This is a genomic window from Jiangella aurantiaca (genome assembly GCF_004349105.1).
GTDB lineage: Bacteria > Actinomycetota > Actinomycetes > Jiangellales > Jiangellaceae > Jiangella > Jiangella aurantiaca.
Genome location: NZ_SMLB01000013.1, coordinates 1 through 57,671, shown reverse-complemented (window position 1 = coordinate 57,671; position 57,671 = coordinate 1). Strand labels below are relative to the sequence as shown.

Annotated in this window: 46 protein-coding genes; 11 read left to right on the top strand and 35 right to left on the bottom strand. The window is 72.1% G+C overall.

The window, feature by feature from the left end:
• The first annotated feature begins 468 nt into the window (after window positions 1-468).
• Both E1262_RS11940 and E1262_RS11935 read left to right on the top strand, forming a co-directional pair.
• Window positions 469-759: a hypothetical protein gene (locus E1262_RS11940; RefSeq protein WP_132103362.1), complete on the top strand. Its 291-nt coding sequence runs from the start codon at window positions 469-471 to the stop codon at window positions 757-759.
• Window positions 756-1,193, top strand: a complete 438-nt coding sequence (locus E1262_RS11935; RefSeq protein ID WP_132103361.1) for a TA system VapC family ribonuclease toxin — start codon at window positions 756-758, stop codon at window positions 1,191-1,193. The genes E1262_RS11940 and E1262_RS11935 overlap by 4 nt, the downstream gene beginning before the upstream one ends.
• 80 nt (window positions 1,194-1,273) lie before the next feature.
• On the opposite strand, the gene E1262_RS11930 is transcribed toward E1262_RS11935, so the two are convergent.
• The 8 genes from E1262_RS11930 to E1262_RS11895 all read right to left on the bottom strand — a co-directional run bounded on the left by E1262_RS11930 (window position 1,274) and on the right by E1262_RS11895 (window position 10,937).
• Window positions 1,274-2,221, bottom strand: a complete 948-nt coding sequence (locus E1262_RS11930; RefSeq protein WP_132103360.1) for a sugar kinase — start codon at window positions 2,219-2,221, stop codon at window positions 1,274-1,276.
• On the bottom strand, window positions 2,218-2,868 hold the full coding sequence (locus E1262_RS11925) for a bifunctional 4-hydroxy-2-oxoglutarate aldolase/2-dehydro-3-deoxy-phosphogluconate aldolase (RefSeq protein WP_132103359.1): 651 nt from the start codon (window positions 2,866-2,868) through the stop codon (window positions 2,218-2,220). Before E1262_RS11925 ends, E1262_RS11930 begins: the two co-directional genes overlap by 4 nt.
• A complete protein-coding gene (locus E1262_RS11920; protein WP_132103358.1) occupies window positions 2,865-3,644 on the bottom strand; it encodes an IclR family transcriptional regulator in 780 nt (259 codons plus the stop codon). Before E1262_RS11920 ends, E1262_RS11925 begins: the two co-directional genes overlap by 4 nt.
• A 70-nt stretch (window positions 3,645-3,714) precedes the next feature.
• Window positions 3,715-5,976: an alpha-L-fucosidase gene (locus E1262_RS11915; RefSeq protein ID WP_162605877.1), complete on the bottom strand. Its 2,262-nt coding sequence runs from the start codon at window positions 5,974-5,976 to the stop codon at window positions 3,715-3,717.
• Between the two features lie 301 nt (window positions 5,977-6,277).
• Window positions 6,278-7,255 (bottom strand): acetylxylan esterase, encoded by a 978-nt coding sequence (locus E1262_RS11910; RefSeq protein ID WP_132103356.1) that lies wholly within the window; start codon window positions 7,253-7,255, stop codon window positions 6,278-6,280.
• Between the two features lie 84 nt (window positions 7,256-7,339).
• Window positions 7,340-8,326: an ABC transporter substrate-binding protein gene (locus E1262_RS11905; protein WP_132103355.1), complete on the bottom strand. Its 987-nt coding sequence runs from the start codon at window positions 8,324-8,326 to the stop codon at window positions 7,340-7,342.
• 62 nt (window positions 8,327-8,388) lie between these two features.
• Window positions 8,389-9,420, bottom strand: a complete 1,032-nt coding sequence (locus E1262_RS11900; protein ID WP_132103354.1) for an ABC transporter permease — start codon at window positions 9,418-9,420, stop codon at window positions 8,389-8,391.
• Complete coding sequence (locus tag E1262_RS11895) at window positions 9,417-10,937, bottom strand: sugar ABC transporter ATP-binding protein (RefSeq protein ID WP_132103353.1); 1,521 nt, start codon at window positions 10,935-10,937, stop codon at window positions 9,417-9,419. The genes E1262_RS11900 and E1262_RS11895 overlap by 4 nt, the downstream gene beginning before the upstream one ends.
• A gap of 225 nt (window positions 10,938-11,162) precedes the next feature.
• On the opposite strand from E1262_RS11895, the gene E1262_RS11890 reads away from it, so the two are divergent.
• Window positions 11,163-14,333: a glycosyl hydrolase family 95 catalytic domain-containing protein gene (locus tag E1262_RS11890; RefSeq protein WP_132103352.1), complete on the top strand. Its 3,171-nt coding sequence runs from the start codon at window positions 11,163-11,165 to the stop codon at window positions 14,331-14,333.
• Window positions 14,334-14,443: 110 nt separating this feature from the next.
• On the top strand, window positions 14,444-14,941 hold the full coding sequence (gene ybaK, locus E1262_RS11885; RefSeq protein WP_132103351.1) for a Cys-tRNA(Pro) deacylase: 498 nt from the start codon (window positions 14,444-14,446) through the stop codon (window positions 14,939-14,941).
• On the opposite strand, the gene E1262_RS11880 is transcribed toward ybaK, so the two are convergent.
• From E1262_RS11880 to E1262_RS11860, 5 genes are all read right to left on the bottom strand, one after another.
• On the bottom strand, window positions 14,938-15,474 hold the full coding sequence (locus E1262_RS11880; RefSeq protein ID WP_132103350.1) for a DUF2567 domain-containing protein: 537 nt from the start codon (window positions 15,472-15,474) through the stop codon (window positions 14,938-14,940). The two genes, ybaK and E1262_RS11880, sit on opposite strands and share 4 nt — an antisense overlap.
• Window positions 15,459-18,929 (bottom strand): DNA polymerase III subunit alpha, encoded by a 3,471-nt coding sequence (gene dnaE / locus E1262_RS11875; RefSeq protein ID WP_132103427.1) that lies wholly within the window; start codon window positions 18,927-18,929, stop codon window positions 15,459-15,461. The genes E1262_RS11880 and dnaE overlap by 16 nt, the downstream gene beginning before the upstream one ends.
• A gap of 191 nt (window positions 18,930-19,120) precedes the next feature.
• Window positions 19,121-19,789, bottom strand: a complete 669-nt coding sequence (locus E1262_RS30870) for a chorismate mutase (protein ID WP_203453791.1) — start codon at window positions 19,787-19,789, stop codon at window positions 19,121-19,123.
• A gap of 119 nt (window positions 19,790-19,908) precedes the next feature.
• Window positions 19,909-20,094 carry a hypothetical protein gene (locus tag E1262_RS11865; protein ID WP_132103349.1) on the bottom strand — a complete coding sequence of 62 codons (186 nt, stop codon included), beginning with the start codon at window positions 20,092-20,094 and terminating at the stop codon, window positions 19,909-19,911.
• 42 nt (window positions 20,095-20,136) lie between these two features.
• Window positions 20,137-23,322, bottom strand: a complete 3,186-nt coding sequence (locus E1262_RS11860) for an ATP-binding protein (protein WP_162605876.1) — start codon at window positions 23,320-23,322, stop codon at window positions 20,137-20,139.
• Window positions 23,323-23,452: 130 nt separating this feature from the next.
• On the opposite strand from E1262_RS11860, the gene E1262_RS11855 reads away from it, so the two are divergent.
• A complete protein-coding gene (locus E1262_RS11855) occupies window positions 23,453-24,847 on the top strand; it encodes an FAD-binding oxidoreductase (protein WP_132103347.1) in 1,395 nt (464 codons plus the stop codon).
• A gap of 6 nt (window positions 24,848-24,853) precedes the next feature.
• Here E1262_RS11855 and E1262_RS11850 read toward each other — a convergent pair whose 3' ends face one another.
• From E1262_RS11850 to E1262_RS11835, 4 genes are all read right to left on the bottom strand, one after another.
• On the bottom strand, window positions 24,854-25,777 hold the full coding sequence (locus tag E1262_RS11850; RefSeq protein ID WP_132103346.1) for an RluA family pseudouridine synthase: 924 nt from the start codon (window positions 25,775-25,777) through the stop codon (window positions 24,854-24,856).
• Complete coding sequence (gene lspA, locus E1262_RS11845) at window positions 25,774-26,322, bottom strand: signal peptidase II (protein WP_162605875.1); 549 nt, start codon at window positions 26,320-26,322, stop codon at window positions 25,774-25,776. Before lspA ends, E1262_RS11850 begins: the two co-directional genes overlap by 4 nt.
• Entirely contained in the window at window positions 26,295-26,720 is a 426-nt protein-coding gene (locus E1262_RS11840; protein ID WP_203453790.1) for a TraR/DksA family transcriptional regulator, read from the bottom strand. The genes lspA and E1262_RS11840 overlap by 28 nt, the downstream gene beginning before the upstream one ends.
• A gap of 122 nt (window positions 26,721-26,842) precedes the next feature.
• Window positions 26,843-27,106 (bottom strand): DUF167 domain-containing protein, encoded by a 264-nt coding sequence (locus E1262_RS11835; protein ID WP_132103343.1) that lies wholly within the window; start codon window positions 27,104-27,106, stop codon window positions 26,843-26,845.
• A gap of 297 nt (window positions 27,107-27,403) precedes the next feature.
• Between E1262_RS11835 and ileS the strand changes: the two genes are divergently transcribed.
• Complete coding sequence (ileS, locus tag E1262_RS11830; RefSeq protein ID WP_132103342.1) at window positions 27,404-30,598, top strand: isoleucine--tRNA ligase; 3,195 nt, start codon at window positions 27,404-27,406, stop codon at window positions 30,596-30,598.
• Window positions 30,599-30,671: 73 nt separating this feature from the next.
• On the opposite strand, the gene E1262_RS11825 is transcribed toward ileS, so the two are convergent.
• The 5 genes from E1262_RS11825 to ftsZ form a co-directional block, all read right to left on the bottom strand.
• Complete coding sequence (locus tag E1262_RS11825; RefSeq protein ID WP_132103341.1) at window positions 30,672-31,472, bottom strand: DivIVA domain-containing protein; 801 nt, start codon at window positions 31,470-31,472, stop codon at window positions 30,672-30,674.
• Between the two features lie 46 nt (window positions 31,473-31,518).
• Complete coding sequence (locus E1262_RS11820) at window positions 31,519-31,797, bottom strand: YggT family protein (RefSeq protein ID WP_238992904.1); 279 nt, start codon at window positions 31,795-31,797, stop codon at window positions 31,519-31,521.
• Between the two features lie 118 nt (window positions 31,798-31,915).
• Window positions 31,916-32,434 carry a cell division protein SepF gene (locus E1262_RS11815; RefSeq protein ID WP_132103339.1) on the bottom strand — a complete coding sequence of 173 codons (519 nt, stop codon included), beginning with the start codon at window positions 32,432-32,434 and terminating at the stop codon, window positions 31,916-31,918.
• A gap of 124 nt (window positions 32,435-32,558) precedes the next feature.
• On the bottom strand, window positions 32,559-33,281 hold the full coding sequence (pgeF, locus tag E1262_RS11810; RefSeq protein ID WP_132103338.1) for a peptidoglycan editing factor PgeF: 723 nt from the start codon (window positions 33,279-33,281) through the stop codon (window positions 32,559-32,561).
• Window positions 33,281-34,483, bottom strand: coding sequence for a cell division protein FtsZ (gene ftsZ / locus E1262_RS11805; RefSeq protein ID WP_132103337.1), 1,203 nt, complete (start codon window positions 34,481-34,483; stop codon window positions 33,281-33,283). Before ftsZ ends, pgeF begins: the two co-directional genes overlap by 1 nt.
• 507 nt (window positions 34,484-34,990) lie before the next feature.
• Between ftsZ and yidC the strand changes: the two genes are divergently transcribed.
• Entirely contained in the window at window positions 34,991-35,731 is a 741-nt protein-coding gene (gene yidC / locus E1262_RS11800; protein WP_132103336.1) for a membrane protein insertase YidC, read from the top strand.
• Window positions 35,732-35,750: 19 nt separating this feature from the next.
• On the opposite strand, the gene E1262_RS11795 is transcribed toward yidC, so the two are convergent.
• Window positions 35,751-37,412 carry an HNH endonuclease signature motif containing protein gene (locus E1262_RS11795; protein ID WP_132103335.1) on the bottom strand — a complete coding sequence of 554 codons (1,662 nt, stop codon included), beginning with the start codon at window positions 37,410-37,412 and terminating at the stop codon, window positions 35,751-35,753.
• Between the two features lie 181 nt (window positions 37,413-37,593).
• Between E1262_RS11795 and E1262_RS11790 the strand changes: the two genes are divergently transcribed.
• Window positions 37,594-37,959 (top strand): hypothetical protein, encoded by a 366-nt coding sequence (locus tag E1262_RS11790; protein ID WP_132103334.1) that lies wholly within the window; start codon window positions 37,594-37,596, stop codon window positions 37,957-37,959.
• Window positions 37,960-37,991: 32 nt separating this feature from the next.
• Here the strand turns inward: E1262_RS11790 and E1262_RS11785 are convergent, their stop codons facing one another.
• From E1262_RS11785 to mraZ, 12 genes are all read right to left on the bottom strand, one after another.
• Window positions 37,992-38,744, bottom strand: coding sequence for a cell division protein FtsQ/DivIB (locus E1262_RS11785; RefSeq protein WP_132103333.1), 753 nt, complete (start codon window positions 38,742-38,744; stop codon window positions 37,992-37,994).
• Window positions 38,741-40,153, bottom strand: a complete 1,413-nt coding sequence (gene murC, locus E1262_RS11780; RefSeq protein ID WP_132103332.1) for a UDP-N-acetylmuramate--L-alanine ligase — start codon at window positions 40,151-40,153, stop codon at window positions 38,741-38,743. The genes E1262_RS11785 and murC overlap by 4 nt, the downstream gene beginning before the upstream one ends.
• 4 nt (window positions 40,154-40,157) lie before the next feature.
• Window positions 40,158-41,282, bottom strand: a complete 1,125-nt coding sequence (gene murG / locus E1262_RS11775) for an undecaprenyldiphospho-muramoylpentapeptide beta-N-acetylglucosaminyltransferase (RefSeq protein WP_132103331.1) — start codon at window positions 41,280-41,282, stop codon at window positions 40,158-40,160.
• A 31-nt stretch (window positions 41,283-41,313) separates the two neighbouring features.
• A complete protein-coding gene (ftsW, locus tag E1262_RS11770; protein ID WP_132103330.1) occupies window positions 41,314-42,567 on the bottom strand; it encodes a putative lipid II flippase FtsW in 1,254 nt (417 codons plus the stop codon).
• Window positions 42,564-44,042 (bottom strand): UDP-N-acetylmuramoyl-L-alanine--D-glutamate ligase, encoded by a 1,479-nt coding sequence (gene murD, locus E1262_RS11765; protein ID WP_132103329.1) that lies wholly within the window; start codon window positions 44,040-44,042, stop codon window positions 42,564-42,566. The genes ftsW and murD overlap by 4 nt, the downstream gene beginning before the upstream one ends.
• On the bottom strand, window positions 44,024-45,085 hold the full coding sequence (mraY, locus tag E1262_RS11760) for a phospho-N-acetylmuramoyl-pentapeptide-transferase (protein ID WP_132103328.1): 1,062 nt from the start codon (window positions 45,083-45,085) through the stop codon (window positions 44,024-44,026). The genes murD and mraY overlap by 19 nt, the downstream gene beginning before the upstream one ends.
• Complete coding sequence (locus E1262_RS11755) at window positions 45,082-46,518, bottom strand: UDP-N-acetylmuramoyl-tripeptide--D-alanyl-D-alanine ligase (protein ID WP_132103327.1); 1,437 nt, start codon at window positions 46,516-46,518, stop codon at window positions 45,082-45,084. The genes mraY and E1262_RS11755 overlap by 4 nt, the downstream gene beginning before the upstream one ends.
• Window positions 46,515-48,026, bottom strand: coding sequence for a UDP-N-acetylmuramoyl-L-alanyl-D-glutamate--2,6-diaminopimelate ligase (locus tag E1262_RS11750; protein ID WP_132103326.1), 1,512 nt, complete (start codon window positions 48,024-48,026; stop codon window positions 46,515-46,517). Before E1262_RS11750 ends, E1262_RS11755 begins: the two co-directional genes overlap by 4 nt.
• Before the next feature lie 19 nt (window positions 48,027-48,045).
• Window positions 48,046-50,109, bottom strand: a complete 2,064-nt coding sequence (locus E1262_RS11745) for a peptidoglycan D,D-transpeptidase FtsI family protein (protein WP_132103325.1) — start codon at window positions 50,107-50,109, stop codon at window positions 48,046-48,048.
• Window positions 50,109-50,489: a cell division protein FtsL gene (ftsL, locus tag E1262_RS11740; protein ID WP_132103324.1), complete on the bottom strand. Its 381-nt coding sequence runs from the start codon at window positions 50,487-50,489 to the stop codon at window positions 50,109-50,111. Before ftsL ends, E1262_RS11745 begins: the two co-directional genes overlap by 1 nt.
• Window positions 50,486-51,478 (bottom strand): 16S rRNA (cytosine(1402)-N(4))-methyltransferase RsmH, encoded by a 993-nt coding sequence (gene rsmH, locus E1262_RS11735; protein ID WP_132103323.1) that lies wholly within the window; start codon window positions 51,476-51,478, stop codon window positions 50,486-50,488. Before rsmH ends, ftsL begins: the two co-directional genes overlap by 4 nt.
• Window positions 51,479-51,646: 168 nt before the next feature.
• A complete protein-coding gene (gene mraZ / locus E1262_RS11730) occupies window positions 51,647-52,078 on the bottom strand; it encodes a division/cell wall cluster transcriptional repressor MraZ (protein ID WP_132103322.1) in 432 nt (143 codons plus the stop codon).
• A 925-nt stretch (window positions 52,079-53,003) separates the two neighbouring features.
• On the opposite strand from mraZ, the gene E1262_RS11725 reads away from it, so the two are divergent.
• The 3 genes from E1262_RS11725 to E1262_RS11715 all read left to right on the top strand — a co-directional run.
• A complete protein-coding gene (locus E1262_RS11725) occupies window positions 53,004-53,963 on the top strand; it encodes an AAA family ATPase (protein WP_132103425.1) in 960 nt (319 codons plus the stop codon).
• 8 nt (window positions 53,964-53,971) lie between these two features.
• Window positions 53,972-55,294, top strand: a complete 1,323-nt coding sequence (locus E1262_RS11720) for a DUF58 domain-containing protein (protein WP_132103321.1) — start codon at window positions 53,972-53,974, stop codon at window positions 55,292-55,294.
• A gap of 26 nt (window positions 55,295-55,320) precedes the next feature.
• Window positions 55,321-57,671: transglutaminase TgpA family protein (locus E1262_RS11715; RefSeq protein ID WP_132103320.1), on the top strand; the 2,351-nt coding region annotated here is incomplete at its 3' end.

The window sequence follows — 57,671 nt, the reverse complement described above, 5'->3', positions numbered from 1 at the left end:
TGCCGTTTCGCCAACCCCGACTCCCGCGTCGATTCGAGAAACACGAGCTCTAACTCGTATTTTCGCTGACACTACCACAGAGGGAGCTGCGAACCTGCTCGGCCGATACGTCATCCGCGCCCCGTGACGGATGCTGGCCGCTCGTTCGCTGCGTATGGCACCGGTGAGGTGGTGTTCCTGCAGCAAGTTCGGCATCGGCGTGCCTGTTAGCCGCCATTGAAAATGCCGATGATGGCGTCACTGATCACGAGGATCTGGCGGTCACGGGCGAGGTCGTGTGATCGGCGCGGCGACATCGCCGTCGTACGGCGTCGGCCGCCCCCGCGACGCTGGGCCGGCCCGGGCCGGGCACCGATCACAACCGGGCGTGTTGACACCAGCGCCAACTGTTGGCGCTCATGTCAACACCTCCGCGGCCATCACCGGCGCCGGCAGGGACGCGAGCCACCCGCGGCGGGCAGCGCCTGGATGGCCCGCCCGCTGGCGGCCAACCCTGCGCGCGCCGAGTTGATCATGGAGAAGGTCGGGTTTCCCGCGACTCCAAAGGCGACCTTCTCCATGATCAAGCGTGCCGGTCGTCGTCGCAGTGTGCGGCGGCCCCTCGATCGTGAAACCGGCCTGCGCGGCGTGGTCCGCCAGCGCTCCGCCGAGGAGCGGTTCACCCTCGAGGATGCGAGCGTCGAGGGCCACGGGCTGCGACCGGAGTTCCGCGGCGCCGGGTGGGAACAGATCCGCGACACGATCTACACCCAGCCGTGATCGCCGTCGACACCAACATCCTCGTCTATGCCCATCGGCGTGACAGTGAGTTTCACACCGCCGCCGCCGCGAGGATCAAGGAACTCGCCGAAGGACGGACGGCATGGGCCATCCCATGGCCGTGCGTCCACGAATTCTTCGCCATCGCGACGCACCCGAAGATCTACGACCCGCCGAGTACCCGCGAGCAGGCGATCGCGCAGCTGGATGCCTGGCTCGCCGCACCGACGCTGTCACTTCTGGGCGAGACCCGTGGCTACTGGCCCATCCTCAAAGACCTTCTGGCTACGGGCAAGGTCAGCGGCCCCATGGTCAACGACGCCAGGATCGCGGCTCTGTGCGCCGCCCACGGCGTGCGCGAGCTTTGGTCCGCCGATCGCGACTTCGGGCGATTCACGTCGCCCGTGCGGATCCACAACCCGCTGCTGGGCTGATGTCCAGCGGGCCGCACCGCGGCCCGGCCTCCCGGCCCGGCAGGCGCACTCCTACCCCGCCGGGACGGCGACCAACTGGCTCAGCGGTGCACCGACTCGGTGGCCTGCAGGGCGGGCAGGTCGGCCCGGGTCGGAAGGCCCTCCCAGTCGCCGAGGGAGGTGCAGGCGAACGCGCCCGCCGCGACCGCCGTCGCCAGCCGCCGCCGGACCGGCGCGCCCTCCATCAGCTCGGCGAGATAGCCGGCCACGAACGCGTCGCCGGCGCCGACGGTGTCGACCACCCGTACCGGAACGGCCGGCGTGCGCCACAGCTCACCGTCGATCAGCGACACCGCGCCGTCGGCGCCCAGCTTGATGACCACGTGCGCCGGGCCGAGCGCGGCCAGCGCGTAGGCCATGTCCTCCGGGGCGCCCGCGGGCACGATCAGCGATGCTTCCTCCGGGCCGGCGAACAGCACGTCGGCCTGCCGGGCCAGCGGTTCGAGGGCGGCGGCGGCGTCGTCGCGGCTCCACAGGGCCGAGCGGTAGTTGACGTCCAGCGAGACGGTGACGCCGGCCGCTCGGGCGGTGTCGACGGCCAGCTGCACCGCCGATGCCGGGCCGGGGCCGAGCGCCGGGGTGATGCCGGTGACGTGCAGGACGGCGGCCTGCTGGATCGGCTCGAGCGGCAGGTCGAACGCCGTCAGCGCCGACGCGGCGCTGCCGGCCCGGTAGTAGCGGACGCGCGTGTGCAGGCTGTTCGGCCGCTCCTTCACCATCAGCCCGGTGGGCCGGGTGTCGTCGACGGCGGCGATGGCGGTGATCCCCTCGGCGCGCAGCTCGCGCAGCATCAGCTCGCCGAACCCGTCGGCGCCGACCCGGCTGATCCACGTCGCGCGCCGGCCCAGCCGCTGCACGCCGACGGCGACGTTGAACTCGGCGCCGGCAACGGACAGCTGCATCGCGCGGTGGTGCGCCCACCCGCCGGTCTCGGCGGCCGCGACCAGCGCCATCGCCTCGCCGATGGTGACGAGGCCCGCCCGGCTCATGCGCCCGCTCGCGCGTCGCGCACGGCCGCCAGGGCCCGCGCCGCGCGCTCCGCCAGCGCGCCGAGGTCGCCCCCGTCGGCGGCGTCGCCCAGCAGTGGCCCGCCAAGCCCGACGCCGGCCGCGCCGGCCCGGATCCAGTCGCCGATGTTGTCCAGGCTGACGCCGCCGGTCGGCATGACCGCGATGTCCGGGAACGGCCCGCGCAGCGCCGAGATGTAGGACGGCCCGACCGCCGAGCCCGGGAACAGCTTGACCACGGTGGCGCCGGCCCGCCACGCCGTCAGCACCTCCGTCGGCGTGAGCGCGCCCGGGTACGCCGGGATGCCGGCCTCGCGGGCGACGGCCACGACGTCGGGCTCCACCGACGGCGACACGACGAACCCCGCGCCCGCATCGACGACGGCCCGCGCCTGGTCGGCGTCGATGACCGTCCCGGCGCCGACGTCGACGGAGTCGGGCAGTTCCGCGCGGACCGCCTTGATCGCCTCGAGCGCGCCCGGCGAGGTCAGCGTGATCTCCAGGCAGGTGATCCCGGCGTCGACGAGCGTCCGGCTGATCTGGCCGAACCGGTCGGCTGAGCGGGCCCGCAGGATCGCCATGACGCCCGTCTCGCGCAGTTGGGCGCTCGGGGGGATGCGGTCGGTCATCGTGGTTCCTCTCTCAATGGTGGTGCGCCGAGCTGCTCCGAGATCGTCCGGCCGGCGGCGACGACGAGCTCGCCCAGCCGCTCGAACCGGTCGGGGGCGATGCGCGTGGCGAGCCCGGCGACGGAGATGGCGGCGGCGACCGCGCCGTCGTGGCCGAACACCGGCGCGGCGACGCAGCGGATGTCCGGCTCGTTCTCGACGTCGTCGACGGCGTATCCGCGCTCGTGGACGGCGGCCAGCCCGGCCCGGAACGCGGCCGGGTCGGTGACCGTCCGCTCCGTCCGCGGGGTCAGACCGTGCGCGATGACGGCGTCGACGGCCTCCGCCGGCGCGAAGGCGAGGTAGGCGCGGCCGACGCCGGTCGAGTGGGCCGGCTGGCGGGAGCCGACGTAGGAGTTCATCCGCACCCGCCCCGGCCCGTCGATCTTGTCGATGTAGACCATATCGGGCAGGTCGGGCAGCACGAGGTGCACCGACTCCCCCGACTCCGCGACCAGGCGGCGCAGCGCCGGCTGGGCCAGCGCGCGCAGGTCGACGGAGTCGAGGTAGCCGCGGCCCAGCTGCGCGGTCCGCGGGCCGAGCAGGTGCCGGCCGCCCTCGACCCGGACCAGGCCGGCCTCCGCCAGCGGGGCGAGCAAGCGCAGCGCCGAGCTCTTGTGCACCCCGACCGCGGCCGCGAGCTCGGTCAGCGTCGCGCCGCCCGACGCCGTGGCCTCCGCCACCGCGTCGAGCAGCGCGATCCCCCGTCGCAACGACGACGAGTTGTTCCGCTCCACGCCACCTCTCCGGGTTGCAGAGTGCACAACGAGATTGTGCTCGACTACCCGAGTGTAGACGGCCCGCCGTTCAGTGCTCGACGGCGATGGTGACGTATGAGCCGGAACTTCCCGTGGTCGCACCGTTGCCGCCGAGAACGATCCGCTCCCCGGCGTCCACCACCCGGTCGAGCGCGTACAACTGCAACGTCGGCTGACCCGGGTCACCGGCGACAGCGATCTCCTCGCCGGTCGACTCGAACCCGAGCTCCTCGACCCAGCCCGGCCACCAGTCCCCGTTCTCCGGCGCGCCCCGCGGATCCAGGCCGACGTACAGCGTCAGTTCGGTCCGGGCGTCGAGGACCAGGTACTCCGGATCGGTCACCCGCTTGTCGTCGTTCGCGCCGCGGATCAGCGTCGCCCCGCGCAGCGACGCGGGCAGCGCGCTGATGGTGACATCGCGGTCGACGTAGTACTCCGCGCCCTCGACCGCCATGACGGCGGGCCGCAGCTTCTCCGGTGCCACGACGTCGACGACGCTCTCGAAGCCGACCACGACCTTGCCGCCGATCACCTGGCTGAGCCGGCCCGCCGAGGTCTGCGCCGTGACCGTGTACTGATCGGTCGCGGCGTCCAAGGCCGGGGTCACGACGAACTCGGCCGTGCCCGACCCGTCCGGCGGCAGGTCGCCCAGATTCGCCCTGCTCGGCCGCACGGACCAGCCCGCCGGGACGTCGAGCGCCACCCGCACGTCGGACGACGTCCGGCTCCCTGGATTGGTCGCCGTCACGGTCGCCGTGAACGGTTGACCGCGGTCGGCGTCGTCCGGCAGCTCCATCGTGCTGTGGACGGCGTCCTTCACGTCGCCGCTCCCGGGCGTGCTGATCTGGAAGGTGTACGCGTGCCGGCTCGACGTCGCGGCGGCGCCCGCCCCCGGCATGGTCACCGTGACCACCTCGCCGTCGCGCCGCCAGGGCAGCCGTTCTCCGTCCGAGCCGAGCAACGTGACGCTGCTGCCGCGCGCCATCGGGATGTCTCCGGACAGGGTGAGCTCCTCGCCCGGCCACTGCAGTGCCGTGACGTACAGGTCGCCGTCCTTGACGGTGTAGCGCACGGGGACGTTGCTGTTCACGTCGTCGGCATGGTGCCAGTACGTGGAGCCGCGGATCGCCTCACCGTTGACGTCGAGCCAGGCGCCGAGCTCGCGGATCCGGTCGGCCTGGATGTCCGGGATGGTCCCGTCCGCCATCGGGCCGATGTTGAGCAGCAGGTTCCCGTTCTTGCTGACCGTGTCGACGAAGCTGTCGATGAGCTGGTCGGCTGTCAGGTAGACCTCCGGGCCCTCCTCGGCGTTGTACCCGAACGATCTCCCGATGCCCCGGGTGGCCTCCCACGGCTTCGGGTCGATGGCGGGCTGGTTCCGGTACTCGCGGGTGACGAAGTCACGCACCTCGGTGCTGCACCTGTCGTTGACCGCCACCTCCTTGGGGTCGGGCCGGTTCTCGGCCTGGTTGTAGTAGTACGCCATGAGCTCGTGGCTGTTGTGCGCCACGTGTTTGCCGATGTCGCACCAGATGATGTCCGGGTCGAACCGGTCGACCAGCTCGAGCATCTGCGGGTACTGGTGATCCATGACCTCGTCGCCGACCGGTGCGTAGCCCGTGTAGGGCACCGCCTCGCCCGTGTACGGGTTGACCGGGCCTTCGGCGAGGCCGGTGCCGTGCAGCGGGTCCCACCCACCGGCAGGGTGATACCACTCGGCCAGGGAGTAGTACAGACCGGTCTTGAGCGGGTAGTCCTCGGCGGCGGTGAACAGCTCGGCGACGAGATCGCGTTCCGGCCCCAGCGCCACGGTGTCGCGATCGGTCGTGTCGGTGTCCCACAGCGCGACGCCGTCGTGGTGCTTCGACACGAGGACGAAGTACTCCGCCCCGCCCTCGACGAACAGGTCCAGCCACTCACGCGGGTCGAACTCGTCCGGCTGCCACTCCTCGATGAACCGGTCGTACGGGACGTCCTCGCCGTACGTCGCGGCGTGGTGCTCGTAGGTCGGGCTGCCCGGCTGGTTCATCTCGTACCAGTACCACTCCGCGTAGACGTCCGAGCCCGGCCGCGCACCGCCGCCGGGCGGTGCGTACGCGGGCACCGAGTACGGGCCCCAGTGGATGAAGAAGCCCAGCTTGGCATCGGTGAACCAGTCGGGGGTCTCGTGCTGTGACAACGACTGGACGGTGGGTTCGTAGTCGCCGCTCGGCCCGGCGGCCGGCTCCGACCCGGCCGGTCCCGCCGCCCCGAGGACGCTGCCGGCCACCAGGACGCCGGCCACCGCCGAGGCCGCTCTTCGAGTGATCACGTCGCACTCCTCACACTCTGCCGTCACCGGCCCCGCTGGGACGGTGCCGCCTGTGTGCGCATTCGGAAAGCGCTTTCTCGGCATGGCTCAGAAAACCCTCGGCATCCTGAGGTCATGGCGGCGTGCGCGAGACGTTGCGGGCGGAGCCCCGGCCGGGAACCGGTTTCTGATACGTTTCAAGGCAGTAAAGACGAGTCGAACCCGGGTGTCAAGGGCCCATCAGCGTGATCAGGTGCGCCGGCGCTCGCTCAGGCGCCGCGAGCGCACCCGATCACGGGCGGCCGGGATCGCGGGTGGTGCCTCAGGCGACGCCCTTCACGACGTCGCGCAGCCAGCGCAGCTGCTCGCGCGTCTGGAACGTCTGGCCGCCCTCGTGCTTGTTGTACGGCCAGACCTTGATCTCCTTCGGCCCGGCGTAGTGGTTGTACGAGCCGAACACCGTCGACGGCGGGCAGGTGGTGTCCATGAGCGCGACGCTGTAGAGGGCCGGCGTCGTGGCCCGGGCGGCGAAGTTCATGCCGTCGAAGTAGGACAGCGTGCGGAACACCTGCTCCTCGTGGTCGCGGTGGATGGACAGGTACCGCGCGATCTCGTAGTACGGCTGGGTGTCGACGATCTCCGTCGCCCGCCGGAACCCGGTCAGGAACGGCACGTCGATCATCGCGCCGATCAGCCCGGACCGCAGACCCGCCACCGCCGTCGCGATACCGCCGCCCTGGCTGCCGCCACCGATCACCACGCGCGAGGCGTCCACCAGTGGATGGGACGCCGCGGCGTCGACGGCGCGGACGGCGTCGGTGAAGACGCGGCGGTAGTAGTAGTCGTCCGGGTCGAGCACGCCGCGGGTCATGAAGCCTGGCGTCTGCGCGTTCTGCCCGCCGGTGGGGTCGGGGGTGTCACCGGGCGACCCGGCCGAGCCCTGGCCGCGGGTGTCCATGACGAACGTCGCGAACCCGGCGACCGCTGCGGCCAGCCAGTCGTGCGGGAAGCCGCGGCCGCCGCCGTAGCCGATGTAGTGCACGACGGCGGGCAGCGGCTCGGAGGCGCCGGTCGGGACGATCAGCCAGCCGGCGATCCGGTGCCCGCCCCAGCCGGAGAACCGCACGTCATACACGTCGACGAGGCTCAACGCGGCGTCGTACGGGGTGAACCGCGGGTCGAGCGGGAACTGCGCGGCCTCGGCCAGCGTCCGGGACCAGAACTCATCGAAGTCGGGCTGCTCGTCGCGCTCCGGGCGGTAGTCGCGCAGCTCCGAGAGGGGCTTGTCGAACAACGGCATGGGCGGATCCCTCCGCGTCGTGGTGGACAGGAGCGGTAGCGGCAGCGTAGTCCGCCCGTTCCGCCCGCGCCGTCGCCCATCGCGTCACTCGTAGAGGACTGCCTGGATCTCCTCGTCGTCGATGTTGGTCGCGTCGTACCAGAAGAAGCCGGTGTCGATGGTCTCCGGCAGCTCCTCGCCGTCCAGCGCCATGACCGCCGCCCGGACCGTCTCGTAGCCGATCCCGACGGGATTCTGGGTGATGGCGCCGGCCATGACGCCGCTTCGGATCGCCTCGATCTGTGCCTGCCCGGAGTCGAAACCCACGATCACGATCTCACCGGCCATGCCCAGCTCGTTGACGGCGTTGACCACGCCGATCGCCGAGCCCTCGTTGGCGCCGTAGATGCCGGCGAGGTCCGGGTTGCCCTGGATGATCGCGGTGGCGAGGTTGGTCGACTCGAGGTGGTCACCGCCGCCGTACTGGATGTCGACGATCTCCACGTCCGGGGCGTTCTCCTCGATGTACTCGACGAAGCCGTCGCGCCGTTCGACGCCGGTCACGCTGGTCTGGTCGTGGACCACCAGGGCGACCTGCCCCTCACCGCCGATCAGCTCGACCATCTTCTCGGCGGCCAGTGCCGCGGCCGCGCGGTTGTCCGTCGCCGCCGTCGTCAGTGGCACGTCGCTCTCAACCCCGGAGTCGAAGGCGATGACCGGAATGTCCCTGCTGGCAGCCTCGTCCATCAGCGGCGTGGCCGCCTGGCTGTCCAGCGCCGCGAAGCCCAAGGCGTCCGGATCGCGGTCGATGGCGGCCTGCAGCATGTCGATCTGCTGCGCCACCTCGGACTCGGAGTCTGGACCCTCGAACGACACCTCGACGTCGAACTCCTCGCCGGCCTGCTCCGCGCCATCCCGGACGGCCTGCCAGAACTGGTGCTGGAAGCCCTTGGACACCAAAGCGATCTGCGGCCGGTCGCCACCACCGTCCCCGGTGTCGCCGGACGCCGTCGAGTCGTCGTCTCCACCGCACGCGGCGAGAACCAGGGCAGCGGCGATGCCGACGCCCACGGCTGTCAATCGATTGCTCATCGTCTGCTCCATTGTGTCGTTTGTCGACTGTGTCGTTCGTCGAGCGATGCCGGGACCGGCCGCTAGCCGTCCTTGCCCCGACGAAGGTTGTCCGTGTAAACGGCCACCAAGATGACCAGGCCGATGATCACCGTCTGCCACTCCTGCGGAATGGACATGATGCGCAGCCCGTTGGTGACCGTTCCCACGATCAGCGCCCCGATCAGCGTCCCGACGATGCTGCCCTTGCCGCCCTGCAGCGACGTACCGCCGATCACCACAGCGGCGATGGCCTGCAGCTCGTATCCAATGCCGAGCGACGGCTGCGCCGAGTTCAGCCGCGCTGCCAGCACGACGCCCGCGATTCCCATGAACAGCCCGGAGAGCGTGTAGATGAGGATCTTCCACTTCCGCACGTCGATGCCGGAGATGTCGGCGGCTTCCTCGTTGCTGCCGATGGCGAACGTGTAGCGACCCAGCAGCGACTTGCGGAGGATGACTGCTCCGAGCGCCGTCAGGGCGAACAGGATGATGACCGCATTGGGCAGGTCGACGCCCGGAATCAGCTCGCCCAGGGAGATGTCGGTGAAGCCGGCCGCGTCGGTGAAGTAGATCGGCGCGGTCCCGGAGATCACCAGCGCCAGGCCCTGGGCGATCAGCATCATGGCCAGGGTGGCGATGAACGGCGGGATCTTCAGCACCGCGATGTTGAAGCCGTTGACGAGGCCCATCAGCGCCCCGCTGAGGATGCCGCCGATCACGCCGAGGAGCAGCGGCCACCCCAGGTTCGTGAGGAAGACGCCGGTCATGACCGCCGCCAACGTCATGCCGGTACCGAGGGACAGCTCGATGCCGCCGCTGATGATGACGAACGTCGTGCCCAGGGCCAGGATGCCGATGACGGCGGTCGACAGCAGGATGCCCGTGATGTTCGACCACGTGAGGAAGTTGCTGTCGGCGACGGAGAAGAAGAGGACCAGCGCGATGAGGCTGGCGAAGGCGAGGATCTGCTGCAGCTGCTGGCGGACCACGCCGCGCGACCTCGTCCTGGTGTGCTCCGGCGCGGTGAGAGCCTCGGCTCCCGGCGCGCGCTCGGTGGCTTCGGCGTCCTTCATGCGGCAGCGCCCCCTTGCGCCTCCAGCTGTGTGGCATAGGCCATGACGGTCTCCTGGTCGGCGTCGGCGTTGTCGAGCACAGCGGTCAGCCGGCCTTCGCACATGACGGCGATACGGTCGGCGAGCCGCAGCACCTCGGGCAGCTCCGACGAGATCATGATGATGGACTTGCCTTCGTCGGCCAGCGACCGGAGCAGCGCGTAGATCTCCTCCTTCGCCCCGACGTCGATCCCTCGCGTGGGCTCGTCGAAGATCAGGATCTCGCAGTTGCGCGCCAGCCACTTGGCGATGACGACCTTCTGCTGGTTCCCGCCGGAGAGGTTCTTGGTGCGTTGCCGGATGGACGGGGTCTTGATCTTCAACGACTCGACGTAGCGCTGCGATGTCTGTCGCACCTCGCCGTCGCGGATCAGGCCGAGCGCGTTGACGTGCCGGGGCAGCGAGGAGGCGATGATGTTGAAGCCGACGTCCTGGTCGAGCATGAGGCCGAACCGCTTGCGGTCCTCGGAGAGGTAACCGATGCCCAGCCGGGCGGCGTCGGACGGGCTCTTGATGGTCACTCGGTCGCCGCGCAGGACGATGTCGCCCCCGTCCGGCCGGTCCGCACCGCAGATGGCCCGCGCCACCTCGGTCCGCCCGGCGCCCATGAGACCGGCGAAGCCCAGGATCTCACCGCGGCGCAGCTCGAAGCTCACGTCCTTGAGCAGGCTCTTGGTGGACAGTCCGCGGACCTCCAGCACCGCCGGCCGGTCGCCGGGCCGCGGCGCCGGGCGCGTTTCGCCCTGGATCTGCCGCCCGACCATCATCGAGATGACCTTGCGCAGGTCGATGTCGCCGGCCGGCAGGGTGCCGACACAGGCACCGTCGCGCAGGACGGTGACGCGATCGGCGACCGCGGTCAGCTCCTCGAGGCGGTGCGAGATGTAGATGACGCCGGTACCGTTCCGCTTGAGATCGCGGATGAGGTCGAACAGCGCCTCCGTCTCCGACTCGGTCAGAGCCGCGGTCGGCTCGTCCATGATGAGGATGCGCGCGTCGAACGAGAGCGCCTTGGCGATCTCGACCACCTGCTGCTGGGCCACGAGCAGCGAGCCGACCTTCGCCCGCGGGTCGAGGACGATGCCGAGCCGGTCGAACAGCTCGCGCGCACGCCTGTTCAGGTCCGCGTCGTCGACGAAGAGTCCGAGCCCTCGCCGCCGCTCCCGCCCGATGTAGATGTTCTCGGCGATCGTGAGGTCGGGCATCAGCGACAGCTCCTGATGGATGATGCTGATGCCCAGTGCCTGAGCCGCGTGCGGCCCATCGACGTCGACGAGCCGTCCGTCGATCGAGATGGTCCCTTCGTCCCTCGCGTGGATGCCCGCCAGGATCTTCATCAAGGTGGACTTGCCCGCACCGTTCTCGCCGACGAGCGCATGGACCTCGCCGGCGTCCAGCGTGAAACTCACGTCCGACAGTGCCCGCACGCCGGGAAAGCTCTTGCTGATGCGGTCGATCTCGAGAAGGTGGACGTTCACGGCACTCCCGGTGCGATGTGTCGGCTGACCGGCCGGAATGTCATGAGCCGCCGGACCAGAGATCGGATGAATCCGATCGTAGCGATGCAACAAGGCATGTCAATGGATGTAACCGCACCGAGATCCGCCGGGATCGGTTCCCCTCACACTCGCATCTTGATCAGGACCCTCTCCGGCCCTATCCTCCCGATACATCCGATGTATCTTCCCGAGCTGGGAGCCAGCATGAGTCGACGGAGACAGGCCGGCCTCACCCTCACCGCCATCGCCACCGCCATGGCCACGACATCCTCGATGGCGATCGGCACTGCGTCCACGACCAGCCCGGAGCGCACACCCGTGAGCTCGGAGAGCTCCGACCTCGTCCTGTGGTACGACGAGCCCACCACGAGCTGGGAAAGCCAGGGGCTCCCGATCGGCAACGGCCACTTGGGCGGGGTGGTCTTCGGCCAGATCGGCACCGAGCGCATCCAGTTCAACGAGAAGACCCTGTGGTCCGGCGGCCCCGCGCCCGGCCGGCAGTACACCGGCGGCAACTGGACCTCGCCGCGGCCAACCGCCCTCGCCGACGCGCGCAGCCTCATCGACGAGCAGGTGCAGGTGACCCCCGAGGTGATCACCCGGCTGCTCGGCCAGGGCCGCGACGACTTCGGCTCGTACACGACCTTCGGCGAGCTGCGCCTGGACTTCGGCGCGGCCGACGGCGTCAGCGGCTACCGGCGCGACCTCGACCTCGGCGACGGCACCGCCTCGGTCAGCTACCAGCGCGCCGGCGTCACCTACACGCGCGAGTACTTCGCCAGCTACCCCGACGGCGTCCTGGTCACCAGGCTGACAGCGGACCAGCCGGGCGCGATCGACGTCGGCGTCTCGCAGACCGTCCCGAGCGGCCGCAGCAATACGCAGGTCACCCGCGACGGCGGCCGGCTCACCGTCGCCGGCAACCTCAACGACAACCAGATGCGGTTCGAGTCGCAGCTGCAGGTGATCGCCGACGGCGGCAGCGTCGGCGGCACGGCGAGCGCCGTCCAGGTGAGCGACGCGGACTCCGTCACGATCGTGCTGGGCGCCGGCACGAACTACGACGACGTCTACCCCACGTACCGCGGCGACGACCCGCACGAGCGCGTCACGGCCACCGTCGACGCCGCCGCCGCGAAGCCGTACGACGAGCTGCGCGCGGACCATGTGGCCGACTACACCGAGCTGTTCGACCGGTTCACGCTCGACCTCGGGCAGCAGGCGCCCGCGCTGGCCACCGACGACCTGCGCAGCCGGTACGCCGCCGGCACGCTGCCGCCGGAGCACGCGCGGTACCTCGAGGTGCTCTACGCGCAGTACGGCCGCTACCTGCTGATCTCATCGTCGCGGGCCGGGTCGCTGCCGGCCAACCTGCAGGGCGTCTGGGCCGAGGGCACGTCGAACCCGTGGGGCGCGGACTACCACGTCAACATCAACCTGCAGATGAATTATTGGCCGGCCGAGGTCACCAACCTCTCCGAGACGACGGTGCCGCTGTTCGAGTACATCGACTCGCTGCGGCCGCCGGGCCGGGTCAGCGCCGAGCAGATGTTCGGCGCCGACGGCTGGGTGGTGCAGAACGAGACGACGCCGTTCGGCTACACCGGCGTGCACGACTGGCCGACGGCGTTCTGGTTCCCGGAGTCCAACGGCTGGCTCGCCCGCCACCTGTGGGAGCACTGGCTGTTCACGCAGGACGAGCAGTTCTTGGCCGAGACCGCATATCCGATCATGCGCGAGGCCACCGAGTTCTGGCTGGACTTCCTGGTCGAGGACCCGCGCGACGGAACGCTCGTCGTCTCCCCCAGCTTCTCGCCCGAGCAGGGCCCGTACACGGCCGGTGCATCGATGTCGCAGCAGATCGTCTGGGACCTGCTCACGAACACCGTCGCAGCGTCCGAGGAGCTGGGCGTCGACGCCGACTACCGAGCACAGCTGCGGCAGACGCTGGACCGGCTCGACCCGGGCCTGCGAATGGGCGAATGGGGCCAGCTGCAGGAGTGGAAGATCGACATCGACGATCCTGAGAACGACCACCGGCACGTCTCGCACCTCTACGCCTTGCACCCCGGCGCGCAGATCTCGCCGCGCACCGAGCCGGAGCTGACCGAGGCGGCGCGGATCTCGCTGGAGGCGCGCGGCGACGGCGGCACCGGCTGGAGCAAGGCCTGGAAGGTCAACTTCTGGGCCCGGCTGCTCGACGGCGACCACGCCCACCTGATGCTGCGTGAACAGCTGTCCAGCTCCACGTTGCCGAACCTCTGGGACACTCATCCCCCGTTCCAGATCGACGGCAACTTCGGCGGCACCGCCGGCGTCGCGGAGATGCTGCTGCAGAGCCACACCGGCACCATCGACGTGCTGCCGGCGCTGCCGTCGGCGTGGCACACCGGCAGCCTCGACGGTCTGCGGGCCCGCGGCGCGTACACCGTCGGCGTCGACTGGGCAGCCGGCCTGCCTACCGAGATCCGGCTGACGTCGGACGAGGGCGGCACCGCCGTGCTGCGCAACGCCGCCTTCCACGGCCCTATGCGCGCCTACGACGCCGACGGTCACGTCGTACCGGTCACCGTCGACGGCGACCGGCTCACGCTCGACACGGAGGCAGGTGGTACCTACCGGATCGTCCCTCAGACGCGGGTCGGGGCGGAGGTGTCCGCCGAGACCCAGCGGCCGGGCAGTACCATCCCGGTGACGGTGTCGCTCGCCCCCGCCGACAGGCGGGCGATCCCGACCACCCGAGTCCGGCTGGAGGCGCCCGACGGCTGGCCGGTGACGCCCTCGACGGTCCGGCTGGCTCCCGTCACGGCGGGCACGTCCCGGACGGCGGAGTTCGCGCTGACCATTCCCGAAGGCACCCCGGACGGCGCGTACCAGTTCACCGCGCACGTGGTCTCCGACGACTGGGCGATCCCGGTACGGCTCGGCGTGCAGGTGCTCCGGCCGAACCTGGCACGTGGGAAGACGGCCACCCAGTCCTCGACGGGCTTCGGCGGTGTGCCCGCCCGAGCCGTCGACGGGAACACCAGCGGCAACTGGGGTGGCGGATCGGTCACCCACACCAACTTCCAGGACGCGCCGTGGTGGCAGGTCGACCTCGGCGCCGTCGAGGAGCTGTCCGAGGTCGCGGTGTGGAACCGGACCGACTGCTGCTCCGACCGGCTGACGAACTTCTACGTGCTCGTCTCGGACACGCCGTTCGTCTCCGGCTCGCTCAGTGAGGTGCTGGCGCAACCGGGCGTGTGGTCGTACCACCACGCCGGCCAGGGCGGAACGCCGTCGCTGGTGGACGTGGGCCGCAGCGGCCGGTACGTGCGCGTTCAGCTCGCGGGGAACGACGCACTCTCGCTGGCGGAGGTCCAGGTCTACGGCTGATCACACCGCAGGTGACCGGCAGCGGGCTGCCACCTCGAGGTGTCATGGCTCGCTGTCGATCATCGGCGCGTGCGATGACGAATGCCACCGGTTGGGTCTAGATTGCCCTAATGGGGACAACAACACGCCAGCGCACAGGTACACCGGCCACGCTGGTGCTGGAGCGAGCGGGAGTGCCGTTCACCGTGCACCCGTACCACCACGACTCCTCCGCGCCGTCGTTCGGCCTGGAGGCGGCTCGCGCCCTCGGTGTCGTGCCGACGCGCGTCTTCAAGACCCTCCTGGCCGAGGTCGACGACGAGCTCGTCGTCGCCGTGGTGCCGGTGTCGGGGTCGTTGGACCTCAAGTCGCTGGCTCGTGCCGCCTCCGGCAAGCGGGCGGTCATGGCCGCCACGTCGCAGGCGGAGCGGGCCACCGGCTATGTGGTCGGGGGGATCAGTCCGTTCGGGCAGCGGCGCCGGCTGCCCACCATCGTCGACGAGTCGGCCTACGGCTACCCGACGGTGTTCGTCTCGGCCGGCCGCCGGGGCCTCGACGTCGAGATCACCCCGGCCGACCTCATCAGACTGACGGGGGCCAAGACCGCCACCATCGGCCGCACGAGCTAGACGCCGGGCGGCGCCCACGGGGTGCGGTCCTCGCGGAACAGCGCGACGACCGCGGCCACCACCACGGCCACCATGGACCACACCAGCAGCGCCGCATCGGAGCCCAGCTGCAGCGGGAACAGCCGCTCGACGCCGTCGGCGAGGCCGGACACGTCGTCGTCGGGTCCCAGGAACTCCCCCACGAACCGGGCGATCAGGGACCCGACGACACCCATGGCGGCCAATGACACCAGGACGGCCACCGGGGTGCGCCGGCGCCAGACGGTGAAGACGACCGAGAGCACCAGCCCGAAGCCGCCGCCGAGCAGAGTGAACACGGCGTCGCGGCTGAACAGGTGCTGGGCCTGGCTCGAGTCGTAACCCAAGCCGCCGTCGACCACCACGGCGTGCACGTCGGGCGCCAGCAGCCACCAGAGCACGCCCATGAGGACGCCGGCGACGACGGACGCGACGGCGATGTGGGTGACGACGCGGGCGGCGCTCGGCGCGTTGTGCCCCAGCCGTTCGGCCCGGGTCACTACGACGCCAGACACGTCGGCCCCAGCAGCTGCTTGAGGTCGCCCATGAGTGCCGTCGACGGGGTGACCCGCAGGCGGTCGTCGAGCTTCATGACGGTGGTGCGGCCGGTCCCGGTGAGACGCAGGTGCACCGGCGTGACGCCGGGATGCGTGGCCAGGACGTCCTTGAGCCGCTCGACCACCGGCGGCGTGCAGCGGGTCATCGGCATGGTGACCACGACCGGACCGGACGGGCCGTCGGAGAGGTCGGGCAGGCTCAGCTCGGCGGCGATCAGCTGCGGCGACTCCTCGCGGCGGTCGAGCCGGCCCTTGACCACGACGATCTCGTCCTCGGCCAGTTGCAGCGCGTACAGCTGGTACGTGGCTGGGAAGAACATCGCCTCGATGGAGCCCTCGAGGTCCTCGATCGTGACGATGGCCCAGGTGTCGCCGCGCTTGCTGACCTTGCGCTGCAGCGACGTGATGAGCCCGCCGACGCTGATGGTGGTGCCGTTGGGCACCTCGCTCTCGTCGCTGAGCGCGGAGATCGGCTTGTCTGAGGCGTTGGCGACGACGTGCTCGAGCCCGAGCAGCGGGTGGTCGGACACGTAGAGGCCGAGCATCTCGCGCTCGAACGCCAGCTTCTGCTTCTTGTCCCACTCCGACAGCTCTGGCACCGCGACCTCGAAGCCGCCGCCGGCGTCGTCGCCCGCGCCGCCGAACAGGTCGAACTGGCCGATCGCCTCGTTGCGCTTGAGCGAGATGACGGTGTCGACGGCGTCGTCGACGACGGCGGCCAGCGCCCGGCGGGCGTAGCCGAGGGAGTCGAACGCGCCGGCCCGCACCAGCGACTCGACAACGCGCTTGTTGCAGACGTGCACCGGGACCTTGTCCATGAAGTCCGGGAACGTCTCGAACCGGCCCTTCTCCTGCCGGGCCGCGACGATGCCGTCGACGACGTTCGCGCCGACGTTGCGGACGGCGGTGAGGCCGAAGCGGATGTCGGTGCCGACCGGGGTGAAGTCGCCGGCGGACTCGTTGACGTCGGGCGCCAGGACCTTGATGCCCATGCGGCGGCACTCGGACAGGTACAGCGCCGTCTTGTCCTTGTCGTCGCGGACCGACGTCAGCACGGCGGCCATGTACTCGGCCGGATAGTGCGCCTTGAGATAGGCGGTCCAGTACGCGATGACGCCGTAGGCGGCGCTGTGCGCCTTGTTGAACGCGTAGTCGGAGAACGGGACCAGGATGTCCCAGAGCGTCTTGATGGCGGCGTCGCCGAAGCCGTTGGCCTTCATACCGTCGGAGAACGGCACGTACTCGGCGTCGAGGACCTCGCGCTTCTTCTTGCCCATGGCCCGCCGGAGCAGGTCGGCCTTTCCGAGCGTGTACCCGGCCAGGTGCTGGGCGATGGCCATCACCTGCTCCTGGTAGATGATCAGGCCGTAGGTGGTGCCGAGGATCGGTTCCAGCGCCTCGGCCAGCTCCGGGTGGATCGGCGTGATGGGCTGCTGGCCGTTCTTGCGCAGCGCGTAGTTGATGTGGCTGTTCGCGCCCATCGGGCCGGGGCGGTACAGCGCGATGGTCGCGGAGATGTCCTCGAAGTTGTCGGGCTTCATCTGCCGCAGCAGCGACCGCAGCGGCCCGCCGTCGAGCTGGAACACCGCCAGGGTGTCGCCGCGGCCGAGCAGCTCGTACGTGAGGCGGTCGTCCAGCGGCAGCTCTTCCAGGACGATGGGATCCTTGCCGTTGCGGACGATGTTCTTCAGCGCGTCGTCGAGGATGGTGAGGTTGCGCAGGCCCAGGAAGTCCATCTTGACCAGGCCGAGCGTCTCGCAGGTCGGGTAGTCGAACTGCGTGATGATGGCGCCGTCCTGCTCGCGCTTCATGATGGGGATGGTGTCGAGCAGCGGTGCCGACGACATGATGACGCCGGCAGCGTGCACGCCCCACTGGCGCTTGAGGTTCTCGAGGCCCTTCGCGGTGTCGACGACCCGGCGCACCTCGGTGTCGGACTCGTACAGCGACCGGAACTCCCCGGCCTCGGCGTACCGCTTGTGCTCGGCGTCGAAGATGCCGGAGAGCGGGATGTCCTTGCCCATGACGGCCGGCGGCATCGCCTTGGTGATGCGCTCGCCGACCGCGAACGGGTTGCCGAGGACGCGGCTGGCGTCCTTGATGGCCTGCTTGGCCTTGATGGTGCCGTAGGTGACGATCTGCGCGACGTGGTCGGTGCCGTACTTCTCGGTGACGTACCGGATGACCTCACCGCGCCGGCGCTCGTCGAAGTCGATGTCGAAGTCGGGCATCGACATGCGCTCGGGGTTGAGGAACCGCTCGAAGATCAGCCCGTGCGGGATGGGGTCGAGGTCGGTGATGCCCATGGCGTACGCCGCGATGGACCCCGCGCCCGAGCCGCGGCCGGGGCCGACCCGGATGCCGTTGTCCTTGGCCCAGTTGATGAAGTCGGCGACGACGAGGTAGTAGCCGGCGTAGCCCTTGCTGGTGACGACCTCGGTCTCGTAGTTGGCCCGAGCCCGGACCTCGTCGGTGATGCCGCCCGGGAACCGCTTGTGCAGGCCGCGCTCGACCTCTTTGACGAACCAGGAGACCTCGTCCTCGCCCGGCGGCACCGGGTAGCGCGGCATGTACTTGCCGGCCTCCTCGACGAACTTCACCTCGCACCGCTCGGCGACGAGGAGCGTGTTGTCGCACGCCTCGGGGAGGTCGGCCCACCTCTCCCGCATCTCCGCGGCGGTCTTGAGGTAGAAGTCCTCGGCGTCGAACTTGAACCGCTTGGGGTCGGCCAGCGTGGAGCCGGACTGCACGCACAGCAGGACGGCGTGGGCCTCGTGGTCGGACTTGTGGGTGTAGTGGAGGTCGTTGGTGGCCAGCAGCGGCAGGTTCAGGTCCTTGCCCAGCCGCAGCAGGTCCTCGCGGATGCGGGTCTCGATGTCGAGCCCGTGGTCCATCAGCTCGAGGAAGAAGTTGTCCTTGCCGAAGATGTCGCGGAACTCGGCCGCGGCCTTGATGGCCTCGTCGTACTTGCCCAGCCGCAGGAACGTCTGCACCTCGCCGCTGGGGCAGCCGGTGGTGGCGATGATGCCGCTGGAGTACTGCTGCAGCAGCTCGCGGTCCATGCGTGGCTTGAAGTAGAAGCCCTCGATGGAGGCCAGCGACGAGAGCCGGAAGAGGTTGTGCATGCCGCCGGTGTTCTCGGCGAACATGGTCATGTGCGTGTAGGCGCCGCTGCCGGAGACGTCGTCACCGCCGCCGTCGCCCCACCGGACCCGGGTCTTGTCGAACCGGCTGGTCCGCGGCGTCAGGTAGGCCTCGGTGCCGATGATGGGCTTGACGCCGTACTTCTGCGCCTTCTTGTAGAACTCGTAGGCGCCGAACACGTTGCCGTGGTCGGTGGTGGCCAGCGCCGGCATGCCCTGCTTGGCGGCCTCGCTGAAGAGGTCGTCGAGACGGGCGGCGCCGTCGAGCATGGAGTATTCGGTGTGCACGTGCAGGTGCACGAAGCTCGACGATCCGGAGGAACTGGCAGCACTCGACACGACGTTCAGACGCCTCCTCACGCAGACACTCCACCGGCGTCATAGGGGGTGCGCGCCGGGGACTGGAGACAGCCTATGCCGCGGCTCCGACAACCGGCGCGAGGCGCTCCGGGAGACTCCGCTCACAACCGCCAGACGGGCGGTTCGTCCGACCTGTCCCGCTCGGCCGCGTCCAGGCCGGCCTCGATGATCGCGGTGACGATGCGGGCCAGCGACTCCGGCGGGACGGACGGCGCGCGCTCGGCCATCGCGGCGATGATGGCCGCCTCGCGCTGCGGGTCGCGGCCGGCGTGGCCGCCCACCGGCTTGAGCCGCTGTACCCGTCCGGCCAGCGCGACCCGGTGCTCCAGCAGCGTGGCCAGGGCGGCGTCGACGGCGTCGATGGCCGCGCGGCAGCCGGCCAGCGTGTCCGGCACGGCGGACCGGACCAGCGGCGCGATGCGGGCGGCCGCCTCGCGGGCCTGAGCGGCGGCCGCGACGCCGGGCGCCTCCAGCCACAGCCCGTCCGCTCCGGCGGCGACGGCGGCCGCGGCCAGCCCGGGCCGCTGCCCCAGGTTCGCGACGACGGGGCGCCCGTGCCGGCGCGCGTCGGCGATCGCCGCCGGATCGGCGCCGTCGACGACGGTGACCGAGCCGGCCGGGACGGCGTCGTGGTCGAGGTCGCCGCCGGCGCCTGGCGGCGCGATGACCGGCGGCCGGGGTCCGCCGAACAGCACGGCCGGACGATGCGCGGACGGTGCGCCGCCGGTGCGGGTCGCCGGGTCGATGCCGGGATACGGAGATGCGGTCACGGGATGCTCCTGTTCCGGGAGCGGCCGTTCATCTCAGTGCGCCGGCCGCTCAGGCCACATGACGAGAGGCCCCAGGCCGATGCCTGAAGCCTCGTGAGCCGACTCGGAGGAAGGCCGCGCTACGCCTCGACGCGGCCGGCCACCCGGGCCGGCTCCATAAAGGCGAGATACGTGCGCATGACGGCGACGGTACCGGCGCGCCCCGCAGCCTGTCCACGAACCGGACCGGCCTGTTCACATCGCGAGACGGCTTTCGGGGTGATCAGATCACCCAGCCAGTGTTGATCTTGGAGTTGTTCGGCCATCTATCGGACATTTCACCCCCCAATTGACGAACAACTCCAAGATCAACGCGGGTGGGGCGGGAGCGCCTCCTGGCAGGCGGCCGCGACCTGGCGGACCGCCTCCAGCGGGGCGGTCCAGCCCGTCCGCTCCGACGCGGCCAGCAGCGGCGCGAGCACCTGGGCCGCCGCACGCGGGTCGCCGCGCCGGAGCCAGGCGCGGGCGACCGCCACGTAGGTGTCGGCGCCGTACAGCCAGGCCGACCCGGGCGGCGCGCCTATGGCCCGCACCATCGCGTCCGCCTCGTCGAGCAGCTCCCGCGAGTCCGTGGCCCCGGCCAGGGCCGCCAGGCAGGGCAGCCGGTAGGCCTCGGTACGGTGCCGGCCGGCCACGGCCAGCCCTCGCTCCAGCAGGGCGACGGCCTGCCCGGACTCCCCCAGCTCGAGCAGCGTGGTGGCGTAGGCGGCCAGGCTCGATGCGCTGAACCACGCGTGCGCCTGCAGCGTCAGAGACCGGCGGCCGTGCCGGACGGCGTCGTCGTACCGGCCCCGCAGCCGCGCGATCCAGCCGAGGTTGGACACGTACCAGGACTCGTAGCCGCTGTACCCGCTGCGACGGTTGACGGCCAGAGCCTCCTCGACGCGCGCCGTGGCGCGGTCCCAGTCCCCTCGGGCGATCGAGGGGAAGGCGGACTCGAACAGGCACCACTGCAACAGCCAGAGGTCGCCGGACCTGCGGCACAGCGGCTCGAGCTCGTCCAACACGGCGCGCAGCTCGTGCACCTCGCCCAAGTAGGCGTAGGCGGTCTTCACACCGTCGAGCGCCACGGCCAGGGTGTCGTCGTCGCCGATGTCCCGGGCCAGCGCCAGCGCCCGCCGCCCGTACGCGAGGGCGTCGTCGAACCGCAGCCGGCTGGCAGAGAGCACCGAGAGCCAGGCCAGCAGCTCCGACTCCGCCGGTCGGTCGCCCAGCAGCTGGGCCAGCCGCAGGCTCTCCTCGAGGTGGATCGTCCCCGCGGCGACCGGCCGCCCGCCACCGGCCCAGGCCGGGCCGCCCAGCTGGCGCAGGGCACGCATCTCCAGCCCCTGCTCACCGGCGGCCCGCGCCGCCCGGAGCGCCTCCACGTGGTCGGACACCGCCCCGTCGTACCGGTACATCGCCTCCCGCGCCCGGCCCCTGGCCAGGTGCGACCGCCCTTCGAGCTCGACGTCCCCGCAGCGGCGGGCCGCCCCGATGGCCTGACCCAGCAACGCCTCGGCGTCCCCGACGGCGTACCTGCGCAGGGCCTGCTCCCCGGCGGCCAGCCACCCCCGTCCGGCGCGGGCCCAGTCACCCGCGGCCGCGGCGTGCCGGCCGACCGCCTCCGGGTTGGCGGCCAGGACGTCCGCGGCGCGCAGGTGGTACGCCTCCCGGACCGGCTGTGGGGTCGCGGCGTAGAGCGTCTCCTGGACCAGGTCGTTCTCGAACTCGTACGAGCGGCCGGCCACCACGAGCAGCCGGGTGGGCAGGATCCGGTGACAGCGCCGCGCGGCCTCCTGGGCGCTGAGGTCGAGCAGGCCGGCCAGCGTCATCGGCGTAAACGACGAGCCGAGCACCGCGGCGGCGTGCAGCAGTTCCTCGGCCTGCGCGCCGGCCCGCCGCACCCGGGCCATGACGCTGGCACGGAGCGAGTCCGGGATGCCCTCGTCGCCGGCGGCGAGGGCGCGCAGCGTCTCGACCACGAACAGCGTGTGCCCGCGCGTGCGCCGGGCGATCTCGGCTCCGTGTGTCTCCTGGCCGGCCTCGGCCGCCAGCCGCGAGATCGCCTGCTCGTCGAGCGGGCCGACCTCGAGGCGTTCGGAGACGCCGGCCAGCGTGGCCAGGACCCGCTCGCCCTCCTCGGCGCGGACCGTCGCGACCACCAGCAGGCGGCCACCGGGCGTGTGCCGGCCGAGATAGTGCAGTAGTTCGACGGTGGCCACCCCGGCGTTGTGCAGGTCGTCCACGACGAGAAGGACGGGCTGCTGGACGGCCAGCCGGCGCAGGAACACGACCACCGCGTCGTAGACCCGGCGCCGCTCGGCCGCCGCGCTGCGCCGCTCCGGCGCCGGCTCGCCAAGCAGCGACGCCACCTCGGGCACCAGCGCGGCGAGCGCGTCGGCCCGGTCGCCGGCGGCCTGCCGCAGTACCGGCGCCGGCAGCCGGGTGACCAGCCGGCCCAGTGCCTCGGCCACCGGCTGCAGGAACAACGAGCGCTCCGCGTCGTAGCAGCGCGCCTCGAGCGTTCGGCCCCCGGTCCGCCGGGCGATCCGCGCGGTCTCGTCGGCCAGCGCCGTCTTCCCGATCCCCGCGGCGCCGGCGAGCAGCACCAGCGCACCGTCGCCCGCGACCGCCTGCTCCCATCGAAGCGCGAGCCGCGTGAGCTCGGGTTCCCGCCCGGCCAGCCGCTCGCCGCCCGGGACGCGTTCCGTCTCCGGTGGCGGCGCCGTCGCCGGTACGGCCTGCTGGCGCAGGATCGCCACGTGCAGTTCCCGCGTCGACGGCGCCGGGTCGATGCCCAGCTCGGCGGCGAGCCCGGCGCGCAGCCGCTCGAACACCGCAAGGGCCCGGGCCGGCTCGCCGACAGCGTCGTAGGCCCGCATCAGGGCGCGGGCCGGCCGCTCGTCGAGCGGCTCGGCAGCGGCCGCCGCCTCGGCCGCAGCGAGCGACACCCCGACGTCCCCCGTCCGCAGCCCCGCCTCGGCCGCGACCGCGCGTGCCCGCCCGACCACGTCCGCCTGGCGCCGCCGGCCCTCCCCGGCCCAGGGTGCGTCGCCCTCGTCCGCCAGCAGTGGTGCGGACCCGACGAGGTCCAGCGCGGCCTGGGCAGCGGCCAGGGCGATCGCCGGTTCCGCGTTCGCCAGCCGGATCTCGGCCTCGGCGACCAGCTCCGCCGCCCGGTGCAGGTCGACCTGCGTGCCGTCGCCGAGGCGGTAGCCGGACCGGCCGCCGGTCACCACGTCCGGGCCTAGGGCGGCGCGCAACCGGCTCACCAGAGTGGCCACGCTCGCCGCGGGCCGCCGCGGTCCCTGTTCTCCCCACAGTGCCTCGACGATCCGGTCCACCGGGACCAGCCGGCCGCCCGCGACGGCCAGCAGAGCCAGCAGGGTCCGGCCCTTGCGGTCGGCCACCTCGCCGGCGGCCAGCACGCGGCCCGCGCGCACCACGGTCAGCTCGCCGGTCAGGCGCACCTGCAGCTCAGCACCGTCCGCGGCGTCCACCCCCCATGTCACCCGGTCGTACTCCTCATGGGCGCGCAGGTCAAGGGCGTGATCCGGGCCGAAGAGGCGCGGACCGCAACGACACCGCAACGGGCCGTGGAAACCTCTCGGGCGTCAGAACCACCGATCACGGGGGGGAACCATGAGCACCGCCATCGAGACGGGGCGCGCCGCGCGCCGCGAGCTGACCGGCGTCCGCGGACGGCTGACCGGGCCGGAGGACGCCGGCTACGACGAGGCACGCAAGGTCTACAACGCCATGATCGACCGGCGCCCGGCGCTGATCGCCCGGTGCGCCGACGCCGACGACGTCGCGCGGGTCGTCGGCTTCGCGCGCGACCACGAGCTACTCCTCGCGGTGCGCGGAGGCGGCCACAACGGGGCCGGCCTGGGGGTCTGCGACGATGGCGTCGTCGTCGACCTCGGCGACCTGCGCGACATCACCGTCGACGCCGACGCCCGGACGGTGCGCGTCGGCGGCGGCTGCACGTGGGGCGAGGTCGACCGCGCGACGAACGCGTACGGCCTGGCCACGCCAAGTGGGATCATCTCGACGACCGGCGTCGGCGGCCTCACGCTCGGCGGCGGCCTCGGGCACCTGACCCGCGCGTTCGGCTTGACCATCGACAACCTGCTCGAGGTCGAGATGGTGCTGGCCGATGGCGAGCGCGTCTCGGCCAGCGCCGCCGAGCACCCCGACCTCTTCTGGGCCGTCCGCGGGGGCGGCGGCAACTTCGGCGTCGTGACGTCGTTCCTGTTCCGGCTGCACGAGCTCGACACCGTCGTCGCCGGCCCGACGTTCTGGCCGGTCGAGCAGACCGCCGAGGTGCTGTCGGCCTACCGCGACTTCCTGCCCGCGGCGCCGCGGGAGCTGAACGGGTTCTTCCTCGTGGGCTCCGTGCCACCGGCGCCGCCGTTCCCCGATGAGCTGCATCTGCGCACGATCTGCGGCGTCGTCTGGTGCCACGTCGGATCCCCCGAACAGGCCGCCGCCGACATGGCGCCGCTGCTGGCCGCGCTGCCCGAACCGCTCCTGCACGCGCCGGCGCCGATGCCGCACCCGGCGCTGCAGAGCGCGTTCGACGGCCTGTACCCGCCGGGCGACCAGTGGTACTGGCGGGCGGACTTCGTGAAGGAGATCCCGGACGAGGCCGTGGCGATCCATGCCGACTTCGGCGCCCGGCTGCCCACCTGGAAGTCGACGATGCACCTGTATCCGATCGACGGCGCGGCCCACGATCACGGTCCCACCGACACCGCATGGAGCTACCGGGACGCGCTCTGGGGCTCCGTCTTCGCCGGCGTGGACGCCGACCCGGCCAACGTCGACCCCATCAGCTCGTGGTCGGTCGACTACTTCGACGCGCTGCATCCGTACTCGGCCGGCGGGGCGTACGTGAACATGATGATGGACGAGGGCCAGGAGCGGGTCCGGGCCAGCTACCGGGGCAACTACGAGCGGCTGGCCCGCGTCAAGGCGCTGTACGACCCGGGCAACCTGTTCCGCGTCAACCAGAACATCCGGCCCGCCGGATAGCCGGGGTCACGGACGCAGCTGGTCCAGGGCGTGCTGGAGGTCGTCGGGGTAGGTCGAGGAGAACTCGACCCACTCCCCCGTCCCCGGATGCTCGAAGCCCAGGCGCATCGCGTGCAGCCACTGGCGGGTCAGCCCGAGCCGGGCGGCCAGCGCCGGGTCGGCGCCGTACGTGAGGTCGCCGACGCACGGGTGCCGCAGGGCGCTGAGGTGCACCCTGATCTGGTGCGTCCGCCCGGTCTCCAGGTGGATCTCCAGCAGGCTGGCGGCCGGGAACGCCTCCAGCGTCTCGTAGTGCGTGACGCTGGGTTTGCCGCCGGCGACGATGGCCCACTTGTAGTCGTGGTGCGGGTGGCGGTCGATCGGCGCGTCGACCGTGCCGCGGGACGGGTCCGGGTGGCCCTGGACCAGCGCGTGGTAGACCTTGTCGACCGTGCGCTCCTTGAACTGCCGCTTCAGTGACGTGTAGGCGCGCTCGGACTTCGCCACCACCATCAGCCCGCTGGTGCCGACGTCGAGACGGTGGACGACGCCCTGCCGCTCGGCCGCGCCGCTGGTGGAGATGCGGAACCCGGTGCCGGCCAGGCCGCCGACGACGGTGGGGCCGGCCCAGCCGGGGCTGGGGTGCGCCGCGACGCCGACCGGCTTGTCGACCACGACGACGTCTGGATCGTCGTGGACGATGCGCATGCCCTCGACCCGCTCCGGGACGACCTGGACGGGCGCGGGCGGCGCCGGGATCTCGACCTCGAGCCACGAGCCGCCGCGCACGCGGGTCGACTTCAGCGCGACGTCGCCGTCGACGACGACGTGGCCGTCCTCGACCAGCGCGGCGGCCTTGCTGCGAGAGAAGCCGAACAGCCGGGCCAGGGCGGCGTCCAGGCGCTCGCCCTCCAGGCCGTCGGGGACGGGGAGGCTGCGGTGCTCGCTCACGCGGCGGCCGCCTCCTCACGCGACGCCGAGCCGCGGCGGACGCCGTCGTGCGGGACGCCGCGCACGCTCAGCACGGCCACGAGGATCGCACCGGTCACGATGGCGGAGTCGGCGAGGTTGAAGACCGGCCAGTTGGGCAGCTCGACGAAGTCGACGACGTGGCCGCGGAACGCCCCGGGCATGCGGAAGACGCGGTCGGTGACCGTGCCGAGCGCACCGCCCAGCACCGCGCCGAGCGCCACCGCCCAGCCCCGGTGCGCCACGCGCCGGCTCACCGCCACGATCACCAGCACGACCACGATCGCGACCACCGTCAGTACCGGCGTCATGTTCGTGGCCAGGCTGAACGCGGCGCCGGGGTTGCGGATCAGCCGGAACTGCACGACCTCGCCGATGACGGGGACCGCCCGGCCCGGATCGAGCAACGCGACCGCCAGGATCTTCGTCAGCTGGTCGGCCGCGAGCACGGCGGCGGCGACGGCCAGGAGGACGCCGGTACGCCGGCGCCCTCCGTCCGTCAGCGGCGCTCCTGCTTCTGCTTGCACGTCATGCACAGCGTGGCCCGCGGGAACGCCTGCAGGCGGGCCTTGCCGATGGGGTTGCCGCAGTTCTCGCAGATGCCGTACGTGCCGTTCTCGATGCGGGCGAGCGCGCGCTCCGTCTGGTTCAGCATGTCGCGGTGGCTGGCGGCCAGCGACATCTCGTGCTCGCGCTCGAACGTCTTGGTGCCGGTGTCGGCCTGGTCCTCGCCGCCGGTGTCGCTGCTGCGCAGCAGGTCGGCGATGTCGGCCTCGGCCTCCGAGATCTCTTCACGCAGCCGCGCGCTGTCGGACTTCAGGAGGTCGCGGACCTCCGTGAGCTCGGCTTCGGTCCACGGGTCCTCGTCCTCGCGGACCACCAGGGCGGCCGCCTCAGCGGCCTCGACCTTGCTGTTTCCGGCCACGGTGTCCACCTTCGCCTTCGCACCCGCCATCTGCCTCGCCACCCTTCCATTTCCCCCGTCAGCCCCGCCCACCCCTGCGCAAGAGCCAGGTGCCGTGAGAATAGATCGTGACCGGTCCGTCATCAATCCGCCTCGCGCATGAGATCTGCCAGGCGAGATGCCGCCGCGTCCGGGACCTCGACAGTCTTGGTCTTGCTGGTACTTCCGGTGAGCAACGTCACCTCCCGCCGACGTATTCCCAGGGCTTCGGCGACGGCGTCGAGGGCGGCCCTGGTGGCGGCGCCGTCGACGGGCCGCGCCTGGACGGCGACGACGAGCGCGTCGCCGTGCCGGCCGCCCACCGCCGTCCGCGAGGCGCCCGGCCGCACCCGGATCGTCACGCGCACGCCCCAGAGTAACCCCGCGCCGTCGTACACTGGGCAGCGTCGCGAACAGGCGTGGACGGGGACGAGTACCCCGCGTCGACGGTCAGCAGCGAGCCGGGGACGGTGCGAGCCCGGCGACACGGGCGCGGGCGAAGATCACCCCCGAGCCGCCGGAAGAACGGCGTCACGGCGCCCAGTAGAACCGGCCGCGCGAACGAAGAGGGTGCGGCTCCCGCCGGGAGCCGGGCCAAGGAGGGTGGTACCGCGGGGTCCGCCTCGTCCCTCCGTCGACGAACGACGGAGGATTCGAGAGAGACGATGACCGACGCGACCGAGCCGACCGGCTACCGCGAGGTGCCCGCCCAGGTCGACCTGCCGGCGCTGGAGCACGACGTCCTCATGTTCTGGCGCGACAACGACGTGTTCGCGCAGACGGTGAAGAACAGCGAAGGCCGTCCGCAGTGGACCTTCTACGAGGGTCCGCCCACCGCCAACGGCATGCCCGGCACCCACCACATCGAGGCGCGCGTCTTCAAGGACGTCTTCCCGCGCTACCGGACGATGAAGGGCTACCACGTGCCCCGTCAGGCCGGCTGGGACTGCCACGGCCTGCCGGTCGAGATCGCCGTCGAGAAGGAGCTCGGCTTCAAGGCCAAGAGTGACATCGAGGCGTACGGCGTCGCCGAGTTCAACGCGAAGTGCCGCGAGTCGGTGCTCCGCCACGTCGACGCGTTCGAGCAGCTCACCGAGCGGATGGGCTACTGGGTCGACCTCTCGCAGGCGTACCGCACGATGGACCCGTCGTACGTCCAGAGCGTCTGGTGGTCGCTCAAGCAGATCTTCGACAAGGGCCTGCTGGTCGAGGACTACCGGGTATCGCCGTACTGCCCGCGCGACGAGACCGCGCTGTCGTCGCACGAGCTGGCGCAGGGCTACGAGACCGTCGTCGACCCGTCGGTGTACGTGCGGTTCCCGCTGACCGGCGGCCCACTGGCGGGTCAGGCGTCGCTGCTGGTCTGGACGACGACCCCGTGGACGCTGGTCTCCAACACGGCGGTCGCCGCGCACCCGGACGTCACCTACGTCGCGGCCCGCGCGGCCGGGTCGTCCGAGACCTTCGTCGTCGCCGAGCCACTGCTCGCGTCGGTACTGGGCGACGACGCCGAGGTGGTGGCCTCGTTCACCGGCGCGGAGATGGAGCGGTGGACGTACCAGCGCCCGTTCGAGCTCGTCGAGTTTCCGGACGACGCCCGCCATGCTCATATGGTCGTGGTCGACGGCTACGTCACCACCGAGGACGGCACCGGGCTGGTGCACCAGGCGCCCGCGTTCGGCGCCGACGACCTGCGGGTCTGCCGCCGCTACGACCTGCCGGTGGTCAACCCGGTGCGGTCGAACGGCACGTTCGCCGAGGACGTCCCGCTGGTCGGCGGCCAGTTCTTCAAGCACGCCGACGCCGACCTCGTGAACGACCTCGAGCACCGCGGCGTGCTGTTGAAGCACGTCCCGTACGAGCACGAGTACCCGCACTGCTGGCGCTGCCACACGCCGCTCATCTACTACGCGCAGCCGTCCTGGTACATCCGCACGACACAGGTCAAGGACGCGTTGCTGCGCGAGAACGAGAAAACCGCCTGGTACCCGGAGAGCATCAAGTGGGGCCGGTACGGCGAGTGGCTGCGCGGCAACGTCGACTGGGCGCTGTCGCGGAACCGGTACTGGGGCACGCCGCTGCCGATCTGGCGCAACGACGAGGACCCGACGAACATGGTGTGCGTCGGGTCGCTGGCGGAGCTGTCGGAGCTGGCCGCTCAGGACCTCTCCGAGCTGGACCCGCACCGGCCCTACGTCGACGACGTCACGTTCACGCTGCCCGGCGTGCCCGGCACGTTCCGCCGCGAGCCGTACGTCATCGACGTCTGGTACGACTCCGGCTCGATGCCGTTCGCGCAGGTCGGGTACCCGTACGCGCCCGGGAGCGCGGAGGCGTTCGAGAAGTCGTACCCGGCGCAGTACATCTGCGAGGCGCTGGACCAGACCCGCGGCTGGTTCTACACGCTGATGGCCATCGGCACCCTGGTGTTCGACCGGTCGTCGTACGAGAACGTCGTCTGCCTGGGGCTGATCCTGGCCGAGGACGGCCGGCGGATGAGCAAGCACCTGGGCAACATCCTCGAGCCGATCCCGCTGATGGACGAACACGGTGCCGACGCCGTCCGCTGGTTCATGCTGGCCAGCGGCTCGCCGTGGCTGCCGCGCCGGGTCGGGCACGCCGGCCTGCAGGAGATCGTCCGCAAGGTGCTGCTGACCTACTGGAACACCGCGTCGTTCCTGTCGCTGTACGGGCGGACGGCGAACTGGCGGCCGGGCGGCGCCGACGTGCCGCCGGTCGCGGAGCGGCCGGTGCTGGACCGGTGGGCGCTGTCCGAGCTGCACCGGCTGGTCCGCGAGGTCGACACCGCGCTGGACTCGTTCGACACGCAGACGGCGGGCGCGCGGCTGACGGCGTTCGTCGACGACCTGTCGAACTGGTACGTGCGCCGGTCGCGACGGCGGTTCTGGGACGGCGACCCGGCCGCGCTGGCGACGCTGCACGAGTGCGTCGAGACGCTGACCCGGCTGATGGCGCCGATGGTGCCGTTCGTCACCGAGCGGGTCTGGCAGGACCTCGTCGCGCCGGCCGTCCCCGACGCCGAGTCGTCGGTGCACGCCGCGACCTGGCCCGAGGCGGACGAGTCGCTGATCGACGACGCGCTGCGGGCCGAGATGTCGCTGACCCGGCGCCTGGTCGAGCTGGGCCGGGCCGCCCGGGCGGAGTCGAAGGTGCGCACCCGCCAGCCGCTGTCGCGGGCCCTGGTCGGCGCGCGCGGCTGGGAGACGCTGCGGTCGGAGCTGCGCGCGGAGGTCGCCGACGAGCTGAACGTGGCGTCGGTGCTCTCGCTGGCCGAGGCCGGGGCCGGTGAGGATCTCGTCGACGTGTCGGCGAAGGCGAACTTCCGGTCGCTGGGCAAGCGGTTCGCGAAGGACACGCCCCGGGTGGCCACCGCGGTCGCGGCCGCGGACGCGTCGGCGCTGGCGGCGTCGTTGAAGGCGTCCGGCCGGGCGACGGTGGAGGTCGATGGCCTCGGCGTCGTCGAGCTGGCGCCGGACGACGTCGTCGTCACCGAGACCCCGCGTGAGGGCTGGGCGGTCGCCCGCGAGGGCGAGACGGTCGCGCTCGACCTGACGCTGACCGACGCGCTGGTCCGGGCCGGTCTGGTGCGCGAGGCGGTCCGGCTGGTGCAGGAGGCGCGCAAGTCGTCCGGCTTCGAGGTGTCCGACCGGATCGAGCTGGCGTGGTCGGCGTCGGACCAGCTGGCGGCCGCGCTGCGCGAGCACAGCGCCCTGCTGGCGGACGAGGTGCTGGCGACGGCCGTGCACGACGGCCTGGACGCGCTGCCCGGTCTGCCCGAGCACGGCGACGCCGACCTCGGCCTGACCTTCCGGGTGCGCCGGGTGGACGCCGGAGCCTGACGAAGCGAAAGGGGCCCCTGGCCGGCGTCGCGCGCCGGCCTGAGGCCCCTTTTTCGTTGCTACGGCGAGCGCGTCAGCGCTGTTCGTCGTCGAGCAGGCTGGCGACCGAGCGCAGCGAACCGCCGGTCTGTGCCGCCTGGGCGTTGCCGCCCGGGCCGGCCGGCTGCGGCGTACCGCCACCGCCGCCCGCGGCCGCCGCGGGGACCTGCCCCACGCCGGTGTCGGCCTCGTCGACGCCGCCGGTCTCGAGCTTGCGCAGCTCGCGCTCGAGGTAGGACTTGAGCCGGCTGCGGTACTCGCGCTCGAACGCCCGCAGGGTCTCGAGCTCGCGCTCGAGGTCGGCACGGTCGGACTCGAGCTTGCCGAAGACCTGGGTCCGGCGCTTCTGCACCTCCTGCTCGATCGAGTCGGCCCGCTGCCGGGCGTCCTGCTCGATCTTCGCGGCCTTGGCCTTGGTCTCGGAGTCCAGCTTCTCCGCGCGGGTGCGGGCCTCGTTCATGAGGCGGTCGGCCTCGGCCTTGGAGTCGGCGACGAGCTCGTCGGCCGTCTTCTGGGCCAGGGCGAGCACCTTCGCCGCGGCGTCGCTGGGCTGCACGCCGGCGGGGACGGCGGCCGCGGCCGACGGCGGGGCCTCGGGGGCTTTCGGCGCCTCGGGCTGGCGCGGAGCCTGGATGGGCTCGGCCGAAGCAGCGACTCCGCCGCCACGGGTCACGGCGGAGAGCTTGTCGCGCAGCTCGTCGTTCTCCCGCTGCATGCGCGCGAGCTCGGCCTCGACCTCGTCCAGGAACTCGTCGACCTCCTGCATGTCGTAACCCTCGCGCAGGCGGACCGTCGTGAACTCCTTGTTCTGGACGTCCTCGGGCGTCAGTGGCATCTCGTCACCTCGGATGTGGGCATAGGCAGAATGTCACCGTACCGCGTCATCCTAGGGATCCGACAACAACAAGCAGAATCTGGACCAGGATGATGAGCACGATGAACGCCAGGTCTAGGGCAACCGAGCCGATCCGCAGCGGCGGAAGGACGCGACGAATCGCCCGCAGAGGCGGGTCGGTCACCGTGTAAACGGCCTCCAGCACGACGAGCACCAGCCCCTTGGGCTGCCACTCGCGCGCGAAGACCTGAATCCAGTCGACCACGAGCCTGACCAACAGGGCGATGAAGAACAGCCACAACACCGCGGAGAGAATCTGACTCACAGCCGACACAACACCTGAACTTACCCGACGTCGGCTCGGAACGATGACTGTGACACGGCTTGGGACACTGCGAGCCGGGCGCGAGATCGCAGAGTGCGCGGCTCACGCCCGGCCCAGGTCAGCTCTGGTTGAAGAACCCGCCGCTGACCATGCGGGCCTTGTCCTCGGCCGTCACGCTCACGTCCGCGGGTGTGAGCAGGAACACCTTCGCCGTGACGCGGTCGATGCTCCCGCGCAGGCCGAAGATGAGTCCGGCGGCGAAATCGACCAGCCGCTTGGCGTCGGCCTCGTCCATCTCGGAGAGGTTCATGATGACGGGCGTGCCGTCGCGGAAGTGCTCGCCGAGCGTGCGCGCCTCGTTGTATGTCCGCGGGTGCAGCGTGGTGATGCGCGCCTCACGCATGGTCGGTGCCCTCCGTACTGCCGCGACGGGCCGCCGGTCGGCCAGCGAGGCCACCGTTGCGGTGTGCTCACGCTCGGGCGCCCGCTCACGACGCGGCTCCTCGACGGGCTCGTCGTCGTACTCCTCGACGTACGCCTCGTCGTCCGCTTCATAGTCGTCGTACTCGTCGTCGAAGCGGTCTCGGTCCTCCACGAGGCCGAGGTAGACCGCAACCTTGCGCATTGCGCCGGCCATTCAAGTCCTCCGCACTAGTGTGGACGTCGGCTGGTCCCCTGTTGATCCAGACACTAGCCCCGGGTGCGGCCGGATCCGGGGATTGTCAGCGCGACACGCCCACGTGTCGCAGCAGTCACACCAATCACGTGTGACTCATCCATGCCACGCCGGCGAACCGTCCGGTCACGCCGTCACGGCGGTAGGAGTAGCTGTGCGGGTCCTCGATCGTGCAGGTCGCGACGGTCTCGACGGCGGCACCGGCGGCGCGCAGCTGGGCGACGACGCCGGCCGGGACGTCGAGCGCCGGCGTCCCGTGCCGGGTGACCGCCCACGCCTCCGGGACGACGGCGGCGACGTCGGCCCGCATCGCCTCCGGGACCTCGTAGCAGCGTCCGCAAACCGCCGGCCCGACCCGTGCGACCAGCTTGCGGGCGCCGAGGTCGCGCATCGCGCCGATGGCCGCCGGGACCATGCCGGCCGCCAGGCCGGGGCGACCGGCATGCGCAACGGCGATGACCCCGGCCTCCGGGTCGGCCAGCAGCACCGGCACGCAGTCGGCGACCAGGACGGCGAGCGCGCGGCCCGGCTGCGTCGTCACCAGCGCGTCGACCTCGGGCGCTGGACCGGTCCACGGCCCGTCGACGACGGCGACGGCGTTGCCGTGCACCTGGTTCATGTAGTTGACCGCGTCCGGCGCCAGGCCGATCGCCGCCGCCAGCAGTTCGCGGTTCCTGGTGACGGCGGCGGGGTCGTCCCCCACGTGTCCGCCGAGGTTGAGCTCGTCGTACGGCGCGGCGCTGACGCCGCCGTGCCGGTCGGTGAACGCGAACCGGACCTGCCCGGCCGCGCTGGTGTTCCGGAGCACTACTTCAGGAAGTCGGGCACGTCCAGGTCGTCACTGGGCGTGGCCGGGACGATCCGGCGCTGTTCCCGGGGAGGGGCGGGCGGCGCGGCGGGTGCGCCGTCACCGTCGGCGCCGCCCGTGTCCCCCTCGTCGCTCGGCCTCGCGGCGGCCGGGGTGGCCGTCGCGACCGAGCCGATGCCCCCGGCGGCGGCCGGGCCGGATGCCCCGGACGCCGAATCGGGCTTCTTGACGGTGCCCAGCTCGCGGCGGACCGGCTGGCCGCCGTCGAACCCGGCCGCGATGACGGTGACCCGGACCTCGTCGCCGAGCGCGTCGTCGATGACCGCACCGAAGATGATGTTGGCGTCGTCGTGCGCCGCCTGCGCGACCAGGTTGGCCGCCTCGTTGATCTCGAACAGCCCGAGGTCGGAGCCGCCTGACACGGACAGCAGCACGCCGTGCGCGCCGTCGATGGACGCCTCGAGCAGCGGGCTGGAGATGGCCATCTCGGCCGCCGCGACCGCGCGGTCCTCGCCGCGGGCGGAACCTATCCCCATGAGCGCCGAGCCGGCGTTGCTCATGACCGACTTCACGTCGGCGAAGTCGAGGTTGATCAGGCCCGGCGTCGTGATGAGGTCGGTGATGCCCTGGACACCGGAGAGCAGCACCTGGTCAGCGCTCTTGAACGCGTCGAGCACGCTGACCTGGCGGTCGCTGATCGACAACAGCCGGTCGTTCGGGATGACGATCAGCGTGTCGACCTCTTCGCGCAGCGCCTCGATGCCGGCCTCGGCCTGCATCGCCCGCCGCCGCCCCTCGAACATGAACGGGCGGGTCACGACGCCGATGGTCAGCGCGCCGAGCGAGCGCGCGATGCGGGCGACCACCGGGGCGCCGCCGGTGCCGGTGCCGCCACCCTCGCCAGCCGTGACGAAGACCATGTCGGCGCCCTTGAGCACCTCTTCGATCTCCTCGGCGTGGTCCTCGGCAGCCTTACGGCCGACGTCGGGGTTGGCGCCGGCGCCCAGACCCCGGGTCGCCTCGCGGCCGACGTCGAGCTTCACGTCGGCGTCGCTCATCAGCAGCGCCTGCGCGTCGGTGTTGATCGCGATGAACTCGACGCCCTTGAGGCCGACTTCGATCATGCGGTTGACCGCGTTGACTCCGCCGCCGCCGATGCCGACGACTTTGATCACCGCGAGGTAGTTCTGCGGAGCAGTCACTGGACATCGCCTTTCGTCGAGTTCAAACCCTCACCCTCAAGTTGAGGTTTATAGTTATGTCAACCTGAGGATGATGAAACGCTAAGCGCGATTCCGGCTCGGCTGCCGTAGACACGCCGTAGTCTGCGCGGATTGACCGCCTCCTGGTTCCCGTTCGCCCGAGTGCGCTTACCCTGGTCGCCATGACTCGGTGGCTCGGCGCGACGGCCGGCGTCGTGGCGGCGGTCCTCGCCGGTGTGTTCGCGACGCCGCTGGGCACGGCGCCCGGCGTGGTGGCGCTGCTGGCCGTTCTGATCACGGTGCTGGCGATGCTGGTCGCGTCCCGGTCGCACACCCCGGCCGGCCCGCGCTACGGACCCGGCCTGCGCCGCGTGGCCGCCGCTCCTCCTGTCGTCATCGCCCAGACCGACCCCGACGCCGCCGCCCGCCCGCGTCCGAGAGCTCCGTCCGGGCAGCTGATCCCGCTCAGCTGTCCGTCCTCGTGCTCTCGTTCCGAAGGGTCCCGTCATGCTCTCCGTTCTCGACACACCTGCCCGGGCCGTCTCCGAACTCGTCCTCGCCCTCTCCTCCGCTGCGGAGCCGCTCGCCGGTGACGCCGCCACCGGGGTCGCCATCCTCCTCGTCGTCGTGCTCGTCCGTCTGTTGCTGCTGCCGCTGAGCCTGCGCGCCGCCAGGGCCGGCCGTGACCGCCTCGCCCTCCGCCCGGCCGAGCTGCGGCTGCGCGAACGATTCCGCCGCGATCCCGTCCGCCTGCGCCGCGAGCTCGCCGCCCTGCACCGTTCGCACGGCACGTCACCGTTCGCCGGCCTCGGCGCATCGCTGGCGCAGCTGCCGTTCTTCATGGTGCTGTACCGGCTGTTCTCCTCGCCGACGCTGCACGGCGGCGCGAACGCGCTGTTCACGCATACCCTGCTCGGCGTGCCGCTGAGCGACCGCTGGCTCGCCGCCGCCGGGTCGGGGATGCTGCCGGCCGAGCTGCTGGTGTTCGGCGCGGTGTTCGTGCTGCTTCTTCTGGTCGCCTGGTGGTCGTCGCGCCTGGCGCAGCGGCAGGCGACTCTGGGCGAGTCGCCGTCGTCCGAGGCCGAGGTCGTGATGGCGCGAGTGGCCCGTGTGCTGCCGTACGGCACCGTCGCGGTGGCCGCGTTCGTGCCGCTCGCGGCCGGCCTCTACCTGCTGTTCTCGGGCGCCTGGACGACGACGGAACGCTGGCTGCTCAACCGCGACCGTCCGCTGCCCGCGACCGCCTGACGCCCGCGGCGGGACGAGTTCAGCCGCCTGCGTCAGGAACTGGCGGGCCGGTCGCCGCTACCGGGCCGATCGGTCCGGGTGGTTTTCGGTAGTGGTGGCCGGTGGGACTACGCCAGACCGTGGTGCCGTCGGGTGGTCGGTGGACGGTCCAGTGGCCGTGGTGTTTGAGCAGGTGGTGGGTGGTGCAGAGGGTGTGCAGGTTGTCTGGTGACGTCGACCCGCCGGCGGTGAACGCGATGATGTGGTCGATGTCGCAGGTGCGGGCGGGTCGGTGGCAGCCGGGGGCTCGACATGTCTGGTCCCGGGCGGTGATGAACTCCGCCAGTGCCGTGGTGGGCCGGTACTTCGTGCGGCCCAGATCGAGGATCTGCCCGGTGCCGGGGTCTTTTCTGAGCCAGGTCCACACGCCCTGGGCGGCGAGGGTGCGGGCGACGTGGGCGGGGATGGGTCCGTAGCCCTCCAGCTCGCCCGGCTGGTCGCTCAACCCGACCGCCGTGGCGAACGGGACGGTGAGGTGCACGCTGATCGGCAGCCGCCTCGTGCCACCGTCCGACTTCAGGCGGCCGAACCAGCCCGCGACACCACCGGAAGCGGCCCGCCCGCCAACGGTGCCGACGCCTGCAGCCCGGCCGGCGTCCTCAGCCTGGCCGGCGTCCTCGGTCTGGCCGGCGTCCGCTGCCTGGTGGCCCGTGCCGGCGTGGCCCGTGGCGGTGCCGGCGGCGTCGGTGCAAGCGGCCAGCGCGGCCCAGCCGAGGTCGGCCAGGGCGTCGGCGCGGCGCTGGTCCTTCGTGCGCGGCGGCCGACCGGCGGCTGCGTCCGCGCGTTTCGCATCGGCGGCCGCAGCGTTCAGCGCGGTGTTCAGCGCGGTGGCGTCCTCGGCCGACAGCAGCGCTTCCAGGTGCGCCATCCCATCGCTGGCCGGCGACATCGCCACATAGCGGCGGTCCCGGGCGGCCCGGTGCCTTTCGGCGGTCTTCACCGGTGCCAGTTCGTGCAGCAGCCGTCTGATCAGTTTGCGTAGGGCGACCGAGTCCAGATAGGGCGCCGTCGGCAGCACAGCCGCCTCCACCCGCTCCCGCACGTCCAGGTCCTGGCCGCCCAGCTCGTCGGCGATGACGCGCGCCCGCCGCAGATCGATCAACCCGGCTTCGAACAGCACGTGGGTGGCGGGGAAGTCGAGCACCAGTTGCTGGGCGTGCCCGACCTGGTTCTCCGCCTGCTTCACGGTGAGGTGACGCCGTCCGGCGATCTCCATCGCGGTGTTCGTGACCGGGTTCACCGACCGATACCCCGTGTGGTCCGGGCGCATCTGCGGCCGCGACGCCAACGCGGCATGCACGGCGGCCTTCCTCGCCGCCACCCAGGCCTCGAGCCGTTCCAGCCCGGCGGCGGCCTCCACCAGGTCGTGTGCGTCTGCCGTCGACGGGTCGAAGGTCGCGAGCTGCCCGGCCAGCTCCGGGCCCACCGGCACCTCGTCGACATCGACCAGCAACACCCCGGCCGCCGGCACCGCCGCGTATTCGCGCGCCAGCTCGCCCAGCACCGCCTCCAGCACCGGATCGACCATGTCGCACGGCTCGACAGCGACCCACTCACCCCGCTCGGGATGCCACGCCGCCAGCCGCCCCGCCGCCGGGTCCACACCCGGCGACGAAGCAGACAGCGGCGCTTCTTCGAACATGCACACCACCCTACCCGCCCCCACCGACAAAGTCTGACCGCAAGATCAACCGACTGGATTCCGCTGCGCGACACCACCCTGTCGAGAGCCTGCGTCCACAGGGCTGCCGAACCCACGGACTTGTCCACATTTCCGGACTTCGCGGTGGCGCGGGCCGTCCCGATCTGGCGAGATGAATGACATGACGAACGCCCACCTCAACCTTGCAGCGCCCACCATCGACAACCAGGACGTCCGCGAGCGCCGCATCCCCCGGCAACGCACGCGAACAGGGTTCGACGACGAGATCGCGCGGCTCATCCGCGACCGCGTTCAGGTTGATCTCGCCAAGAGGACGGCGCGCCGGCGCCGCCATCGGGATGATCGCGAAGCCCTCGAACGGCGTCGCCGTCATGCGAAGCAGGCACTGCACGCCGAGAAGCCCGCGGCAAAGGCCCAGCAGACCTGCCGTTGCCCCCAGCCGCGCCCACCCGCCTTGCTCGAACGAGATCCGGCCGACGGCACGAACGTGCTCACCCTCTGCCCGGTCTGCGGACGGAGAACCTGATGGCGGCACACGGCCCGTCCGGGTGACCCCGGTCAGGGGTTCACGGCGGGGTGCTCCGGCGCGGACACATCGTACGACGACGGCGCCTCCTCCTGGGCGCCGATCAGCGCCAGCAGAACCTCGGCCTTGCGGTCGATGTCGTCGGCGGTGCCCCAACGGACCACCGCACCGTCGGTGAGCTCGAGCCGGATGTCCGCCTCCGAGTGCGCCTCGACAGTGTCGACCAGGTCGTACAGCGACGTGGGCAGGCCAGTCAGGACGGTGACGCCGGCCGCGCGCACGGCGTCGTCGACGTCCGAGGAGGAGTCGTCGCCGGGAGCGGTCAACACAGGCAGGTCGTCCGGCCGGGAGTCGGCGGCACCGAAGAGGGCGCCGGTCTCGTCGACGCTCCACCACGAGCCGTCGGCGGACACCGCGGCCACCGGGACCCGCGGCGTGACGTCGATGGTCAGCGTCGACGGCCAGGAGCGCCTGACGTCGACGGACGCGGCCTCGGGCAGCTCGCTCACCCGGTCGGCGACGGCACCGGTATCGACCCTGGCCAACGGCGTGTCCATGGGTGCCTCGGCCAACGACAGCACCTCATCCGTCAGCGGCGACGGAACACCCTCGACCGACACCGATTTCACGGAGAGCACACTTGACCAGCCGACCAACCACACCAGACCGGACACCACAGCGACACCGAGCAGGGCTAGCAGCAGGCCGAGCAGCCGCCGCAGCCGCTGTCGCCGGGCCCGCGCCGCGAAGAGCTGGGCGCTGGGCGACCGCGACGCGAGGCTCATCGCGACCGCGCCTCCAACACGTCGAGCACTTCGGGGCCGATCAGCGTGACGTCGCCGGCGCCGACGGTGAGCAGGATGTCGCCGGGCTCGGCCCGCGACGCCGCCAGCTCCGGCACCGCCGACCACGACTGTTCGAACACCACGTGCGACGGCGGAAGCGGCACCGATGCGGCCACCAGTGCCCCGGTGACACCGGGCTCGGGGTCCTCACGGGCGGCGTAGACGTCCATGATGATGACTTCGTCGGCGGCGCCCAGGGCGGTGCCGAACTCCGAGGCGAAGATCCGGGTGCGGCTGAACAGGTGCGGCTGGAACACCACGACCACGCGGCCGGGTCCGGCCACGCCGCGGGCGGCGGCCAGTGCGGCGGCCACCTCGGTCGGGTGGTGGGAGTACTCGTCGTAGACGCGGACGCCTCCGGCCACGCCCTTGAGCTCGAACCGGCGCCGGGTTCCGGTGTAGCCGGCCAGACCGTCGAGCACGTCGCCCGCCGGGAAGCCCATGCCGAGCGCCGCGGTGAAGGCCGCGGCCGCGTTCAGCGCGTTGTGCTTGCCTGGCAGCTGCAGCTGGATCCGCTCCAGCCGGCGGCCGCGGGCGACCAGCTCGAACGACGCACCCGGCCCGGCGATGTCCAGGGCGGTCACCCGCACGTCGGCGTGGCGCGACTCACCGAACGTGTGCACCACGACCCCCCTTCCAGCTGCCCTCTCACCCAAGGCTCTAGCGCCGGGGTCGTCGGCGCAGACGACGAGGAAGCCGGTCACGCAGTCGACGAACGCGTCGAAGGCCGCCTCGTAGGCCTCGGGGGTGCCGTAGAAGTCGAGGTGATCGGCTTCGACGTTGGTGACGATCGCCACCTCGGGCTCGTAGGCCAGGAAGGACGCGTCGCTCTCGTCGGCCTCGGCGACGAAGATGTCGCCGCTGCCGTCGTGGGCGTTGGCGCCCGACTCGTTCAGGCTGCCACCGATGGCGAACGACGGGTCGGCGCCACAGTGCTGCAGCGCGACCGTGATCATGGAGGTGGTCGTGGTCTTGCCGTGGGTCCCGGCGACGGCGATCGCCCGCCGGCCGGCCATCACCGATGCCAGCGCGGCGGCCCGGGGCAGGATCGGCAGGGCGCGTTCCTTCGCCTCGACGACCTCGGGGTTGTTCTCGCGGATCGCGGTCGAGACGACGACGGTCTCGGCGAGGCCGACGTTGGAGGCGGCGTGGCCGACGTGCACCTCGGCACCGAGCGCCCGGAGGCCGGCGAGCACGCCGGAGTCCTTGGCGTCGCTGCCCGACACCGGGACGCCGCGGGCCAGCAGGATGCGGGCGATGCCGCTCATGCCCGCACCGCCGATGCCGACGAAGTGGACCCGGCCCAGCTTCTCCGCGGGCACGGTCCGCTCCGGTGGCGAGACGATCACGTGGTCAACCTCCGACGCTCTTCTGTGCAGCCGCGCGCCGCACCATGTCGACCAGGCGATCGTCGGCGTCGCGCCGACCGAGAGTAACCGCTGCGGCACCCATCGCGTCCAACCGAGCCCGATCGCCCAGGAGCGGAATCACCTCGGCGGCCAGCCGCTCCAGGTTCAACTCCCCGTCGGGGACGAGCACTCCGCCGCCGGCGGAGACGGTGGGCAGGGCGTTGAAGCGCTGCTCGCCGTTGCCGTGCGGCAGCGGGACGTAGACGGCCGGCAACCCGACGGCGGCCAGCTCGGCGCAGGTGATCGCGCCGGCTCGGCAGACGGCGAGGTCGGCGGCGGCGTAGGCGAGGTCCATGCGGTCGATGTAAGGCACCGGGACGTACCGGGGACGCGGACCCACGGCCGCGGCGATCCCGCTGGCGGCGGCAGCCTCGGCGGCGGCATCCACGTTGCCCTGCCCGACGGCGTGCAATACCTGGAACCCGGCGTCGAGCAGGGCGGGAAGGGCACCGGCCGTCGCCTCGTTGATCCGCCGCGCGCCTTGGCTGCCGCCGAAGACGAGCAGCGTGGGCAGCGACGGGTCGAGGCCGAAGAAGGCGCGGCCCTCGGCGCGGGAGGTGTCGCGATCGAGGAGCGCGATCGATCGGCGCAGAGGAATGCCGACGTGCTCGGCATGTGGAAGATCGATGCCGGGTGAGGCGACCCCGACGAAGGAGGTGAACCGGGCGCCCACCCGGTTGGCCAGGCCCGGCTTGGCGTTCGCCTCATGCACGACGATCGGCACGCCCAGCCGGCGCGCCGCCATGTACGCGGGCAGCGCGACGTAACCGCCGAAGCCGACCAGCACGTCCGCATGGTGCGACCGCAGGACCTCGGTGGTCCGGCGGACGGCGGCGCGGACCCGCAGGGGCAGTCGCAGGAGGTCGGGCGTCGGCCGGCGGGGCAACGGGACCGGCGGGATCAGCGCCAGCTCGTAGCCGCGCTCCGGGACCAGCCGGACCTCCAGCCCGCGCTCGGTCCCGAGCAACGTGACCTGCGCCTCCGGATCGGCACGAACCACCGCCTCGGCCGTTGCCAGGGCAGGTTCGATGTGCCCGGCGGTACCACCGCCGGCCAGGACGACCTTCACCCGCACATCCTCCTGCTTGGGAGCCGCGTGCTCATGCGTGGGCCCTCCTCGACCGGCGGCGCTCGCGCCGCGCCTGCTTGCGGGCCGCCAATGCTTCGCGGGCGCCGGGCTCCTCCTTGGCCAGCGCCATCAGGATCCCGACCGCGACGATGACGACGACCATGGAGGCGCCACCGTACGACACCAGCGGCAGCGGCACGCCGATGACCGGGAAGACGACGAGGACACTGCCGAGGTTGATGATCGCCTGGACGATCAGCCAACCGGTGATGCCGGCCGCCGCCAGGCGGGTGAACGTGTCAGTGGTGCGCATGGCGATGCGGATGCCGGCGAACCCGAGCGTGAAGAACAGCCCGAGCACCATCAGCGCTCCGGGCAGCCCGAGCTCCTCGCCGAGGATGGAGAAGATGAAGTCGGTGTGCGCCTCGGGCAGCTGGCCCCACTTGAGCCGGCTCGCGCCGAGTCCGCTCCCCCACCAGCCACCGGTGGCGAACGCGTAGATCGAGTTGGCCGCTTGATAGCCAGTGCCGGAGAAGTCCGAGAACGGGTCGAGGAAGCTGACGACGCGCGACATGCGGTTCTCCGAGGCCGTCACGAAGTACGCCCCCACCACACCCACCACACCGAGCGCCAGCCCGAACAGCCACGTCGGCACGCCGACCACCCACAGCAGCGTCAGCACGATCGCCATGAGCACGAGCGCCGTGCCGAGGTCGTGCTGACCGATCGTCAGTGCGACGACGGCGCCCGAGACCGGGATGAACGGGATCATCAGGTGCTTCCACTGCGCCAGCAGCCGGCCCTTCAAGGCGAACATGCCGGCGCCCCAGATGATCAGAGCCAGTTTCGCCGGCTCCGACGGCTGGATGAGGAACGGGCCGCCGAGGTCGAGCCAGTTCGTGTTGCCGCCGCGGGTCACGCCGAGGCCGGGGACGAACGTCAGCGTCAGGAGCATCGCCGCCGCCACCAGCATCGGCAGCCCGAACCGGCGGATCAGCCGGGCCGGCATCCGCGACGCGATCCAGGCGAACGGCAGCGCCACGATCACCCAGGCCAGCTGACGGGCGAAGAAGTAGTACGGGTAGCCGAACTGCACCCGCGACATGACGCTGGACGCGGAGAACACCATGACCATGCCGAGCACGAGCAGCAGGCCGGCCGACCCGAGCACCAGGTAGTACGAGGCCAGTGGCCGCTGCAGCAGCCGGCGCAGCGACTCGGCCGCCGCCGTGCGCATCGGCTTCGCGTCGGCGGCGGCCGGTGTGTGCTCGTCGACCGTGCTCACGGCGTCGCGCGGCCACCAGGCAAGCGTCGCACCGCATCAGCGAAGGCGTCGCCCCGGGCCGCGTAGTTGGCGAACATGTCCATGGACGCGCACGCCGGCGCCAGCAGCACGGTGTCGCCCGGACGGGCGAGCCCGGCGGCGGCGGCCACGATGCGGTCCATGGCCTCATTGTCGGTGTCCGGAACGTCGACAACCGGTACATCCGGTGCGTGTCGTGCGAGCGCTTCGGCGATGACGGCGCGATCGGCGCCGAGCAGGACGACCCCGCGCAGGCGATCCCGCACGGCGGGGACGAGCTCCGAGAACGACGCTCCCTTGGCCAGCCCGCCCGCGATCCAGACCACCGAGTCGTACGCCGCAAGCGACGCGGCCGCGGCGTGCGGGTTGGTCGCCTTGGAGTCGTCGACGTAGGTGACGCCGTCGACGACGGCGACGGTGGCGATGCGGTGCGGGTCGGGGGCGAAGCCGCGCAGGCCGTCGCGGACGGCGACCGGCGGCACCCCGATCGAGCGGGCCAGCGCAGCGGCCGCCAGCGCGTTCGCCACGTTGTGCGGCGCCGCAGGCCGCACGTCGGCCACCGCCGCCAGCTCAGCGGCCGACGTCTGGCGCTCCGCGATGAACGCGCGGTCGACCAGGAACTCGTCGACGACGCCGACCATGCCGACCGACGGGATGCCCAGCGTGAACCCGATCGCCCGCGCCCCCTCGCGCACGTCGGCGTCGCGGACCATCTGCTCGGTGACGGGGTCGGCGACGTTGTACACGCAGGCGGTCTCGACGCCCGAATAGATACGCGCTTTGTCCGCGGTGTACGCCTCCATCGAGCCGTGCCAGTCGACGTGGTCCGGCGCGACGTTCAGCACGGCGGCCGACCGCGCCGCCATGGAGTACGTCCAGTGCAGCTGGTAGCTGGACAGCTCGACGGCGATGACGTCGTGGCCGCCGGGGTCCATGACGGCCGACACGATCGGGTCGCCGACGTTCCCCGCGGCAACGGCGCGCAGCCCGGACGCACGCAGCATCGACGTCAGCATCCGCACCGTGGTCGTCTTGCCGTTGGTGCCGGTCAGCACCAGCCAGGGGGTCGCGGGGTCACGGATCCGCCAGGCCAGCTCGACCTCGCCCCAGATCGGCACGCCGGCCGCGGCGGCCGCGGCCAGCAGCGGCGCCGACGGCTTCCACCCCGGCGACGTCACGACCAGCTGCGTCCCGGCCGGCAACGACGCCGTCGACCCCGGGCCCAGCTCGATGCGGGCGCCGAGGATGCGCAGGATCGTCGCGCGCTCCTGCTCGGCCGGGCCGTCGCGGTCCTCCAGCACGGTCACCTGGGCGCCCAGCTGGATCAGCGTGTCGGCGGCCGCGTACCCGGACACGCCGAACCCGGCGACGGTGACCCGCAGCTCCGGCCACGGGCTGTCGCGCTGCGCCTCCTTCAGCCAGGACGGCGACCCACCGATCACGCCGTCGCCACCCATTCGGCGTAGAACAGGCCGAGCCCGAGCACCACGAACATACCGGCAATGATCCAGAACCGGATGACGATGGTCACCTCGCCCCAGCCCTTGAGCTCGAAGTGGTGCTGCAGCGGCGCCATCCGGAACAGCCGCTTCCCGCCGGAGATCTTGAACCACCCGACCTGCAGCATCACCGACAGCGTGATGACGACGAACAGCCCGCCCAGCACGATCAGCAGCAGCTCGGTGCGCGTCGTGATGGCCAGGCCGGCCAGGCCGCCGCCGAGCGCCAGCGACCCGGTGTCGCCCATGAAGATCTTCGCCGGCGCCGCGTTCCACCACAGGAACCCGAAACAGGCCCCGACCAGCGCCGCCGAGACGACCGCGAGGTCGAGCGGGTCGCGCACCTCGTAGCAGCTGGGGCCGGGCGCGACGCCGCAGCTCTGGTTGAGCTGCCAGACGCCGATCAGCGTGTACGCGCCGAACACCATGACCGCGGCGCCGGTGGCCAGGCCGTCCAGCCCGTCGGTGAGGTTCACGGCGTTGGAGAACCCGGAGATGAGGAACAGCGCCCACAGCACGAACACGGCCGCCGGCAGCACCCACGGCGTGTCCCGCAGCACCGACAGCGCCTGTGAGGCGGGCGCGTAGCCCTGCTCGTCCGGGAAGTTGATCGCCAGGATCGCGAACACGACGGCGACGGCGATCTGCCCGGCCATCTTGGCCCGGCTGCGCAGGCCGAGGCTGCGCTGCTTGGAGATCTTGATCCAGTCGTCGAGGAACCCGACGATGCCCAGCCCGACGACCAGGAGCAGCACGAGCAGGCCGGACACCGTCGGCGGCGACGGCCGGACCAGGTGCGCGACGAAGTACGCGAGCACCGCCGCGATGATGATGACGGCGCCGCCCATGGTGGGCGTGCCGCGCTTGGTGTGGTGGCTGGTGGGGCCGTCGTCGCGGATCAGCTGGCCGTAGCCGCGCTTGACCAGCCAGCGGATCGCCAACGGGGTGCCCAGGATCGACGCCACGAGGCCGACGACGCCGGCCGTGAGGATCGAGATCACTTGTCCTCCACCAGCCGTTCGCCGAGGAACCGCAGGCCGGCATCACGAGACGACTTGACCAGGACGACGTCGCCGGGCCGCAGCTCGGCGCGGAGCAACTCCAACGCGGCGTCGACGTCGGGCACCCAGACCGACTCGCCGTCCCACGACCCCTCCAGCGACGCGCCCTGGTGGATCGCGCGGGCGCCGTCGCCGACCGCCACCAGCCGCGACACGTTCAGCCGGACGGCGAGCCGCCCGATGGCGTCGTGCTCGGCGATCGACGACTCCCCCAGCTCGAGCATCTCGCCGAGCACCGCCCACGTCCGGCCGCTGCCAGCCGGCCGCAGCGACGCCAGCGTCTTCAGCGCCGCGCGCATCGACTCGGGGTTGGCGTTGTAGGCGTCGTTGACGACGGTGACGCCGTCGGGCCGCTCGGTGACCTCCATGCGCCACCGCGACCGCGGCAGCGCCGCCGACAACCGCGACGCGACCTCGTCCAGCGGCACACCCAGCGACAACGCGGCACCGGCGACGGCCAGCGCGTTCGACACCTGGTGCTCGCCGACCAGCCGCAGCGACACGCGGGCCTCGCCGTCGGTGGTCACCAGCCGGAACGACGCGCGGCCGGCGGCGTCGAGGGCGACGTCCTCGGCGCGGACGTCGGCGTGGACGGACTCGCCGACCATGACGACCTGCGCCTCAGTCCGCTCGGCCATCCGGCGCACGACCTGGTCGTCGGCGTTCAGGACCGCGACGCCGCCCTCAGCCGCCGGCGGCAGCGCCTCGACCAGCTCGGCCTTGGTCCGCGCGATGGTCTCGCGGTCGCCGAACTCACCGAGGTGCGCGCTGCCGACGTTGAGGACGAGGCCCACCCGAGGAGGCGCGATGCCGCACAGGTAGGCGATGTGCCCCGGCCGGCGCGCGCCCATCTCGACCACGAGCGTCCGCGTCGACTCGTCGATGCGCAGCACCGTCAGCGGCACGCCGACCTCGCTGTTGTACGAGCCGGGCGGCGCGACCAGCGGCCCGAGCGGCTCGAGCACCTGTGCCAGCAGGTCCTTCGTCGTCGTCTTGCCGGACGACCCGGTGACGCCGACGACGGTCACCTGCGGCAACCGGTCGAGGTTCGCTTCTCCGCCGAGGCCGGAATTCAGCTTGTCGAGGACGGCGCGGGCCAGCCGGCCGAACGCGACCTCGGTGTCGTCGACGACGACCGCCGGCACGCCGACCGGCCGCGCGGCCAGCACCGCCACGGCGCCGGCATCGATGGCGGCGGAGGCGAAGTCGTGCCCGTCCTGCGCCTCTCCCCGCCGTGCGACGAACAGCCCCCCGGGCTCGAGCTCACGGGAGTCGGTGACCACCGGGCCGGTCACCCGGACGGCGGGGTCGGCGACGGCGTCCAGCCGGCCGCCGGTGGCCGAGGCGACCTCGGCCAAGGTGAGCGGGATCAAGCCTGGAACTCCTCACTCCACCGCACCAGCTCCTCGCGGAGCACGTCTCGATCGTCGAATGGATGCACGACGCCTGCGATCTCCTGCCCTTGTTCATGCCCTTTGCCGAGGATGACGACGGTGTCGTCGGGACCGCGCGCGCTGCGCAGCGCAGCGCGGACGGCCTCACGACGGTCCCCCACCTCGAGGATCTCCCCCGCCCGCTCCGCGTCCGGCACCGACCTGGCGCCGGCGACGACCGCGGCCCGGATGGCGGCCGCGTCCTCGGAGCGGGGATTGTCGTCGGTGACGACCACGACGTCCGCGTCGCGCGCGGCGGCCGCCCCCATGAGCGGACGCTTCTCGCGGTCGCGGTCGCCGCCGGCACCCACGACGACGATCAGGCGTCCGCGCGGGTGCAGCGCGTGTAAGACGTTCTCGATGGCGTCCGGCGTGTGCGCGAAGTCGACGACGCCCGCGGGAGCGCCGCGGGGACCGGCGACCCGCTCCATCCGGCCCGGCACACCCGGGCAGGCCGCGACGCCGTCGGCCGCCGTGGCGGCGTCGACGCCGGCCTGCAGCAGCATCGTCACCGCCAGCGCGGCGTTGCTGACGTTGAACTCGCCCGGTATCGGGACCCGCAGCTCGAGCTTGTCGCCGTCGGCACCGGCCAGCGTCGCACGGTCGCCGTAGCAGTCGACGCGCCAGTCGGCGTCGGCCGCCACGTGCGGCGGCGCCACCGTCACCACCGGCAGCGGCGTCGACGCGGCCAGCCGGCGGCCGTACTCGTCCCCGACCACGACGACGGCGCGGCGGGCGTGCTCCGGCGTGAACAGCCGGGCCTTCGCGGCGAAGTAGTCGTCCAGGTCGGTGTGGAAGTCGAGGTGGTCCTGGCTAAGGTTGGTGAATCCGGCGACGTCGAACACCACGCCGTCGACCCGCCCGAACACCATGGCGTGGCTGGACACCTCCATGGCGCACGCCGTGACGCCGCGCTCGCGCATGACGGCGAGCAGCGCGTGCACGTCGGTGGCCTCGGGGGTGGTGCGGACGCTGGCGACCCGTTCGTCGCCGACCCTGGTCTCGACGGTGCCGATCAGCCCGGTGGTGTGCCCGGCGGCGCGCAGCCCGGACTCCAGCAGGTACGTCGTCGTGGTCTTGCCGTTGGTGCCGGTGACGCCGAGCATCAGGAGGTCGCGCGCCGGGTGCCCGTAGACGGCGGCGGCGATCTCGCCGAGCCGCGAGCGCGGGTCGTCCAGCCGCAGCACCGGGATCGCGACGTCGGCGGCCAGCGCCACGCCTTCGTCGTCGGTCATGATCGCCACCGCGCCGGCCGCCGCCGCAGCCGCCGCGAACCGCGCGCCGTGCGTCACCGCGCCGGGCAGCGCCATGTAGAGGTCACCGGGCCGGACCTGCCGCGAGTCGTGCGTGACGCCCGTCACCTGCACGTCCGCCGGCGCGGCGGCGTCGAGCGCCGTCAGCGGCAACGGCGTGACGTGGCGGGGTCGCAATCCTGGGCGGTCGGGCACGACAGAGCAATCTACTCGGTCAGTCGGCGAAGAGTGGCACCTGCGGCGCCTCTGTGCCGGTCGGCGCCACGCCGCCCTGCTCGAGGGCGAAGCGCATGATGTCCGCGAAGGCCGGACCGGCCAGCGCACTGCCGGAATTGCCGTTCTGCGGGTCGAACAGCGAGACGACGACGACGTACTGCGGGTCGTCGGCCGGCGCGAAGCCCATGAACGAGGAGTTGTAGTCGGCGTAACAGCCGCACTCGGGGTCGACCCGCTGCGCGGTACCGGTCTTGCCGGCGACGCGGTAGCCGTCGACCAGCGCGGGCTTGCCGGTGCCGCCCTCGCCCATGACGGCCTCCATCATCGTCGTGACCTCGGCGGCGGTCTCCTCGCTGATCACTCGCTCCGGCGCCGAGGGCTCCACCGGCGTCTCGCGCCCGTCGGCGTCGACGGTCGCCGCGACCAGCCGCGGGTCGACCCGCACGCCGCCGTTGGCGATGGTGGCGTACGCCGACGCCATCTGCACGGCGCTGACCGAGATGCCCTGGCCGAACGCGACGTTGTCGCGGGTCAGGTCGGTGAAGTCGTCGCCGGACGGCAGCCGGCCGCCGGTCTCGCCGGGCAGCCCGAGGTCCGGTGCCGTGCCGAACCCGAACCGCTGGAGGTAGTCGTGGTAGACGTCCTTGTCCAGCGTCTCGGCGGCGAGGACGGTGCCGACGTTGCTCGACTTCGCCACGATGCCGGCCAGCGTCATCTGGTCCTCGCCGTGGCTGTAGTAGTCGTGGATGGTCTCGCCGCCGCGCCGGATGTTGTCGGGCACCGAGAAGGTGGTGGTGTGGTCGGCCAGCCCCTGGTCGACGACGGCCGACATGGTGATCGGCTTGAACACCGAGCCCGGCTCGTAGGCGTCCTCGACGGCGGCGCTGCCGCGGTCGGTGGCCTCCGTCTTGCTCGGGTCGCTGGGGTCGAACGCGGGCGTGGCGGCCAGCGCGACGATCTCCTGCGTGTCGACGTCCATGACGACGGCGACACCGTCGGCCGCGCCGGCGTTCGCGACCGCCTCGGCGAGCACCTGCTCGGTGTGCCACTGCACGTCGCTGTCCAGCGTCAGCCGCAGCCCGGTGCCGGCCACCGGCTGGCTGACGTGATTCGCCGAGCTGTTCGGGATGCGGATGCCGCCCGGGCTGAACTGGTAGGTCGCCTCGCCGTCGACGCCGGCCAGAGTCTGGTCCATCGACTGCTCGAGCCCGGTGAGGCCCATGCCGTCGGTGCCGAGGAACCCGACGACGTTGCCGGCGACGGTGCCCGCCGGGTAGTCGCGGGCGGCGGCGGTCTCCGCGGTGAACCCGGCCAGGCCGAGTGCCCGGATCTCCCGCCAGGTCGCCCCCGGTACCCCGCGCGCGACGACGACGTACCGGTCGGACCCGGTGAGGTCGCGCTGCAGGTCGGCGGCGGGGCTGCCGAGGATGGCCTCCAACTGCAGCGCGTAGGCGGCCGGGTTCGCCACCTGCGTCTGGTCGACGACGACGTCGTACGCCTCGACGGTGCTGGCCAGCGGCTCACCGTCACGGTCGACGATGGCGCCGCGGTCGGCCCGCACCGCGACCGTCTTCAGGCCGATGCGGTCGGCGACGGCGGTGTACGTGGACGCGTCGATACCCTGCAGCTGGATCAGGCGGCCGCCGAACAACGACAGGACCACGCACACGCCGACCAGGCTCACACGCAGCCGCTTGCGCGGGTCGGCCAGCCGGACCGTGCGCGGCTGCCTCGGCGGCTTGGGGCGCTTGGGCGCCTTCGGCGGCTTGGCCGGCTTGGCCGGCCGCGATGCTCTGGTCGCCTTGGGCGCCCGGGGCGGCGTCGGCACGGCACCGGCACGCGACGACGTGGGAGCGCTCTTGCGCGCCCGCGGCGCGGCGGTCTTGCGGGCCGGCTTCGCCGCGGCCTTCGCGGCGGTCTTGCGGGCCGGCTTCGGGGCCGGCTTGGGCGCCGGCCGCGCGGCGCGGCCCGCCGCCTTGCCCCGTCCTGCGCCCGCCGCGGCTCCTCGTCCGGCCGCACCTCGTCCGGCCTGTCCCCTGCCGTCCCGGCGCTTGGGCGGCATCAGTCAGCACCACCGGCGTCGGCGGACGAGGAGCCGGGCAGCTCCAGGAACGTGGGCGCCTCCTCGGCCGGGACCATGCCCATCCGGGTCGCCTGATCGGCCAGCGCGTCCGGTGCGCTGCGGGCGGCGACGCGGTCGGCGAGGTCGGTCTGCCGGTCACGCAGCTCGTCGGTGGTCGACTGCAGCTCGCCCAGCTCGAACGCGCCCTGCTGCAGCGCGGTGTTGAGGACCAGCAGGCCGATCAGGCCGATGCCGAGCACCAGCAGGACCAGCACGACGAACGGGGCGCGGGGCGCGCGGGAGGCGCGCGGCGGCACACTGCGCAGCGCCGGACGTCGCGGCGCGGCGACGGGTGCGTAGACGCGTTCGGCGGCACTCATGCTTCTCCCCCTGACGCCTCGCGGCGGGCCGCAGTCGACGCCCCCTCCCTGATCCGCTCGACGGCGCGCAGCCGGGCCGACTGTGCGCGCGGGTTGGCGGCGATCTCCTCGTTCGTGGGCGGTTCGGACCGGGTCAGCAGCCGCAGCTCGGGCCGGTGCTCCGGCAGCTCGACCGGCAGTCCGGGCGGCGCGGAGCTGGTCGTCCGCGCCGCGAACAGCTGCTTGACGATGCGGTCTTCCAACGAGTGGTACGAGAGCACGACGATGCGGCCCCCGACGGCGAGCGCGTCGATGGCCGCCGGCAGCGCCCGCTCGAGCGCCTCCAGCTCGCCGTTGACCTCGATGCGCAGCGCCTGGAACGTCCGCTTGGCCGGGTTGCCTCCGGTGCGCCGGGCCGGCGCGGGAATGGCGTCGCGGATCAGCTCGACCAGCCGGGCGCTGGTGTCGAACGGCGCCCGCTTCCGCTCCCGCACGACCGCCGCCGCGATGCGCGACGCGAACCGCTCCTCGCCGTAGCGGCGCAGGATGCGGGTGAGGTCGGCCGCGGCGTAGGTGTTGAGCACCTCGGCCGCGGTGATGCCGGTGGACTGGTCCATCCGCATGTCCAGCGGCGCGTCCTGGGCGTAGGCGAAGCCGCGCTGGGCCTCGTCCAGCTGGAGGGAGGAGACCCCCAGGTCGAACAGGACGCCATGCACGCGCCGGATGCCGAGGCCCGCCAAGACGTCGGCGATCCGGTCGTAGACCGCGTGCACGCCGGTGAACCGGTCGCCGAACGGCGCCAGCCGCTCGGTGGCCCGGGCCAGCGCCTCGCGGTCGCGGTCGAGGCCCACCAGGTGGGCCGTCGAACTGCGGCGCAACAGGGCCTCGGCGTGCCCGCCGAGACCCAGCGTGGCATCGACCACAACACGCCGCTCGTCCTCCAGCGCGGGCGCCAGGAGCTCGACGACGCGGTCGAGCAGCACTGGGACGTGCGCCCCCTGCTCAGTCATCGACACCCCCGCGTCTCTCGTCGTTGCCTGTTGTGCCGTTCGCTGTTCGTACGACCAGGTCCCCGCCCGCTCGGGCTTGCTTGCCAGCTCTGGCCGCTTGGCACCGGGGAAGGTGTGTCAAGCGGTTGAGCGGCCGGAGACCTCGTCGTGCGTTCCACGCGACGGCGGTCAGAAGATGCCGGGCAGCACCTCCTCCGAGATGTCGGCGAACATCGGTTCCTTCTCCGCCTGGTACGTCTCCCAGGCCTGCTCGGACCAGATCTCCACCCGTGTCATGGCACCGACGACGGTGCACTCACGCTCCAGGCCCGCGTACGTGCGCAGACCCGGCGGGATGGTGATGCGGCCCTGCTTGTCCGGGACCTCGTCGCTGGCCCCCGCAGCCAGCATGCGAGCGAAGTCGCGCGTGCCCTTGTGCGTGATGGGGGCGGCGCGCAACTGCTCGGTGAACCGGAGGAACTCGGTACGCGGCCACACGTAGAGACAGCGCTCCTGCCCTCGTGTGATCACGACGCCCTCCGCCAGTTCGTCCCGGAACTTCGCCGGGAGGATGAGCCGCCCCTTGTCGTCCAGCCGGGGCGTGTGGGTACCGAGGAACACGGCCCACCTCCCCGCTGTCCGCCGCGACCGTCACCGGACGTTCCATTGACCGCCACCCCGGACCACTCTTCCTCCATTGCCCGCCACTCTACTCCACTCTCCCCCACTTGCAACCACATTCAGCCCCTCCTCGCCCCACCACGCTCCGCCCGGCCGTCGCCGGGTGACGGCGGCCGGACGCGGCGCTGGGACCGGCGGAGAGCACGTCCGCGCTGGTCAGAGGCTTGCCGGCAAGGGCCAGCGGACGACGCTGGACGGCCTGGTGGGCCGTGGTGGAGCGACCATCAGACGGAGCGGGGGTGCGGCCGGCCCGTCGGCCCGGGCAGCGCCCGCCCGGGCCTGAGGGGCCCGGCGTCATGCCTGGTCAGCGACGTGCGGTGGTCATCGGGGCGCCGCGGTGGAGGAAAGTGGTGGAGCGCCGTGGCAACGGAAGCGGCGCAGGCCGGCGGCGGCGGCCGCCGACGTCGACATCCGGCAGGCGTGATCATCAAGGATCGACCACGTCATGGTGTGGCGGATCCTTGATGATCATGGGACCAGGCGACGACGAGCCCGACCGTGGAACCGGGGCCGCGCCCGTGCGCATGGAGGTGTGCCCAGACTCGCCCCGTCCCCCTCAGTTCGCGGCCTGCGGAACGCCAACCCCCGTCCGTCCGACAGGCGCTCCCACCAGCGGGCGATCGGCGAATGTCCGCTTCGGATGGATGCGCGTGCATAGGGAGTGGACATAGGCTCTGCGGGTAAGCGAAAGCCGGGGCCGGTCGGAACCTGCGGGGCGGGTCGGACGTCGCACACTGCAGACTGGAAAGCGGAATTCCGCGATCGGCCGAGGCACGTCACGCCGACGAGGTCGGGGATCGAAGGAGGAAACGTGCCTGAGCCGTTCAACCCGGGCCGTCATCAACAGCAGGGGCCCAACGATCTCGTGCCGGAACTGGCGCTGAGCGACCTCGCGGACACCGCGGCCCGCATCCAGGCCGCCATCGGCTCGGTGATCGAGGGGAAGCCCGAGGTCATCAAGCTGGCCCTCACCGTGCTGCTGGCCGAGGGCCACATCCTCATCGAGGACGTCCCGGGTGTCGGCAAGACCATGCTGGCCAAGTCGGTCGCCCGCGCCATCGACTGCTCGGTGCGCCGCATCCAGTTCACGCCCGACCTCATGCCCAGCGACGTCACCGGCGTCTCGGTGTTCAACCAGGAGACCCGCGAGTTCGAGTTCAAGCCGGGCGGCGTGTTCGCGAACATCGTCGTCGGTGACGAGATCAACCGCGCCTCGCCGAAGACGCAGTCGGCGCTGCTGGAGTGCATGGAGGAGCGCCAGGTCACCGTCGACGGCACCACCTACCAGCTCGAGGCGCCGTTCATGGTGGTCGCCACCCAGAACCCCATCGAGATGGAGGGGACGTACCCCCTCCCCGAGGCGCAGCGCGACCGCTTCATGATGCGGCTGTCCATGGGCTACCCATCGCCGCGGCACGAGATCGAAATGATCGACACCCACGGCTCGACCAGCGCCCTCGACCCGCTCGAGCCGGTCACCGACGCCGCGCACGTGCACAAGCTGGTCCGGCTGGTCCGGGGCGTGTACGTCGCCGACCCGATCAAGGAGTACGCCGTCGCCCTGACCACCGCCACCCGCACGTCGCCCGACCTCCGGCTGGGCGCGTCGCCGCGGGCGACGCTGCACCTCATCCGGGCGGCCAAGGCGTGGGCCGGCCTCGAGGGGCGCGAGTACGTGCTGCCCGACGACATCCAGGCGCTCGCCGCTCCGGTGCTCGGCCACCGGCTGCTGCCGACGGCCGAGGCGCAGATCGGCCGCCGCGACTCCACGAGCATCGTCGCCGACCTCGTCCAGCGCATCCCGCAGCCCGAACCGGCCCGGTAGGGCCTTCTATGAACGACGCGCTGTCCGGGCTCACCCGCCGCGGCTGGGCCTTCCTGGCGGTCGGCGGCGGCGCCATCGTCGCCGCCGTCCTGGCCGGGCAGCGCGACGTGCTCCGCGTCGGGCTGCTGCTGGCCGTCGTCCCGGCCATCAGCCTGGTCGTCGCGCTGCGCAGCCGGGTGCGGCTGGCGGCGTCGCGGTCCATCGAGCCGCCACGGGTCTCCGTCGGCGAGCGGGCGACGGTGCACCTGCGGCTGGCCAACTCCGCGCGCATCCCGACCGGCGTGCTGCTGGTCGAGGACAGCATCCCGTTCACGCTCGGCGCCCGGCCGCGGTTCGTCCTCGACCACGTGTGGTCGCGGTTCCGGCGCGACGTCACCTATGCCATCGACCCGGTCGTGCGCGGACGGTACAAGGTCGGCCCGCTGACGGTGCGGGTCACCGACCCGTTCGGCATGGTCGAGCTCAGGCGCGCGTTCAGCGACTTCGGCACGCTCATCGTCACCCCGACGGTGCACCAGCTGCCGCCGGTGCGGCTGGTCGGCGAGTGGAGCGGCAGCGGCGAGAGCCGGCCGCGGGCCATCGCCGCCGCGGGCGAGGAGGACGCGACGATCCGCGCCTACCGCATCGGCGACGACATGCGCCGCGTGCATTGGCGGGCCACCGCCCACCACGGCGAGCTGATGGTCCGGCGCGAGGAGCAGCCCTGGCAGAGCCGCGCCACCATCCTGCTCGACACCCGGACGTCCGGCCACACCGGCGAGGGCATCGACTCCTCGCTGGAGTGGAGCGTCACCGCCGCGGCGTCCATCGGCGTCCACTTGGCCGAGCGCGGCTACGCCGTCCGGCTGGCCACCGACCACGGCAGCGCCGTCTCCACCAACTGGCACGACCCCGCCAGCGGCCCCGGCGACGCCAAGGTGTCGCTGCTCGACGCGCTCGCCGTCGTCCAGCCGCAGCGCGACGCGTCCGTCGGCCGCTGGCCCGACCTCCTCAGCGGCGCCGAGGCCGCCACCGGCCTGCTGGTCGGCGTGTTCGGCCGGCTCAGCGAGCAGGAGGCCCGTGTCGTCGCCGGGCTGCGGCAGGGCTCCACGGCCGCGCTGGCCGTCGTCCTCGACGTCATGTCCTGGACGTCGCTGGGCGAGAACAGCCGCGAGCAGGTGCGGCTCACCGCCGCCGCCCAGGTGCTGCGCAGCGCCGGCTGGAACGTCATCGTCGCCAAGCGGGGTGAGCACCTGGCATCGCTGTGGGAGCGACTCGGGCTGCAGCGGCCCGCCGTGCAGGCACCGGCGCCGGCGCCGGCCGGTGCCTCGAGCGGACGAGAGGCGCGTTGATGTCGTCGCTGAGTGCACACGGCCGCTTGACCATCATCGGGGCGGTGGCGGCCTGGCTGTCCGTGCTGCCGCTGTTCGCGATCACGCAGGCCGACGACTGGATCGTGCCGGCCGCCATCGTGGTCGCGCTGGTCGCCGGCACCGGCTACGTGCTTCGCAAGCTCGGCGTGCCGGCGCTGCTGGTGCCGGTCGCGCAGCTGGCGATCGTGGTGCTGTGGCTCGGCGTGCTGGTGGCCAACGACGTCGCCCTGTTCGGCTTCATCCCCACCACCGACTGGGCCACCCGGCTGGTCGACGTGTTCTGGGAGGGCATAGACGTCACCTCGACGTACATCGCCCCGATCCCGGTGCCGCGCGGCATCCTCATGCTGCTGGTCGGCGGCACCGGCCTGGTGGCGCTGATGGTCGACGCGCTCGCCGTCTGGCTGCGCCGGGTCCCGCTGGCCGGCGTGCCGCTGGCCGCCTGCTACGGCGTCGCGGCGTCGGTCATGACCACCGGGCTGGACTGGTGGTGGTTCCTGCCGCCGGCGGCCGGGTTCCTCGCGCTGCTGGTGTCCGAGGGACGGACCCGGGTGGCGGCGTGGGGCCGGTCGGCCAGTCCGTCGGCGCGGCGCAGCGGCATCCCCGAGACCGACTCGCTGGCCCGCAACGGCCGCCGGGTCGGCGCGGTGGCGCTGGCGGTGGCGGTCGCGGTTCCCGGCCTCGCGCCGGTGCTCACCGAGGGCGTGCTGGGGCCGGGCCGCGGTGGCGGCGGGGGTGGCGGGCAGACCATCCGGACGGACAACCCGATCATCGACCTGCAGCGCAACCTGCAGCGCCGCGAGAACGTCGAGGTCCTGCGCTACAGCTCCCCCGAGGACCAGGCCACCTACATCCGCATCGTCACGCTCGACGTGTTCGACGGCGAGGAGTGGAAGACCTCCGACCGGCCGGTGCCCGACTCCGTCGACTCCGGGATGCCGTGGCCGCAGGGCCTCGTCGAGGCCGACTGGCCGGTCGCCGACTACGACATCAGGGTCACCGACGACTTCAGCTCCAGCTGGCTGCCGCTCCCCTACCCGGCGCAGCACATCGACATCGACGGCGACTGGCGCTACCACGCGCCGACCCTGGACGTCGTGGCCGATGGCGACGACGTCCGCGCCCGCTCGTACAACGTGCAGAGCCTGGTCGTCGAGCCGAGCGTCGAGGCGCTGCGCAACGCCGGCCCGCCCAATGACGACGTCGACGCGATGCTCGAGCTGCCCGACGAGCTCCCCTCGCTGGTCACCGAACTCGCCGACGAGGTCACCGAGGGCGCCACCGACGACTTCAGCCGGGCGGCCGCGCTCCAGCAGTGGTTCCGCGGCCCCGAGGGCGACTTCACGTACGACATCGAGTCGACGTCCGGCCACACCGCCGACGCGCTCGTCGACTTCCTGACCGAACGGACCGGTTACTGCGAGCAGTTCGCCGCCACGATGGCCATCATGGCCCGCTACCTGGGCATCCCGGCGCGGGTCGCGGTCGGCTTCACCGCTGGTGACTACCAGGGCAACGGGACGTACCTCGTCCGCTCCCACGACTCCCACGCCTGGCCGGAGCTGTACTTCGAGGGGTCCGGCTGGGTCCGGTTCGAGCCCACCCCGGCCGCGATCACGGGCATCGCGCCCGACTGGACGGTCGTCCCGAGCCAGAACGCGCCGGTGCCCGACCCCAACCCGAGCGGCCCGGCGCCGTCGCCGTCGAACACCGCCCCGTCCATCCCGCGCGACGACCAGCTCGGCGGCGGCGCGGCGTCCGGCAACCAGGAGCCGCCGTCGCAATGGCCGCTGATCGTGCTGGGGGCGCTGGCGCTGGCGGCGTTCTTCGCGACGCCGTCGGTGGCCGCCCGCGTCGCACGCGAGCTGCGCTGGCGCCGGGCCGGCGACGATCCCGGCGCGCTGGCCGAGGCCGCCTGGGCCGACCTGCGCGAGTCCGCGCGCGACGCCGGCCACGCCTGGGACCCGGCCGCCACCCCGCGCGTCACCGGTCGTCGGCTCGCCACCGCCGCCTCCCTCGAGGACGACGACCAGCAGCTCCTCGACCACCTCGTCGGTGCCGTCGAACGGGCCCGCTACGCCCGCCAGGCCGAGCCCGTCGAGGCACTGCGCGAGGACACCGACATGGTGCGCCGCTCCGTCGCCCGCTCCGCCTCGCTCGGCCGGCGGATCCAGGCGTTCCTGCTGCCGACCCGGCTCCGCGACAGCGCCGTCGAGGCCAACCGCCGCCTGGTCGACGGGTTCGACTGGATCGACGCCACCGGCGAGCGGATGCGCACGTCCGTGGCCTCGGCCGCGGTGCGCCGCCGGCTCCCCGCCCCCCGCCCTGTCTCTCATACACATCTGACGCCGCCCAC

Coding starts and splice junctions, on each gene's coding strand:
- E1262_RS11795 (WP_132103335.1), bottom strand. CDS start 37,412: ATGTTCGAAGAAGCGCCGCTGTCTGCTTCGTCGCCGGGTGTGGACCCG.
- E1262_RS11745 (WP_132103325.1), bottom strand. CDS start 50,109: ATGCCGCCCAAGCGCCGGGACGGCAGGGGACAGGCCGGACGAGGTGCG.
- dnaE (WP_132103427.1), bottom strand. CDS start 18,929: ATGCTCGACGGCGCCGCCCGTCTCGACGACCTCTTCAGCGAGGCCGCC.
- E1262_RS11940 (WP_132103362.1), top strand. CDS start 469: ATGGCCCGCCCGCTGGCGGCCAACCCTGCGCGCGCCGAGTTGATCATG.
- E1262_RS11855 (WP_132103347.1), top strand. CDS start 23,453: ATGAGCACCGCCATCGAGACGGGGCGCGCCGCGCGCCGCGAGCTGACC.
- E1262_RS11910 (WP_132103356.1), bottom strand. CDS start 7,255: ATGCCGTTGTTCGACAAGCCCCTCTCGGAGCTGCGCGACTACCGCCCG.
- E1262_RS11925 (WP_132103359.1), bottom strand. CDS start 2,868: ATGACCGACCGCATCCCCCCGAGCGCCCAACTGCGCGAGACGGGCGTC.
- E1262_RS11865 (WP_132103349.1), bottom strand. CDS start 20,094: ATGGCCGAACAACTCCAAGATCAACACTGGCTGGGTGATCTGATCACC.
- ileS (WP_132103342.1), top strand. CDS start 27,404: ATGACCGACGCGACCGAGCCGACCGGCTACCGCGAGGTGCCCGCCCAG.
- ftsL (WP_132103324.1), bottom strand. CDS start 50,489: ATGAGTGCCGCCGAACGCGTCTACGCACCCGTCGCCGCGCCGCGACGT.
- E1262_RS11815 (WP_132103339.1), bottom strand. CDS start 32,434: ATGGCCGGCGCAATGCGCAAGGTTGCGGTCTACCTCGGCCTCGTGGAG.
- murD (WP_132103329.1), bottom strand. CDS start 44,042: ATGGGTGGCGACGGCGTGATCGGTGGGTCGCCGTCCTGGCTGAAGGAG.
- E1262_RS11900 (WP_132103354.1), bottom strand. CDS start 9,420: ATGAAGGACGCCGAAGCCACCGAGCGCGCGCCGGGAGCCGAGGCTCTC.
- yidC (WP_132103336.1), top strand. CDS start 34,991: ATGCTCTCCGTTCTCGACACACCTGCCCGGGCCGTCTCCGAACTCGTC.
- E1262_RS11890 (WP_132103352.1), top strand. CDS start 11,163: ATGAGTCGACGGAGACAGGCCGGCCTCACCCTCACCGCCATCGCCACC.
- E1262_RS11720 (WP_132103321.1), top strand. CDS start 53,972: ATGAACGACGCGCTGTCCGGGCTCACCCGCCGCGGCTGGGCCTTCCTG.
- E1262_RS11785 (WP_132103333.1), bottom strand. CDS start 38,744: ATGAGCCTCGCGTCGCGGTCGCCCAGCGCCCAGCTCTTCGCGGCGCGG.
- E1262_RS11905 (WP_132103355.1), bottom strand. CDS start 8,326: ATGAGCAATCGATTGACAGCCGTGGGCGTCGGCATCGCCGCTGCCCTG.
- ybaK (WP_132103351.1), top strand. CDS start 14,444: ATGGGGACAACAACACGCCAGCGCACAGGTACACCGGCCACGCTGGTG.
- E1262_RS11825 (WP_132103341.1), bottom strand. CDS start 31,472: ATGCCACTGACGCCCGAGGACGTCCAGAACAAGGAGTTCACGACGGTC.
- rsmH (WP_132103323.1), bottom strand. CDS start 51,478: ATGACTGAGCAGGGGGCGCACGTCCCAGTGCTGCTCGACCGCGTCGTC.
- E1262_RS11930 (WP_132103360.1), bottom strand. CDS start 2,221: ATGAGCCGGGCGGGCCTCGTCACCATCGGCGAGGCGATGGCGCTGGTC.
- E1262_RS11790 (WP_132103334.1), top strand. CDS start 37,594: ATGACGAACGCCCACCTCAACCTTGCAGCGCCCACCATCGACAACCAG.